Source organism: Segatella copri (genome assembly GCF_019249795.2).
Classification (GTDB): domain Bacteria; phylum Bacteroidota; class Bacteroidia; order Bacteroidales; family Bacteroidaceae; genus Prevotella; species Prevotella copri_B.
Genome location: NZ_CP156891.1, coordinates 893,015 through 950,685, shown reverse-complemented (window position 1 = coordinate 950,685; position 57,671 = coordinate 893,015). Strand labels below are relative to the sequence as shown.

The following is a 57,671-nucleotide window of genomic DNA, read 5'->3' as shown; positions in this document are numbered from 1 at the left end:
AGGTGTTATGACATTTTTCTGCCAATTCAAGCCCCTGTTTCATATATGCGTATGCTGAGTCGTAGCGGTAAGTACTATAGGCATGATATATGCTGTCAAGAAACAGTAGTCGGGTTTGGTCGTCTTCAGCTTCATAAGCTTGCCGCTTCAGATGTTTCAATTCCTTTTCCTTGATTCCCTGATAATATTGGTCGTTTTCAATCATCTTGTCAATACAATCCAATAAAGTCTTCTCGTCCGTTTTGCCTTGAGCAGCCAATGGCATAGTAAGCAAAAGAAGTAAATATATAAGTAGTTTCATCTTTAATGCTTCTTTATAATTATAACAAAATCGTCTTTTAAATGTTATTTTCGTCCTTTTGTCCGTTTTGTGGTGCAAAGATACAAATTTCCTTTCATATAATACCATTTACTTTAGATAAAAATAGTTAATATGTTGAAATCTCTGATTTTTAGGGAGTTATCTATTTCTTTAGTAGGCTATTTTTTTACCCAAATACTACTTAGGTATACAACTTTGAAAAAAATGATATAATTTTGCAACCGAAATCAGAAAACAGTAGTTTTTATGGTTTTATTACCACTTCAAGTCTTCTAAAAGTATTTAATGATAAAGAAAATTCCTTTTGTTGATTTAGTATGTTGATTTAAATAGGAAAACAGGTTTAGTTTATATTAGGGAAAAAAGGATTGGTAATAGACTAGGCTACTTGATGATTCAAGTTTGCCCTTAAAGGCAAAGCTTATCTATTATGTTTTAGGGAAAACCGCCATGCTTTTGTGAAAAAGTGTGGCGGTCTTTGTTTAATATATGTTAGTTTCTTCTCTTTTCTTTTCTTTTTTTTGGTCAACTCAATTTTTTTTTTTACCTTTGCCACATATTTATATATAGATGAATGGATTTATATATATAGGTAGTAGGAAATAGATTTCGAGAGAAAAAATCTGTTTTCTTCATGTGTAGAGGGAAATGGTAAGTAGACTTTAAAATATTATATTGAATAAAATATTAAAACAATGAATATATTAGTAACAGGCGCTAATGGTCAATTGGGACATGAAATGCAAATCTGTGCCCAAAAAAGCAATCACAAGTTTGTCTTCACCGATGTGGCTGAAGGCTATGAAAAACTGGATATCACCAATCTTGACGCTATCCGAGAAAAGGTGAGGGAGAATGATATTCAGGTAATTGTTAACTGCGCTGCTTATACCAACGTAGATAAGGCTGAAACAGATTACGATCTGGTTAATCTGCTCAACAATACTGCTGCGGGAAATTTGGCACAGGCTATGAAGGAGGTAGATGGTGCTTTGATTCATGTATCTACCGACTATGTTTTTCAGGGCGATAAGAATATACCTTGCCGTGAAGATTGGGAAACGAATCCTTTGGGGGTATATGGTAAAACGAAACTTGCAGGCGAAAAGAGTATTGAAGCTACAGGATGCAAGCATATCATCATCCGTACAGCATGGCTCTACTCTCAGTGGGGTAAGAACTTCGTGAAGACCATGCAGAGTCTCACGGCAAGCCACGACACCCTGAAGGTGGTCTTCGACCAGGTGGGTACTCCAACTTATGCTGGCGACCTGGCTGCTGTCATCTCACATATCATCGAAACTGACCAGTTGGATAAGACGGGCATCTACCACTTCTCTAATGAGGGTGTCTGCTCTTGGTTTGATTTCGCTAAGATTATCTGCGAACTGAGCGGAAATACTTGCGATATACAGCCTTGCTACAGCGAGGAGTTCCCAAGCCCAGTGAAGCGTCCTCACTTCTCTGTACTTGACAAGAGTAAGCTGAAGCAGACTTTCGGATTTAAGGTGCCATACTGGACTGACAGTTTGAAGAAGTGCATCGCTGAATTGGCGGCAGCAAAATAATTATTAATTATAAATTATTAATTGAAATGAAGAATATCATTATCACGGGCGGTGCTGGTTTCATCGGCTCACACGTAGTAAGACTTTTCGTGAACAAATACCCTGAGTATCACATCATCAACCTCGACAAGTTGACATACGCAGGCAACCTGGCTAACCTCAAGGACATCGAGAACAAGCCTAACTATACTTTCGTTAAGGGCGACATCTGTGATTTCGACCTGATGTTGAAACTGATGCAGGACTACAAGGTGGATGGCATCATCCATCTCGCTGCCGAGAGCCACGTAGATAGAAGTATCAAGGATCCATTCACTTTCGCTCATACCAACGTGATGGGAACCCTGTCTCTGCTCCAGGCGGCAAAGATTTACTGGGAGAGTCTTCCTGAAGGATACGAGGGTAAGCGCTTCTACCACATCTCTACCGATGAGGTATACGGTGCATTGCAGATGACTCATCCAGAGGGCATTCCTGCTCCTTTCACTACCAAGGCATCCAGCGGTAAGAACCACGAGGCTTACGGCGAGGAGTTCTTCCTGGAGACAACCAAGTACAATCCTCACTCTCCATATTCTGCATCCAAGGCAAGCTCAGACCATTTCGTCCGTGCTTTCCACGATACATACGGTATGCCTACCATCGTGACCAACTGCTCTAACAACTACGGTCCATACCAGTTCCCAGAGAAGTTGATTCCTCTGTTTATCAACAATATCCGTCATCGCAAGCCATTGCCAGTATATGGTAAGGGTGAGAACGTGCGCGACTGGTTGTATGTAGTAGATCATGCCCGTGCCATCGATATGATTTTCCACAAGGGAAAGATTGCCGAGACTTACAACATCGGCGGTTTCAACGAGTGGAAGAATATCGATATCATCAAGGTGGTTATCAAGACCGTTGACCGTCTGCTCGGCAGAAAGGAAGGCGAGGATTTGGATCTCATCACTTATGTAACAGACAGAAAGGGTCACGATATGCGTTATGCTATTGACTCTAGAAAGTTGCAGAAGGAACTCGGCTGGGAGCCATCTCTTCAGTTTGAGGAGGGTATCGAGGAAACCGTGAAATGGTATCTCGAGAACCAGGAATGGATGGACAATGTAACCTCTGGTGATTATCAGAAGTATTATGATAATATGTATTCAAACCGATAATAGCTTTTGGAGTAATCGGAACATGTTTCTATTGTAACCGGTGCATGTCTCTATTGTAACCGGTGCAAGAGATTCTGTTTTGTATATTGAATCAGGAGTCCTGTATTTGTTTATAACAGCAAATGCAGGACTTTTTTGTTTTATGACAATTAAAATGCAGTAAATATATTATTATTTCTTAATTTTTTATGCTTTATGTCGAAGAAAACTAAAAACTAGAAAATATTTTTCTATCTTTGCAGCCTTAATGATATATAAAAGAAACAGATATGAAGAAAATAATAATATCAGGCATCGTTATGGCGGTTGCTACCTTGCCGTGCCTTCCCGTTAAGGGACAGGGAAAGGTGGTTCCTTTTAAATATGGTAATATGGACCACTGGGTAGTCAGGAATATCAAAGAATCAGGCATTATCGGAGGAAATCAGAAAACAGTTTATGCCGTTGGACCTAATATGACTGTCAATGGTAATATTCCTTATACCAATAAGGGTGGTTCGCCTTGGGGTTCTTCTAATGTCCTGGCACATGTATCGGGCATCTATAAGACGAATAACTCTGTGTTTCGTGATAAACATGGTAGTGGATATTGTGCCAAACTGGTAACCCATATTGAGAAAGTAAAAGTGCTGGGACTCATCAATATCAAGGTATTGGCTGCCGGTTCTCTCTTTCTGGGTAATGTTCGTGAACCGATAACAAGTACCAAGGATGGTCCTAAAGCCATCAACTGGGGTATACCATTCACCGCACGTCCTAAGGCTTTGCGCTTTGATTATAAGACTTCTTTTCCTAATGCAGCCAATCGTATCAAGCAGAATGGATTTAGCGGAGCCTCTACGGTTGCAGGTCGAGATCATGCTATAGCTGTGCTCTATCTGCAGAAACGGCATGAAGATGCTAAGGGAAATATAACAGCTAAACGTGTGGGTACGATGGTAGTCAGATTCGGAAAGAGTACCAATAGATGGGTGGAAGATGCTACCTATACAATCCATTATGGCGATATCCGCCACATGGCAGGTTATCAGGCTGCTACTATGGGACTGCGATCCACTGACTATGCCCGTAACAGCAAGGGTAAGAGTGTGCCGGTAAAAGAAGTAGGATGGGCGAGTGCTAACGAAACACCTACTCATCTGATTCTTCAGTTCTCCTCATCCGATGGTGGAGCCTATATCGGAACTCCAGGCAATACCTTGTGGATTGATAATGTAGCATTAGTGTATTAAAATAATAAAATCAACAAAATGAAGCATATTCTGACAATACTTATTATGATGTTGGCATTGGGCAGCTATGCCTCTGAGCTTTCTGTAACCGATAGTATCTCATCTGCAGAGAAGGTGGATACGATGGCTTTACGTGCCGGGAAATCATGGGTGAACCGGATTCTTGACTACTTTAATGATTCCAACAAAAACAAGAAGCATAAGCGTTTCGATTTTAGTGTGATAGGTGGTCCTCATTATGCCTCTGATACCAAGTTTGGATTGGGATTGGTGGCAGCAGGACTATACCGTACTGATCCGAACGACAGTATTCTTCCTCCTTCTAATGTCTCGCTTTATGGTGATGTCAGTTCTGTAGGTTTCTATATGTTGGGTGTCCGTGGTAACCATATTGCTCCTAAAGGAAGATATCGCATCGATTATCACCTTTATTTCTATTCTTTTCCCGCTGATTTTTGGGGAATAGGCTATGAGATGGGCGATAACGATGCCAATAAGAGTGACATGAAGCGTTGGCAGGCTCAGGCTGAAGTTAGCTTCCTGTTTCGTGTAGCAGATAATTTCTATATCGGACCGATGGCGAGTTATGACTATGTAATAGGTAAACATATTGAGCGTCCGGAATTACTGCAAGGCATGGATCAGCATACTTGGAATGTAGGAGCTGGCGTTTCTCTGGTATATGATAACAGAGATAATCTTACGAATCCACATCGTGGTATCTATCTGAATATCAATCAGATGTTCAGACCTGGATTTATGGGAAATGATTATGCTTTCAGTACGACGGCATTTCGTTTTGATGCCTATCAGCGACTGGGTAAGGGAACGGTTCTTGCCGAGGACATTGGGGCTAACCTCAACTTTGGCAATCCTTCGTGGGGAATGATGGCTGAATTGGGTGGTACTCATTCCATGCGTGGCTATTATGAAGGCCGTTATCGCGATAAGCATTCTCTGGAAGCTACGGTTGAGTTGCGCCAACATGTATGGAAGCGTAATGGAATCGTAGTGTGGGTTGGAGCAGGAACCATCTTCCCGAAATTCTCGGCATTGCGCTCTAAACAGATTTTGCCGAATGCCGGTGTAGGTTATCGCTGGGAATTTAAGAAGAATGTGAATGTACGTCTGGATTATGGATTCGGTAAGTCGGGGCAGTCTGGTTTTCTCTTCAATATCAATGAAGCGTTTTAGTAATAATGCTCTTTATGTAGTTTGATAATGCTCTTTAAAGTGTTAATGAAAAAGTAGAATGAACAGTTTTACGGATATATATAATAAGGTGTCATCGGGAGCATTCCTTTACGGGTATGCTGTGGGAGCATTGTTGTTGCCTAATATAGCTCTGTGCTATACTGAATGTCTGGCACCTTGGGCTTGTGGTGCCAATGTGTTGCTGCCTTTGGCACTCTACATGTGGTTCTTTTCGTTAACCAGATGTCCGGGTAAGATGATCTGGTGGGCTTTTCTTTTTGTTTTTTTCGCTGCCTTCCAACTGGTATTGCTTTATCTCTTCGGGACGGGAGTGATAGCGGTAGATATGTTTCTGAATCTTGTAACTACCAATCCTGGCGAGGTGAAGGAACTGCTTGATAATCTGTTGCCTGCCGTGGTGGGTGTTTTTGTGGTTTATCTTCCTTTGCTGGTTCTGGCCATTGTCAATATCAGCAAGAAAGGGATGATAGTGGTTCAACTCCAGCATCGAGTGCGTCGTTGGGCTTTGGAGATAGCTGCTGTCGGTTTATTCTGTCTGCTGGCTTGCTATGTGGCTGTAGATGATTATCGCTTACGCAACCAGCTTTATCCTGTTAACGTTTGCTATAATCTCTATCTTGCTTTCGAGCGTGATGCGGCTTCAGAGAATTACAGGGAGGCAAGCCGAAATTTCAGGTTTGATGCCAGGAGCGAGCACGATGCTGAGGCTCCCGAGGTGTATGTGATGGTGGTGGGAGAGACGGCGAGAGCCCACAATTTCAGTCTCTATGGCTATCCGCGCGATACCAATCCTTTGCTTTCCAAGACTCCTGGAATCATAGCTTTTCCCGATGCTACAACCCAGAGTAATACTACGCATAAAAGTGTTCCTATGCTCCTGTCGGCTGCATCAGCAGAGGATTTCGAACGTCTCTTTCATGAGAAAGGTATCCTGGCAGCTTTCAGGGAGGCGGGATTTCATACCGTATTTATCAGCAATCAGCTACCTAATCATTCTTTTATTGATTTCCTTGGCGAACAGGCTGATGAACATTACTTCCTGAAGGAAGGTGCTTCTGCAAAAGATAATCATTATGATAGTGATTTGTTGCAGAAGTTGGATGGGATATTGCCTGCGGCAGATGCTTCTTCATCCAAGCAATACCGTTATCGGAAACTCTTCGTGGTACTTCATACTTATGGTTCTCACTTTAATTACCAGGAGCGCTATCCCCGTAATTTCGCTTTCTTTAAACCTGACTGTAAGAGCGAAGCGAAGCCAGAGAACCGGCGTGACCTGCTGAATGCATACGATAATACCATCCGGTATACCGATTATATCCTGCATGGTATCGTAGAACGTCTGCAGAAATGGGAGAAGACTCAGGCAAAGACGGATGGGGTATATAGCCAACCTACATCGGCGATGCTCTATACCAGCGACCATGGAGAGAATATCTTTGATGATGACCGTCGCCTCTTTCTGCACGCCGCCCCGAAGGCATCTGATTATGAGCTGCATGTTCCTTTCATCATCTGGACATCATCTGGTTATGGAAAACAATATCCGGGAATACTGAAAACTTTGTCTGGTCATCGTACCCAACAGGTACAGACGAGTCTTTCGGCTTTTCATACGATGTTGGGGATAGGAGGCATCCTGACCCGTTATCGCCAGGATAAATATTCTGTGGCAAGTGAGAAGTATCATCCTGTGAAGTTGTTTTATCTGGATGATCATGATAAAGCGATTCCACAGGAAACTGCCAAATATTAGCATCTGATTTTAAGCGTAAACGCGCTCTTTGTGTAAAATACATGAAAAGAGTTTTCGTAAATGTCAATTATTTGCGAAAACTCTTTGTCGTATCTATAATTTGCTGTATCTTTGCACCCAGATTTAGATAATAATAAAAATACAGTTGTTATGGAACCAACTCGAAAAATCGAAAAGGTAGGCATGCGCAACCTCCGTATGGAGGATTATGATCAGCTTGCCAAGTCATTTAGGCGTATTTACGCAGACTCAGATGTATTTTGGACAAAAGAACAGATTAAGAAACTCATTACTATCTTCCCTGAGGGTCAGGTGGTTATTATCGTTGATGATAAGATTGTGGGCTGTGCGCTCTCTATCATCGTCAATTATAATATGGTGAAGGGCGATCATACCTATGCTCAGGTTACGGGTAATGAAACCTTCAATACCCACGATCCTAATGGAAACATTCTTTACGGCATCGAGGTATTTATCCACCCTGATTATCGTGGTTTGCGCCTGGCTCGCCGTATGTATGAGTATCGTAAGGAACTCTGCGAGAAGCTCAACTTGAAGGCTATCATGTTTGGCGGTCGTATACCAAACTATCACAAGTATGCCGATAAGATGCGCCCTAAGGAGTATATCGAGCATGTAAGAAACCGTGAAATCTATGACCCGGTTCTTACCTTCCAGCTTTCCAATGATTTCCACGTGCGCCGCGTAATCCGCAACTATCTTCCTAGTGATGAGGAGAGCGAACACTGCGCCACCCTCTTGCAGTGGGATAACATCTATTATCAGCCACCTACGGATTCTTATGTAGACCGCAAGCCAACCGTAAGAATCGGATTGGTACAGTGGCAGATGCGCCCATACGCTTCGGTGGATGACCTCTTCGAACAGGTTGAGTTCTTCGTTGATTCTGTGAGCGATTACAAGAGCGATTTCATTCTCTTTCCAGAGTATTTCAATGCGCCTTTGATGGCTCGTTTCAATGATTTGGGTGAGGCGCAGAGCATCCGAAAGATGGCGCAGTATACCGAAGAAATCCGTGACCGTTTCCGCGAGTTGGCCATCAGTTACAACATCAATATCATCACGGGTAGTATGCCTTATCTTAAGGACGATTCCCTCTATAATGTGGGCTTCCTCTGCCGCAGAGATGGTAGCGTAGACATGTACGAGAAGATTCATGTTACACCAGATGAGCAGAAGTGCTGGGGATTGAGTGGTGGTAGCCATATCCAGACCTTTGATACCGATTGCGGTAAGATTGGTATCGTCATCTGCTATGATGTGGAGTTCCCTGAGTTGTCAAGATTAATGGCTGAGGATGGCATGCAGATTCTCTTCGTGCCATTCATGACCGATACCCAGAATGCTTACTCCCGAGTAAGAGTCTGTGCACAGGCGCGTGCCATCGAGAACGAGTGCTATGTAGCCATTGCGGGTAGTGTGGGCAACCTGCCACGTGTTCACAACATGGATATCCAGTATGCCCAGAGCGCCGTGTTCACCCCTTGCGACTTTGCTTTCCCTAACGATGGCAAGCGTTCAGAGGCAACACCTAATACCGAGATGATTCTCGTATCAGATGTTGACCTGAATCTCTTGAATGAACTTCATACCTACGGTGCTGTAAGAAATCTTCGCGACCGCCGCAAGGATCTCTACGAATTGAAACAGAAAAAGTAGGGGAAGTGAAGAACGAAGAGTGAAGAATTCAATTGTATTGATATATAGATATATAAAGAATGTATAAGATAGAAATCTCGGAGCGCACGCTCCACTTCAAGCAGCCGGCAGGCACGTCTCGTGGCGTATATACCACGAGACACAGTTATTATCTCACCCTTACATCGGATGAATTGCCGGGAGTAGAGGGAGTGGGAGAGTGTGCTACGCTCCCTGATCTCAGTTGCGATGCCAAACCGGAATATGAGATGACCCTGCGACAGGTTTGTCAGATGGTGGAGCAGATGGGACGCATTCCATACGATATGATTCGTGCTTATCCTAGCATCACCTTCGGTTTGGAAACAGCCTTCGCTTCGTTCTTCGATGCAGCGAAGAAGTTTTTGGAGATTGTTCCTGCTGAAGGAGCATCTTCTTCAGAAATGTTGAAGCAGAAAGGGGTTTCTGTTCCAGCCGGAATGGAGAACCTGACAGAACTTTTCGACTCTCCTTTCGGTAGGGGAGAAGAGGGAATCACCATCAACGGATTGGTGTGGATGGGAACCTACGAGGAGATGCTGGCACGGCTGGAGGAGAAGCTCCAGGCGGGTTTCCATTGCGTGAAACTGAAGATCGGTGCCATCGATTTTTTCAAGGAACTTGATCTCATCAAGCGCATCCGTGATGTGTATACCAAGGAGCAGGTTGAGTTGCGTGTAGATGCCAATGGTGGCTTTTTGCCGGAGAATGCAATGAGTCAGCTGGAGGCTTTGGCTAAATATGACATTCATTCGATAGAGCAGCCTATCAAGCAGCATCAGTGGCCTAAGATGGCCCAGCTCTGTCGCGAAACACCGCTTCCTATCGCCCTAGACGAGGAGTTGATTGGTGTGAATGTCCGGAGTATGAAGCAGGCTTTGCTCGATACGGTCCGTCCTCAGTATATCATCCTCAAGCCTTCACTTCATGGTGGAATCTATGGATGTAACGAGTGGATAGAACTGGCTAACCAGCGTGGTATCGGCAGCTGGATTACTTCTGCTCTTGAGAGTAATATCGGTCTGAATGCTATTGCTCATTATGCAGCTAAAGTATATGGTTCTAATGTTAAGATGCCGCAAGGCTTGGGCACCGGACAGCTCTTTACTGATAATATACCGATGCCTTTGGAGATTCGTGGTGACAAACTGTTTGTAGTAAAATGACTTTAGAAGAATTCCTTTCAGAATGGAATAACGGTAGCGACCGGATGCTTGTTCATACAAGTGGTTCTACAGGCAAGCCTAAACCGATGTTGGTTGAGAAAAAGCGGATGCTCAACTCGGCCCGCATCACTTGTGATTTCCTGGGATTGAAACCTGGTGATAGCGCCCTGCTCTGTATGTCGCTCGATTATATTGCAGGTAAGATGGTGGTGGTGCGGAGTATAGAGCGCCATCTCCATCTTATTTCAGTTTACCCAAGTGGGCATCCTTTGAAAGATGTAAATGAAGAGATTACCTTCGCTGCGATGGTCCCGATGCAGGTTTATAACACCCTGCAGGTTCCTGAAGAGCGGGCTCGTCTCTGCCGCATCAGTCATCTTATTATCGGTGGTGGGGCCATAGATGAGGCTCTCGAACAGAAACTGAAGGCTCTTCCCGGCGATATTGCCATCTGGAGTACCTACGGAATGACCGAAACGCTCTCGCATATTGCCCTGAGAAGAATTAATGGTGATAAGGCCAGCGAATGGTACCAGCCTTTCGATAGTGTGAAAATCAGTCAGACCGATGAAGGATGTCTGGTAATAGATGCTCCGCAGGTCTGTGCAGAGCCCCTGGTAACGAACGATATAGTGGAAATAGAATCCTATATATATAATAAGGTGGAAAAACTCCGTTTTCGCATCAAAGGCAGAAAAGACAATGTGATTTGCAGCGGAGGCATCAAGATACAGATAGAAGAGGTTGAGGCTCTGTTGAAGCCTTATCTTGAAAAACCTTTCATGATTGTCAAGAAGAAAGACGGGAAGTTTGGAGAAATTGCTGTCCTCTTGACGGAAGATGAGGATATGAAAAAAGTAGAGGCGACTGTTCGCCGCCTCTTATCTGATCATAAATATTGGATTCCAAGGGAATATCTTCATGTAAACCAACTCCCACTTACCGAAACCGGAAAGCCGAAGCGCTCTATCTTTCTTTAAAGGGATTCTCTGAAGAAAGATTCTTTAGCTGAATTATCCTTCTCTGAAGAAGTCAAGTGCTTCCTTGATCTCTTCTGTCGTAGCTGTCTGGTTGATACGGATATCGCCTATGCCGCCCAGCATCGTGAAGTTGATGATGCCATTCTGGTTCTTCTTGTCATGGTGCATCAGCTCGATGAGCTCATCATAGTCATCGCAGGTAATATCCAGTGTACCATAGAATTCCTTGATGAAGTTTACGGTCTGGCGCATCTTCTCAGTAGGGAATCCGGTTTTGGCAACACTCAGATAGAGTTCAGGGATGAGACCGAATGCCACTGCATAACCATGCAGGATAGGCTTGCGCTTCAATGCCCAACTCTCGAATGCATGACCGAAAGTATGACCCAGGTTCAGCGCCTTGCGGATGCCCTGCTCGTGAGGATCCTGCTCTACAATGCGCTCCTTTACCTTCACGCTGTCGCCTACCATGCGCTGCAACTGCTTCAAATCAGGCTTGTCGAGGTCGGAACTGACCAGTTCTTCCCACATTGCTTCTGTAGAAATCAGACCGTGTTTCAGCATCTCTGCATAGCCCGAACAGATGTTTTCTGCATCGAGCGTCTTCAGGAACTCTGTATCGAGAATAACAAACTTAGAATCGTTAAACACACCTACTTCGTTCTTCAGTCCGCCGAAGTTGATGCCTGTCTTTCCACCTACCGATGCGTCTACCATAGCCAGCAGGGTGGTAGGGATATTGATAAAGTTGATACCTCTCTTAAAAGTGCTGGCAGCAAAGCCACCAAGGTCGGTTATCATGCCGCCGCCCAGATTAATCATACAGGAGTGGCGTGAAGCTCCTCCCTCCTGCAGTCCTTTCCATACCATCATCAGACTGTCGATGTCTTTATGGCTGTCGGTAGCCGGAATAGTGATGATATGGGCTTCCTTCATGCAGTAAAAACTCTGCAATACAGGCATGCATAGTTCCAATGTCGTAGTATCTGTAAGCACAAAAAGCTTGTCGTGCTCACACTCAGAAAGTGCACTTACCAGTTCGCTTTCCAGTTTGGTTGATATGATTACTCTTTGTTCCATAACATTCTAGCGTATTAATTTTTGTGCAAAGATACACTAAAATGGAGACAAAACAAAAAAAAAGTTGCTAAATTTGCGTTTTTTATCTCAGAATGCATTAAACCTTGGTGTATTTAACGCGTCAAAACAATCGAGTAACAAAAATGATAATAGAATATCATAGCGATTATGTGTGAAAACACTCATAGTTGAAAATAATAACAAATAAAAATAAGAATGAAAAAATCGATTCTGACGATGCTGCTGCTGTTGATGGCAATAGCATCCTTTGCTCAGCAGCGACTGATATCCGGTCAGATTACCGACCGCGATACCAAGGAGGCCATTGAGCAGGTAACTATTCAATTGCTTAAGAGCGACAGCACGTATGTGGCTGGTGCCATCAGTAATGAGAACGGACTCTTTCACGTCACCGCTCCGGCTAATGGCAAGTATCTGCTCAAGATTTCGAGCGTAGGATACAAGTCTACCATGAAGCGTATCCAAATTTTTGATAACAAGGATCTGGCTATGGGTAAGATTGTGCTGGGTGCTGAGGCTATCATGCTGAAAGGCGCAGTGGTAACAGCTATGGCTCAGAAGGTAACTCTGAAGGAAGATACTTTCGTGTACAATTCTTCTGCCTATCGCACACCGGAAGGATCGGTAGTTGAGGAACTCGTAAAGCGTCTGCCGGGTGCAGAGGTGAGCGATGACGGTACCATCAAGATTAATGGTAAGGAGGTAAAGAAGATTCTGGTAGACGGCAAGGAGTTTATGACCGGTGACACCAAGACTGCCCTGAAGAACCTGCCTACCAGCATCATCGAGAAAATCAAGGCATACGATGAGAAGAGTGATCTCTCTAAGGTGACCGGTATTGATGATGGTGAGGAGCAGACCGTGCTCGACTTCGGTGTCAAGAAGGGTATGAATAAGGGTCTGATTTCCAATATCGACCTGGGCGTGGGCAACAAGAGCCGCTATAACATGCGTGGTATGGGCGGTTATTTCTCTAATAACAGCCGATTCATGCTCTTTGCCAATGCCAATAACACCAGCGACCGTGGTTTCGGAGGCGGTGGCCCCGGTAGAGGTTTCGGAGGTGCTAACGGTTTGAATGCCAGCAAGATGATAGGTGCTAACTATAATTATGAACTGAAAGATAAATTCAAGTTCAATACTTCACTTCGCTGGAATCACAGCGATGGCGATATTTGGAGCCGTCGTTCCAGCGAGAACTTCATGGGTAGCAGCTCTTCGTTCAGCAACAGCTTGACTCAGAAATTCTCCCGCAACAACAGCTGGAACGGCAACATCCGCTTGGAGTGGATGCCAGACTCTATGACCAATATCCTCTTCCGTCCTTCCATCTCCTGGAGTACCAGCGATGGATTGAATGGCAGCCAGTCGGCTTCTTACAACAAGGATCCTTATACCATTACCACCAAAGACCCTCTTTCTGAGGAAGGTATTGATGAGTTGGACAAGGCTGGGGCTATGGTGAACAGTCAGTTGACTAACGGAATCACCTATTCTGATAATAACAATATCAGGGGTATGCTGCAGGTGAACCGCAAGTTGGGCAACAAGGGACGCAACATCACCTTGCGTATGAATGCCAAATATACGGATAATGACAGCAAGAGCATCTCGCTTAACAATGCCAAGCTCTATCTCGTACAGACAGCGGAGGGTAAGGATTCTACTTATCAGACCAACCGCTATAACCTGACTCCTTCGAAGAATTACAGTTATGCGGGCCAGTTGACCTATAGTGAGCCACTCTGGAAGGCTACCTTCCTGCAGTTCAGCTATAAGTTTACTTACAGCTACTCCAAGAGCGACCGCAGCACCTACGATTTCAGCAAGTATGCGATGACAGGAGATCATGAATATCGTGGTTGGGATAGTTACCTGAATCCGTTTGCCGGTCAGCTTGGCAATTACAAGGATGAGGATTTGAGTAAGTATTCTGAGTATAAGAACTATACTCATGATATCCAGGTGATGATGCGATTCATCCGAAGCAAATATAATCTCAACTTCGGTGTAATGATTCAGCCACAGCGCTCCAACTTCATCTACGATTATATGGGCAATCATAAGGATACCGTCCGCACGGTGACGAATATCAGTCCAACCCTCGATTTCCGTTATCGCTTCTCAAAGATGAGCAACCTGCGTGTGAACTACCGTGGTACCACTTCTCAGCCAAGCATCTCTCAGTTGCTTGATATCACAGATAACAGCGACCCGCTGAACATCTCGAAGGGTAACCCTGGCTTGAAGCCATCGTTCACCCAGAACTTCCGATTGTTCTACAACAATTTCGTGCAGAACCATAACAAGGGTGTCATGACCTTTATCAACTTCTCTACCACCAACAATAGCATCAGCAACAAGGTGACCTACGATGAGAAGACTGGTGGTAGAATCACCCGACCTGAGAATATCAATGGCAACTGGAATGTGATGGGAGCCTTTATGTTCAACTGCTCTATCGATAGTGCCGGTGTATGGAACTTGAATACCGACACCTACTTGGGTTACAACAACTACGTGAGTTATCTGAGTCTCGACAAGCAGTCTGATTCCCAGAAGAATACCACCCGCAGTACTACTTGGAGAGAGCGCCTCTCTTTCAGCTATCGCAACAACTGGCTGGAGCTTTCGCTCGATGGAACATTGAATTATAACCATGCTACAAACAAGTTGCAGCCAAACAGCAACCTCAATACCTGGCAGTTCTCTTATGGACCAAGCATGACGCTTACAGCGCCTTGGGGCACCAGTCTGAACTCAAGCCTATCTATCAGCAGCCGCCGCGGTTATAGCGACAGCAGCATGAATACGGATGAGTTTGTATGGAATGCGCAGCTCTCTCAGGGTTTCCTGAAGGGCAAGCCTCTTACCATCATGCTGCAGTTCTACGATATTCTCCGCCAGCAGAGCACCTTCTCTCGTGCCATTTCTGCTACATCCCGTACGGATACGGAGTATAATGCCATCAACAGCTATGCAATGCTGCACGTGATTTACCGCCTGAATCTCTTCGGAGGCAAGGATGCCCGCAAGGGTGGACCTGAAGGTCCTGGTGCCCGTCCAAACTTCCATGGCCGTCCATTCAATGGCGGTTTTGGCGGTGGTCGTCCAGGCGGCAGAATGTTCTAGAAAGACTTCATTTAAAACGATAGTAAGCCTCACTCAATGTTTACGTGAGGCTTATTTCAAACAGATATGACGAGAAAAAAAATCCCCGCTCTTCGTAATGAAGAACGGGGATTTCTTTATTTGGGATTACTAAAAGTTCATTGATTAGAGAGAGAACTTGTAGCCTACAGTAATCTGAATTACGTTGTTGTAGTGATCAACGTTATCTGCAATCTTAGTTACACCGATGTTGTAACGAGCATCGAATACAATGCCCTGATACTCGTAAGAGAGACCTACTGGGATAGAGAGATCTACAGTCTTAGCATCGTCCATATCGTCCTTATTTACCAAGAAACCTGGCTGCAAACCTGCCTTGAGAGCAAGACCAGCTACTGGGTAGTAGTTCAAAGTGATAGGCACATTGATATAGCCTGGATTCCACTTATAGTCATTCTGGATAGTTCCGTCTACGATTGGAGTATCGATTTCAATATCCTTGCCCTTGAAGCCCTGTACAGAGTAGAGAGCGCCTACAGCAACACCAAAGTTGCTGGTAGCCTGATACTGCAATTCTGCACCGGCGGCGAAACCGGCTTTCCAGTCATTATCACCAATTGTTGAAACGTTCAAACCAACCTTAGGCTGAATAGTTGTTGTACCTGCAGCCTGCTGTGCGAAAGCACCTACTGAAGACAGCACCATAGCTGCCATAACGAATAATTTTTTCATAATCTCTAATATTTTAAATTAATAGTATAGGTTCTTCTCAAATTTTGGTACATTTATGTATCTAAGTTTGAGGAGACCTTTATCTGCAAAAGAGAAATCGATGCTCTTCCACCCATAATTCGCTTTGCGGTCTTTATCTTGTTGACCGAACCTTCAAGGATTCCATTGTTCAATTTGCTAGCAATAGAATTATTGATGGCGGAATAGTCCTTAATCAGTCCTTTGGCAAACTTTTCCATTTTCTCATTACCACATCCTATGACCATGTTAATCCATTTGTACAAGTTCATTTTGACCTCTCCGCTCAAAATGCCTTGAAATGTTGTTATATAATAGGCTAAATCGGTAACATGCAAGTCCTGCAGAAACAATCTGACAGTCTCCGTCTTGGTTTTCCAGTTGAAGTGAACTATTGAATTCCAAAGGTCATACTCTTCGTTCCTGATAGTTGCCTTTGCAAGAAATGCCTTGTAGGCATCATCGTATGCCTTCCAGTCTTCCTTCCATTTTCCTCTCAGTAGAAAAAGAAGTCTTTTCAGTATTTCTTTCTTCTCTGTAGAATGTAACCCCTTGGTAACCACAGAGTAATCCAATGACTTTTTACAGAGAATCCTATTTGTAATAGATTCTATGGCTTTGTAAGCCCTTAGTTGCGTTGGGTTGAGCAAGTCCTCATATTTGGTGTTCCTTAGCTTTCCCATCTTAAATCCATCAAACCCTGTTTTGTCATGGATTTCACTCAAAGTCAGTCCTTGCCTTGCATAAAGATCCATGAAAGTGTTCCATTCAGTCATTTTCTTGATTCTTCTTGCATCCTTGCACATCGATTCCAAGACTGCATATATGCTGTTATAAAGCCAACCTCTACTTATTTGTGGCTTAATGGGACCAACTAGACCTTGAGTCAGCAACTCCATTCTCTTATGCAAAAACTCCTGCAGAATCTTTGGAAAGACTGCGCTCGTCAAGTCTTCAATGACATGGAATTTGTCTGTGATAGCATGTGCTGATGGGGCTCCTTGCTTGATAGCCTTAATGAAGCATCGTCCCCTATCACGAGTGATAGTATTGACTTTCTTGTATTGTTTCAAGACATTTGCCACAATCGAAGAATCTCTAGAGTCTATCAGTTCCAAAATCTCGCCTGTGTCATGGTCTACGATAACACTGCCATAGGTATGTCTCTTTCTCTTGGCAAAGTCATCTATGCCTATATTCCTGGCAGTCCTGTCTGGAAGTCTTTGGATCTTTTTCAAATGATTTATGCAAGTATTTGGACAGCAAGTGATTCCCATCTTTCTCATGACCTTGGAGGTCGACACAGATGACATATGTATATGAAGCAGGTTCATCAACTCTATGCATCTTACACTGAATCTTGCATATTTGTTTAGCCACTTCGTCTGTTGCTCTACAAATATATGTTTATCAGACTGGCAGTAAAAACGGCGCATGTAAAGGGTGAGAACAAACCGTTTACACCCTAAAGGACACATCGTGACCGTTCTCTTTTGCCAGCCACGGGTATGAGTGGTTTTCTTGCCACAACGGTCGCAGAAGGCATGGGTAGCCGTACTCACGAGAACCATTTTGAGTTCCGTGGAAGAGAAGTCACAACTTGCGATAAAAAAGCCATCTATGGCAGGAAAAATGTCCATAAGAAGTTTTTCTCCGACCGTAGAAGCATTTATATCGGATTTTATTTGGTTGTTTCTTATCTTTTTTATAATTTTGCATCTGTTAGCGATTGTATCCATTGTAAGTCATATTTTATGATCACTTTAAACTTACATATTTTTGGAGACAATCGCTAATTTTTTATATTAAACTTTCTCAAAAATATTGCTCCTTCATATAAAATATGGGGCTTTGTACTAAAATTTGAGAAGAACCATAGTATATAATGCTCATATAGAGTATGATTGGTTATCAGTGTGTGTGCTGATTCCATCATTTTTACTAGGTGCAAAGGTATACTTTTTCTCTATTCGCTCCAAATATTTTAAGCTTTATTTTAAAATAAGCAGCCAAATATCACATATAAGTTTCTATTTCGTATGTTTTTAGCTATAATTATCCCAATATTCTTGCATCGTATCTTAAAATGTTGTATCTTTGCAAAGTAAGAAAGAAAGGAAAATAATTATGACTACATAATAAAACTCCCCCTATACTCTTCGAAGTGTAGGGGGAGTTTTATTTTATTCTTCATCTTCGTCCCAGTCTTCTTCGTCAAATCCGAACATGGCTGGATCTACGAAGGCGTCCAGGGCACGGCGTTCCTTCTTGGTTGGGCGACCTGTGCCTCGGGCTCTATCTACGAATCCGCTGATGCGACTCATCTCCAGAAGCTCATATTGCTTAGGGTCGGTTACGTTTTTATAGACACCATACAGCATCTTGGCGCCTACGCGCTGCTCTATGCAGTCGAGAACCTCGAAAGAGTAGGTGATAGGGGCTTTCTTTACGCTCACCACATCGCCACGCTTGATGATGAAGGAAGGCTTTCTGTTTACGCCTCCCACCATGACGCGGCCATTCTTACAGGCATCGGCAGCAATGCTGCGGGTCTTGTAAATGCGGGCAGCCCAGAGCCACTTGTCTATTCTTGCTGATTCCTTCATGATTATTTCTTTCCTAGCTTATTGTATTGGTTCATGGTGATGTCGATACCAGCCAATACGAAGCTCTTGATGATGTCTACACCCAGGTCGATGGCCGGCTGCAGCTGCTTCATGTCTTCCTCAGTATATTTGCCCAGCACCCAGTCTATCTGGCCGCCACGTGGATAATCGTTGCCGATGCCCATGCGCAGGCGGGCATAGTTCTGACCGATAAGCTGCTGGATATGTCCCAATCCGTTATGGCCGCCGTTGCTGCCGTTCGCCTTCAGTCGGAAAGCACCCAGAGGCAGGGCTAGCTCATCGCTGATAACCAGCAGTCGGCTCTGGTCAATCTTTTCCTGATTCAGCCAATATCTTACCGCATTACCGCTGAGGTTCATGAATGTGGTAGGTTTGAGCAGGAAAATCTTTCTTCCCTTGAGCGTAGTTTCGGCTACGAAGCCATATCGCTTATCCTCAAAATGAATATTGGACGCTTTAGCAAAAGCGTCCAATACCATAAATCCTGTGTTGTGCCTGGTGCCGGCGTATTCATCGCCAGGGTTACCAAGCCCACAAATCAAATATTTATCCAATGTTTGATAATGCTTTACTCAGGTTCGTAAAATCTCTAGATGACTCAGTGATTAAGCCTCTGCATCATCAGCAGCCTGAGCTGCGAGCTGAGCGTTACGTGTCATCTTGATAGAGCAAACTACAACAGCCTTGCTTGTAGCCAACTCGAGACCCTCGAATGAGAGGTCACCTACCTTGATGCTCTTACCGATCTTCAACTCAGTAACGTCGATATCGAGGTGCTCAGGAATAACCTGGTAAGGAGCTGTAACGTTGATCTTACGGATAGAGAGGTTCATACGACCACCATCACGTACACCCTGTGCAAGACCTGTCAACTTAACTGGAATACCGATAGTGATAGGCTTCTGGTCGTTAACCTCGTAGAAGTCAACGTGCAGAGGAGCGTCTGTTGTTGGGTGGAACTGGATCTCCTTCATGATAGCAGTGTGGCTCTCACCGTCGATGATGAGGTTGATAACGTATACATGAGGAGTGTAGATGATTTTACGCAACTCAGCGAATGGAACTGCGAATGACAAAGCCTCAGGAGCACCGTTCTCGCCCCTTTTCTCACCATAAAGGTTACATGGAATCAAACCTTCCTTACGCAATGTCTTAGAAGCTTTCTTGCCAAGGTCTGTGCGCTTCTGACCTGTTACATTAATCTCTTTCATTTTGTGTTACTCTAAATTAAGTTATTAATAAAAATGTGCCTTAACTCGCCATCACACGGATTAGCTTTGCTTAAAGCGGGTGCAAAATTACGAAAATTATTTGGAATGAGCAAACTTTTTGCCGAAAAACATGTTCTACATGCAGAAAAAATATTGAAAATACAATTTTTTGCTTAAATAAACTGAAATTTTTGCCCGTTTTCTTGTCTATTACCTATTTAATGTGTATTTTTGCAAGCGTATTAGGTAATTTAATAAATGAATCTTTTAAAAACATTAGAGAATGATTAATAGGGATTTGATAAGACGTAAGATTGTGCAGTTAACCTACGCATACTATCAAAACAGCGATCATAACATGGATAACGCTGAGAAGGAGCTGATGTTTAGTCTCTCCAAGTCATACGATTTGTACAACTACATGTTGCAGCTCATCGTTGCCATCACCCAGGAGGCACGCAAGCGCTACGATGTAGATGTAGCTCGTGCCAAGAGAGAGGGTGAGCAGGAACCTTCACCACGTTTCGCATTCAATAAGTTCGCTCTGCAGCTCGAAGAGAACAAGATGCTGCTCGAATGGATAGATGTAAAGCATTCCAACTGGGATGAGGATATCGAAATGGTGCGCAAACTGTATACTGCGATTACGTCTAGCGATCTCTATGCTGATTATATCAGCGGTGCTATTGATGAGGAACTCGCCGATCTCGACGAGTACAGCCGCGACCGCGAGGTATGGCGCCGCATCTACAAGCTGTTCATTCAGAATAATGAAGATCTTGATGCATTCCTTGAGGAGAAGAGCCTCTACTGGAATGATGACAAGGATATCATAGATACTTTCGTATTGAAGACTATCAAGCGTTTCAACCCGAATGCTAAGGCCAAGCAGGAATTGCTGCCAGAATACAAGGATGCTGAAGACAGAGAGTTTGCACGCAAGCTCTTCCGTGCTACCATCCTCAACTGCGATACCTACCAGCGCTATATGAGCGAGGCTTTGCGCAACTGGGATTTCTCACGTCTTGCCTATATGGATGTAATTATCATGCAGATTGCCATCGCTGAGGTTATGAACTTCCCTGGCATCCCGGCTACCGTCACTATCAACGAGTATGTAGAACTTGCCAAGGCATACAGCACTCCTCGAAGCGGCGGTTATGTTAACGGTATGATCGACAACATCTGCCGCGAGCTCATCAGCCGCAACCTCATCCAGAAGGAGATGCCTGAGCGCAAGCAGCACGCACAGCACGGCGAACATGCCGGCAAACAGCGCCCAGACAACCAGCACCCAGCCGGCCGTCGTCCGCGCATTCATCGCGCTCCGGGCGAGGGTGAGTAAATAACGGAGGCCTTTCTTGCTGGTCACACCTTTTTTATATGTAGAACATAAATAATAATAGATAATACTTTTAACGACATGACAAATTTAGTATTGCAAGCAGCTGCCGGTGGTAGCAGCATGAGTTTTCTCATCATGATGGTAGCTATCTTCGCTATCATGTGGTTCTTTATGATCCGTCCTCAGCAGAAGAAGCAGAAGGAAATCCGCAAGTTCCAGAATGCTTTGGCAGAGGGTACCAAGGTGGTTACAGGCGGCGGTGTTTACGGCACAGTTAAGCGTGTTAACCTCGAGGCTAATACCGTTGATGTTGAGATAGCTCGTGGCGTGGTAATCACTGTAGCTAAGGGCTACGTGTTTGCTGATGCAGCTAGTCAGACACCTAATGCGTAGTATCAAGAGCATATTAAAAGCTGTCAGAAACTTCCTGTTCAGTGGTCTGAATAAGGAGTTTCTGATTTTTTTGTTCTTTCTCGCTCTCAGCGGCATCTTCTGGCTGATGATGACGCTCAATGAGACTACAGAGAGAGAATTCAATATTCCTGTGCAGTTAACGGGCGTGCCCCGCAATGCGGTGATAACCGGCGAACTCACTGATACCGTGCATATTACGGTGCGCGATAAGGGATTCACACTCGTTACCTATGCTTACGGAGGCAAGATTCATCCGCTCACATTCCGGTTTGCCAATTATGCCGACGAAGAAACGGGAACGGGACAGATTCCGATGGCTGATGTGCAGAAACAGGTGGCATCCCAGCTCTATGGCTCTACCAAACTGCTCTCCATTAAGCCGGCAAAATTCGATTTCTTCTTCACCTACGGCTCTTCCAAGCGAGTGCCTGTGGTGTTCAGAGGTAAGATTACAACCAGCAAGAGCTATTATCTGGCGCATACCGAATTTCTGCCGTCTATGGTTACGGTTTATGCCAACAAGAAGCAGCTCGATGAGTTGCAATCGGTAGAAATCGAGCCGTTCAACATGCGCAACCTGCAGGATACCATTCATCGCAGCGTACCTATCAAGAAGATACGTGGCATGAAGATTGTGCCTCAGATGGTGCGTCTGGCGGTATATCCTGATGTGCTTACCGAAGAGTCGGTCGATGTGCCTGTTACGGCCATCAACATGCCTGATAACATGGTGCTCCGTACCTTTCCATCTAAAGTGGCGGTAAGATTCACCATCGGAGCCAGCCTCTTCAGAACCATCAAACCGAGCCAGTTTAAGGTGGTAGTAGATTATAACGATCTGGTTAACAACCCTTCTGACAAGTGCCAACTCCAGTTGCGCAGCGTGCCGCGCTCGGTGAGCAAGGCGCATCTCGAACTGGAAATGGTAGATTATCTGCTGGAACAGCAATGATGATTAGTAATTTATAATTTACAGTTAATAATTCATCGTGATGAAGATAGCGATAACGGGCGGTATAGGTAGCGGAAAGAGCTATGTGTGCCGGATATTAGAGAAACAGGGCATCAGGGTTTACGACTGTGATGATGAGGCTAAGCGGCTCATGCGCACCGATGCCCGCTTGCAGGCTGGCTTGAAGAAGCTGGTGGGCAATCAGGTTTACAGTGCAGAGGGCGTTTTGCAGAAGCCCGTGCTGGCTCAGTTTCTGCTGGCTGGCGAGGCTAACAAGCAGGCTGTCAACGATGTGGTTCATCCGGCTGTGGCGCGCGATTTCGAGCAGAGCAGCTATGAGTGGATGGAGAGTGCCATCCTTTTCGATAGCGGTTTCTACCGCCGTATCCACCTCGATTTCGTGGTCTGCGTAACGGCTCCCGTTCCGGTCCGCATCCAGCGCATCATGCAGCGCGACCATATCCCGGCTGAGAAGGCGCAGCAGTGGATAGATGCCGTCATGCCGCAGGAAGAGCTTGCAGCCCGCTCCGATTTCGAAATCGTGAACGATGGCGAGCAGGATATCGAAGCACAGGTAAGAAAATTATTGGATATCATTAATAATAAAGAATAATAGAAAAGACAATGGAAACAATCCTTTCAATTGCAGGCAAACCAGGCCTTTATAAATTGGTATCAAGAGGTAACAGAAACCTCATCGTAGAAACACTCGATGAGACTCACAAGCGTATTCCAGCTTTCGCTACCGACCGCGTAACAAGCCTTGGTGACATCGCTATGTATACAGACGCTGATGAGGTGCCACTCTGGGAAGTGCTCGACAGCGTAAGCAAGAAGGAAGAGGGCAAGCCTAGCACTTTCAACTACAAGAAGGCGCCTGTTGCTGAGCTCCACGCTTATTTTGCTGAGGTTCTTCCAAACTACGATCGCGACCGTGTTCACGACAGCGATATCAAGAAGCTCCTCCAGTGGTACAACATTCTTGCTAAGTACGGCATCACCGATTTCAAGGCTACTCTCGCTCCTACAGAGGGTGAGAACGTAGATGATCGTGCTGAGCAGGTTGCTGAGTAAATTCCGTCAGATTTTTTAGGCACGGATTTCACGGATTACACGGATTTTTTTCGAGATAATAACTCATTTCGAGCATGTCTCTATAAACCCGTGTAATCCGTGTAATCCGTGCCTGTTTTTTTCCTTCAGTCTATAAATCCGTGCCTGATTCTTATTTCTCAATCTTCTTCAGTTCCTTCTCAAATCTTCTGCGATACATTTCTCCCGCTATGGTCAGACCAAACGGGAAGGCAATCCAGATGCCCAGAATGCCCAAGCCGCAAGGGAAACCCAGGGTGTAGCCCAGCGGCAAGGAGATGACGAAATAGGCAATGAAGGCATAGAGCACCATCGGCTTCACACAGGCGATGCCACGCAGCGCATTGGCAAAGGTATACTGCAGTCCGTCGCCAAACTGATATATCATCAACAGGATAATCAGCGTAGCCACATACGCCTGCACCTCCACATTATCATTAAACCAGCCACCTATCTGATGGCGAAGCAGGAACACCGGCAAACCCATACACAGCGAGAACAGCAGGTTCAGCCGGAACCCGTCGTAGGCATTGCGGCGAACTGCCCCGTAGTCCTTCTGCCCCATAAAATGGCTCACGCGGATAGCCAGCGCAGCCGCCATGCCCGAAAGCACGAGATAGAAGAGCTGCGAGAGGGTAATCATCACCTGATGAGCCGCCAGCGGAATGGTTCCCAGCCAGCCCACCATCACACAACTCAGCGTGAAGGCAGCCGATTCCATGCCCAGCTGCAGCGCCACAGGCCAGCCCAACCGGTTCATCTCCCTGAAGTCAGCCTTGGTCAGAGAACTGTGCAGAATATCGCGTCTGTATTCCCCAAGATTCTTGCCCGTCATCAGCATGCACACCATCGCCAGCGCCATCAGAATGCGGCTCACCAGCGTCGAAATACCGGCTCCCAGCAAACCCAGTTCCGGGAAACCCGCCACACCGTAAATCAGTACCCAGTTGCCCAGGATATTGATTATGTTGCCGCCAATCATCGCCCACATCGCCACCTTGGTCTGTCCGAGTCCGTCGAGAAATTGCTTCATCGTGAAGAAGATGCCCATGAAGAGCACCGAGGCGAGGTTTACCAGAAAGTAAGGGCGGATGAGCGAGAGCAGCTCTTCAGGCTGTCCGATGCGCCCCAGATTCAGGTAGAGCACAACGAGGGCGAGGGTGAAGATGATGCCCGTCAGCATGTTGGCACAGAAGGCATTGCGCACTTTCTGTCCGATGCAGTCGGTCCGTTCCTCGCCGTAGAGCCGTCCGATGATAGGAGTGAGTCCGTAGGTGAATCCCATATAGGATACGAAAACGAGACCGAAGATATTGTTCACCAGTCCGGCAGCCGCCAGTTCGGGTGTACTGTGATGGCCTATCATCAGCGTATCAGCAAATCCCAGGATGATGGTACCCAGCTGTCCTATGATGATAGGAATGCCGATAGCCAGCAGTTCCCGGTAGTGATGTTTCTTGTTTGTTGTTATTGATGTCGTATGATTATTCATATTTGCTTTTAATTACTAATCTATTTCCTTTATTCTGCTTAAGAGCATGCAAAGTTACGGCTTTATTCACTAACTACCAAATTTTTCTCCCCTTTTTTTTGAGGACCAGCGATGGAATCGCTGGGAACGGGGCGCAAAGGGGCGCAAAGGGGCGCAAAGGGGCAGAAAGGGGCAGGAATAGGCAGGAAGAGGCTTTTCTCCCTCCTGTCCCCGTTCCCAGCGATTCCATCGCTGGTCCCCCTAAAAAAGGAAAAAAGAGCCTAGCTTACCCCCGCTAGGCTCTTTTTACTTTTTTACCTTTTTACCCTTTTACCTTTAAATGTATGAACTTCCTTCCTCTTTCTGTCCATACGAGGTAGGTGTGGGTGTAGGCGGTGCCCAGTTTCTCCTGTGCCCCATCGCAGTGAGGGTCGGGGAGGGTAGAGTAGCGGGTGCGGCTCTTCGCCAGGCCCATGTGGGCATAATCAGCATAGAGCAGATACTGGCCGCTCTGGTAGTACTGGATATGAAGGGCACAGAGCTGGCGGTTCAACTCCTGTGCCGTGATACTCAGCTCCTTCGCTATCTGCGTGGTGGTATAGCAGGAAACAGAGTTGAGCACATTGTCGGTGTAGAGCGCCTTCGGCAGAAGATGATCCACCTGATTCTCCAACTGGATGATGTTCTCACCGTTCTTGGCGATGCAAACCACCTGTTCGTCTACCACACCGTTCAGCCGACGAATCTCCGTATCCTGTTCTCCGATGAGTTTCTTCTGCTGATCAATCTGCACTTGCTGGTTTTTCAGCAGATTCTCCTTCTCCTTGAGTGTAGCTCTGAGAATCTCTTCAGCATGCCGAATCGTCTCCTCATCACTCTCGCCCTGCTTTACCGGAATATAACCGCCCGTCTTGCGAATCTGTGGCAGCACCTCGGAAGTAACCCAGTTTTTGAACTTCACCGCCGTTGGAAGCTTGGACCCGAGCACCAAAGCATAGAATCCGCTCTCGTTAACGAAAGTCATCTGACACCAGCGATTTGCTGCAGCTCCATCCTTCTTTTTGCCAGTCACTACCCATACGTCGTGTTTCACGACGCAAGGGTCATCAACATGTCGCTGGATGGCATCACGCTGGTTTTTATACCCCAGCACATCACAGACATCTTTCGCACAGAACAAGGGTTCTCCATCTTCATCGGTTAAGGTGCGAATCTTACCGAATTCAGGGTTTTCGAACACGACAGCATTACCCGCTGTCTTTTCATTCTTCATTTCTTCCTTTTTTGTATTTTCTTCTGTTTTCATGTTAACAATAGTTCGTTAATAATTCAATAATGTGCTAAGCAGCTATACGCTGTAAGCACGAGAGATCTTTGAAAATCTTGCTAATTAAAGTTCGGTTCGGGGTGTACCCGCTTGCTTTAAAAATTCGTTTCACCAGATAAATGTTGGTCATCAGTGACTTGAATGAAGACATAGAATATTTCATTCCCATCTCCTTCATAGTTACCTTGGCAACATTTAGTGATGTGAACGAAGCATTGAAAGCAAAATCGAGTTTCCACTTATCGCGAGCCTGGCAGTCCATAAGACCAGTATAGCCTTTGGCGTCACGAAAGCAAAATTCGATCTGGAACCTGGTTCTATAATAAAGAAGTACTTCTTCACCCGAAAGTGAGGTGTCTGTAGAGAAGAATAGTTTCTTCTTGCCATTCGGCATCTGCCAGATGACAAGTCTAACTTTACACCTGAGTGCCTTGGAATAGGCTATCAAAGTATAAGCTGTTCCTTCTATATCTTTCATCTCCATCTTCTCCATTCGAGTGAGGTCAAGATTCTTCATATCAATCTTGCCATCCTTGGTCTTTGGGCGACCACGTTTTCCAGTACGTGGACCAGCATAGACATAAAAGAGACAAGCATTGTCACGAAAGCGGCTTATCAAAGAGAACCCTTCTTTCTTTATCCCATTAACAAATGTACTTGTAGAGAAGTAAGCATCTGCAACTATGAGGGTTGAGAGTTTAAGAAGTTCCTTGCGGTAACGCTTAATGACGCTGATATAGAAATCTACCATAGTCTTGTTTCTAAGACTCAGTTCTTTATTACTTAGCGACTGGTGTGCTTTTAACATCATGCAGTCTTTGGCATCAATATCAATGAGGCCAATACCCATGATTTCGAGACCATGTTTAACAGACTGTGCACATCCCGACCAAAAACGACCGATATGTGGAGTCTTCTTGCCAGCTTTGCTGATGTAGCTGGGATCAATGGCAATAGCCCATCTTCCCTGTTTACCAAAGAAGCGCTTGGCAAGTGAGACATTAAGTTTGAGCCAGTCAATGCTTTTCGACTTTTTTAAGCCGAATGCGTTGCGATAGGTTTGCTCAACATGCGAGCCATACCTCCCCATTTGGGTGAAATTTATCTTTCTTGGTATTACCATGAACAAAATTATCACCTCGATGAGTATTTTCTCGAAACTTTTTGTTAACTTTGCAGCCGAATCTTCAACTGCATCTTTAAAGATATCCATATATTGGTCAAGTCCTGTATTCATATAATTTTGCGTTTGTCGTGATTTGCAAAGTTACTGAAAATCAGCGACTTGACCAACTTTTTATAGTTAAGTTTTCATAAGAATTTCTTAATATAAGTTATTGATTTACAGACGATTAAATATTAATTTAACGCAGTATTGTGTTAAAAATGGTATTAAAATTAAACACTAATCACTACTCACTACCCAATGGTAATCCAAATGCTCTCATCCCTGTCTCTCGCAGCGGTAATGGCATTGATGAGGCGGTGGAGCCAGATGCGGGAGTTCACAACCATGCCCTTCACACGGTTTTCACCCACCAGGATGCAGCCCTGCGTATCATCGGGATAATTGCCGGCATGGATGCGGATGCCCTTAAAATTGGGGACACCCAACAGCAGCGGCAACCACATCTTAAAACTCGGCGACTTGCTGATCACCAGCGGATAAGTGCCCTCAGGTATCGCCGTCTTGCCCTTCATCTTCTGCGCCTTCTTGCCCGATACACGCCCCAACCGCACATTCTCCTCGGCAGGACTTAGCTCCACACCCAGAAGGTTGCGCCAGCACGGCTCCAGCGTATCACAGAAATACGAGTCCGCATTCAGCTTCTCCTGGGGCACCTCGCACACCGTCTTCAGCCCCCTGCACTTGTTCACACTCTCAATCGTGCGCTTCTTCACATCCTCATCCTTCAGGATGTAAAGGCGACCTATCGTGTAGGTCTTCTTCTTCGCTATACGTTTTAAAACTATCTGCATAAGTAAAAATAAATTTAAGATTTAATAACCATACAGTCGTGGCGGTACTTAAGCTTCTCAAAACTGTCACAACTGTCACAACTGTCACGCTTGCCCGTATACTGATACGCCCGCCTGATGTAATTCCGGTGCAGCCACTGCCTGATCATCATATCGGTACCCTTCGCATCCAAACCATGCTCCAGCCGGATGGCAAGCAACTGCGCAGCCGTAAAGCTATCGGGCAGTATCTGTAAAAGATTCTGAGGCCCACGCTTCGAACTCCTCTGCGCCGTATAGTTCTCCTTCGCAATCATGTCGCCGAAGAACCGCATCTTGCAGTACAGGTCATACTGCTCGCTCCAGCGGATAAACTCGTCAATCTCCGGCTCCCACTTGCAACCATTGGCTACATACAGCACACACGCCTTCAGGTAAGCGATGACGTTGGCACGGAACGAGAGATTCTCAAACGTCCTGTCCTGCGACAGCCGGGCAAACTCAGCATTCTCATCCTTCAGTTTGAGGGCAAGCTGAAACGCCTCCTTACACTCAATCAGGCCCGTTACTTTGTTCAGATTTTCGATGTAAGGTCGTAGCGCCTCACGGTACGATTCATCATAAGTTCCGTAAACAGGCATATCTTCGCCGATTTCCCTTTCGGGGATGGTACAGAAGTTGATACGGCTGATAGGACCATCGGTAAGAACCTTAGAGAAGTAACGCTGACCCTTCTGGATGGTGGTAGATGCATTCCAGTTGAACCGGATGGTAACACGCTCCGTTACACTCATCGTTCCCACGCGAGTTTGTCCGTATTTATTACCTGGGTCTGCTGCCAGACACATGATGCGGAACTGCTGACTTCCGCTGCCCTTGAGCGCATCAAACTGGTCTAGCTCATTGAGCGAAGTATAGAGGAAATGTTCCTGCGCTTCGGCCGTTCTCATCACGAAAGCCGGGTTTGTCATATCCGCATCAATCTCCTGGATAATCAGGTTTTCAGGTCTCTTGCGCTTATCCTTGTTGGCACCCTTGCGCAGCATCTCATCCTTCCACGCCTTTTCGCGCTTCAGGTTTTCAGCATCCCTCAGCCTGATATCCTCCATAATGAAATCGATAGGCCTGTTCACGCTGCTCTTACCCGCTCCGGTACCCGCAAGCAGCAGCGTCATCAGTCTCGCCTCGTGCTCCACGTTGTCAATATACCGGAACCTCGTCTTCCAGAGATGCGTAGCCAGCGGTGGGAAGATAGCGTGCGCCACAGCCGGCTTATAAACTTCCGGCGTCCTCGATATCAGCAGCTCCACCAGCTTCGGCAGTTTCTTCGGCATCTCCGGCGGGTCAGGATAATCCTCCTCGGTACTTTGAACTTTGAGATTCGAACTTTGAACAATATAATTAGTCACAGCATTCGAATTATTCACTCTTCGTTCTTCACTCTTCACTTCATTCGCCTTCTGCTCTGCCAGCGCATTCACCCTCATCACTTCCCTCGACATCGGCTTCGTATTGTCAGCATATTTCGCATAGAAGTCATGAATCAGCTGATGGCAGTCGTTCTCCTGATAGTAGCTCGGCATTTTCACCCTCACCACCTTCATCAGTTCCTCTTCCTCCATCACCCTCGAAGCACCGGCGCTCATGATAGCGAGCAGCGAAGAGTGTCTCGACCCCACGGTATCAATCTCCATACCCCCGAGTCCGGCAGCCTGCGTAAAGAGGTCAAACGCAATCAGATTCTTCTCCCTGGCTCCCAGTCCGCCAGCATCCTGATTGCCTCCAGAATGCCCGATATGAGGAGCATCAGCACCATGGCTATTACCAGGTTGGGCAGGCTGAACAGCAGAGCCAGCAGAAACAGCAGTATTGCCGTCGTTGCCCGATAGTCTATTATTTTCATTATTCTTACCATTGTCATTAACTTTTAACTGTAAACTATTAACTTTCCCTCTTCCGTCCATGGTCAGTCCGCGGTCCAGATACGCCTGCCTTCGCATCAGAATCTCCTTCTCGCTCAGCACGGCGCACCACATTTTCGACCTGTAGATTTCCGAGTCCTTATCGGTGAGATAAATCATTCTCTCGGGTGTGATGCAGCTCTCGTCATACGGCACCCCCAGCGCCTCGCAATACGCCTTCTGCGTCTCCTCGATGGTCATTCCCACCGGCAGTCTGATACCGATGTGCAGCTTCTTCCGGGCACTGTAGCAGAGGTGCAGCAGCGAGCCGTTCCAGATGCTGTCAGAGCAGTTCAGCTCCCTTGCCTTCTCGATAGCCTTGTCTACATACTCCCTGTCATCCACGTCGATGATAGTCTGGAACATGAAGCTCTCGGGCTGTGCATTCTCCTGTCTGCGCACATTGTTCTTGAAAATGCCGTAGTGGGGACAGAAGAAAGGCAGTTCGCTCTTCAGCCTGTCCTGCGCCTTCTTCACCGCCTCTGCATCGTTGACATTCATCTTCGGGATAGGCAGTTCGCCCCTGATCTGCTGAATCATCTTCCTGATTTCCGGCGATGCAATCACCTTGTCATACACCGCCATACTGTTGGAAAACACCTTCCCCTTATTGCCCTTGCGATAAGGGTTCAGTGCTATTACATGTTGTGTTTCTGTCATGTTATTTCGTTAATAAAAGATTGGTTTGTGGGGTAATCCCCTCTTCCGTTTTCACCACTCTCAGCCGTCTGTAAGGAGGAGGACTGAACACATACGCTTTCACTTCCATCATTTTAAATAATTTAGAAGATTGGGGGCTCCCACCATGGTTGATGTGCAGATACACAAAAGCCCCCGAAACTCAGACCGCATTGGTTCTGAATTCCGGGGGCAAAGGTAAGGCAAATTTCTCGCTTCTACCTAGTACGTACTATGTACGCGTACTAGTACTACCTGCCAGATTAACCTCTGATAGCAGGCATCACTTTTTCGAGGAAGGGAATCGTTTTCTTCTGATCCATTCCTCGGTTGTAGGCGGCTCTCATCGAGTTCGGATTAGGACCCCAATAATTGCCGAATACGCTCCATATATTATCGATTTTCAACTCTGTACCTATCTGGTTGGCAAGGATGGCAGCTTCGGATGAAGACAGTCCTGATGGCATGAAATTTTCGGTTACCAAGCCTATCTCTATCAGGTTGTTCTTTATCCTCTGAGCCTTTTCCGTTTTCAGCTCAGCCGGCATCTCAGCATTTCTGCATGAGTTTTGCTCACAGGCATTGCTGCCATAATAGTTCTCCACATGCTCGAAGTACGAGCTACCAGCGTTCATGATGATCATTCTTTGTCCAGACATTTCTCATCCTCCTTTCCCTGATAGTTGTTCATGTGTTCGATATATTGTCCACCATTCATCTGTATGGTATTGTTGATAACGATGGTAAAGTGCTTTATTACGAAGCGAATAAATTTTCTATAGAAAAAAAGTTTCATCTTCTTTTGTTGTTTTTATGTTGATTATTAAATTGTTTCCTCCTCATTTTAGCAGAGGGCGTGTGTTTGCGCTAACGTTTTTAGCGTAAGCCGCTGGAGGCTGCCGAGCGCCTACTATCGTAAGGTGTGGGGGCGGGTAAGGTTGTGTTTACATTCTTTTTGTTGTTGATTTTTTATGTTAATACTAGGCTTCTGATGTTAGCATCTTGACCGGTTATTTCTTATTTAATGATTAAAATTCATCGTTTTGTCCGATTAGTTCCAAGAAGCTGATTGCTATAATACCGAAAGTCTTCTTGTATTTTTCCATGGCTTCCGTGCATTTCACTCTCTTTTTATTCAACACATCAATCTTTTTCCTTTTCAGACTTAACTTCATTTTATCATCTTCCTGGAGATTTTTCAGTTCCTTGTCACATGTTTCCTTAAGTCCATTGAGGAAACTTGCTATGATTCCCATCGTCCTAGCCATCGTTTTAACAGTTATGGTTTGATCCTTTTCACATATCCGTTTAAATGTAGTGTGATCGAAACTGAAAATCTTTTCAACGCTAGTGGGACCCATCAATTTGTCACGACACAACTCGCTTAAGAAGTCTCCTAAGCTTTCTAGGCACCTTTTCTTAACACGGTCTAGGTCCTTTTGGGTTATGTTCATCTTTTTTGGCATAGCGTTAAAATTTGCTGCAAAGGTTATAAAAAAAAGTCATATAACCAAATAGGAAGTGAGTGTTATAAGACTCACGGATTTTAACGAAATTTGTGCGTTCGTGGTATGTTTGACCGATGGAAAAAGGCTAAATGATGCAAGAAAAGAGATTTTGTTCAAATTCTGTCTGTAGCAGCACGTATGCGGTTTGAAACCTCGCATAGTGCTCCACGGAGCATATTCTTCTCTTCTTCGGTGAAACTTCCCACTCCACCATTTCCATCGATGCCGTCGAGTTTGTGATAAAGCCATGATGCTGACAACATTTGGGCACAAAAAGCCCCCGATGCGTCACGCACCAGGGGCTTAAAGAGTTCATTTAATTACTTTATGAAAACACAACCATCAAAAGACGGCTGCTTGTAAATCCGCTTTAATATTGTCCATACAGGCGTTGAGTCGTTGGTATGTTTTCTCTCCAGCGGTCTTGACTCCACTTACATACTGGCGCATGAGCGATGGGTTGATGCCTGCACGTCTGGCAATCTCGGTAGCGTTGAGAAAGGAGAACTCCTTGAAGAAAGCTTGCACGTCGTACTTATATGTAAACGTCAAGTCTTGCAAGGCCTTGTTGTTAGGGTCATCATCCCTACATTCCTGAAGAGCCTTCATGAAGTCGGCCTTGGCTTCCTCAGCGGTCGCACCATCGCCATCTATGACACCATAATTACCCAATGGCTCATCATTGTAACAAGAGTACCCGCCATTACCATATTCTAAAATCAGCACTACATTCTTTGCCATATATCTTATTTGTTTAAAATTCCCATAAAAAGAGTTCTCCACATGTCCATCACGCAACACGCTCAATTGCAAGGTTAAGGGCAGTTGCCCGGACTATTGTCCGAGCAACGTCTTTTTAATGCGTCTAAGCAACCCTGTCTTAACCTCATGGCTACCATGTCTTGGAATTCTGATTTTCATCCCATTCTTGGGATTGAACCATTCATCGTGCTCGGCACCATGTCGAGTGATAAAGCATCCCGCTTTAGTCAACTCATTGTACAATTGATTGTGTTTCATTGTTGTAATTAAACATGTAAAAGAACTCTTTGTCTGAATGACACTGCAAAGGTAGCTAAAAAGCTACAAAATACCAAATATTTAGGTAGCTTTTCCGCTATGTTAACTAAACTTTAACATTTGGGGGCAAAAAACATCTATCGCGTAAGAGAAGAAAGCGATAATTGAGTACTTTTGGTTATGGCTTGACAACGTAAAACCCGATGTCAGCGTCACGGTTCATGTCATTTTATGACCACGTGACTATCACTCCTTAAACAAGTATCGCCAACCACGTGAAAAGCGATACCTGTAACCACGCTAATGAAGCGGTATCATTTGTAATTACTCCTTTATATTCATATTTTTACCCCTTCCTTTTCTACGTTCCTGACGAAGGGTGTATTCCTATACTTTTCCCATTCCTGGGCGGTATACATCACGGGGTTGATTTCCTCGCCCAGTTCCCATCCGAGTTCGGTCAGTGGGTAGGTGATGTTGTCATAATCGTCAGCCATGAGTTTCTTCTTATCCAATATGATAAGGATATCCCAGTCACTATCCTCCCTGGCGGTACCTCTGGCTTGCGAGCCGAAAAGTATCGCCTTCCCGCTAGCCGGCAAGTTTTTCGCCAGGCATTCACGGATAGCCGCCAATATATATTTTTGTTCTTTCTGCATGTTAATGAAATCAATGGTGATGCAAAGATATAGCAAAATATTTATAGAGCCAAATATTAACGTAACTTTCTGTATTGTAAGGGAGAAATACCTATGATTCTTATGATTAAATGCCTTTTGTTTTTTTGTGAGGAAAATAAAAATGCGGAAGAAGTATTGGGTTCCAATTTTTTTTATTACTTTTGCAGAAAAGTATATAGGATTATGAATTATATGTCAAATACTCATATCGTGTGTATTGATGAAGGAAAGTTTTTCTTCAATCGATTTGTTGCTGAGCGAAAACGATGTTTTCGTCCAACTGCTATTTTGATGATTAGATATTTGTTAAAATAGTTACGTAGTCTTTCTAATTGTGTTTAGTATAATATCATTTTAACGTATAATGAAAATGGGAAATAAATTCATTAAACGAGTTTGGAATATAAGTATGCATTTCTTAGAAAATAAAGGTTTGAATACATTTATATCAGATAATAAATTGCTGATATATTTAGTTGGTTTTTATTTTTGTTTTGAAGAATTATTTGACTCTTTGTGTAATGTATATTTGTTGCCAATATTGAAATACTTTACTGTAAGTGTGATGTCATCAATAGTGTTTATTCTGTTACTTACAGGGATTCTTTATAATGGTTGTAGAAAGTATAAGAGAAGAGTACTTGTCAGTAATAAAACTATTGGCTTCAGTATTTTTATCTTATATCTTTGGGGAAAATATCGTCTATGTACTAATTCTGCTTATTCATTATTTATTTCTTCTCTTAGTTATGTCGATTTTATTCCACTTCTGGTGGGAGAATATATCTTTTTGAGGTTATTTCGTCGTGCCCCAAAGGAAAGTAACGACTCTTCTGATGGATTTTTTATTGATGAGCCAATAACAAGTAGTGAGGAAGATTTGTTGAATCGAAAAATAGATGCCTATGATGCTGCTGAAAAACTGTTGGCTACAAAAACAGAAAATAATGCCTTTACTTTTGGCATTGTTGCACCTTGGGGAAACGGAAAGACTTCTTTTTTGTATATGATGAAAGAGCATATAGATGCAGAATTTGCTGATGATGTAGTTACCATATCATTCCATCCTTGGAAATATGGAAAGTCGTCTAATTTAACATATTTGTTCTTTGAAGAGTTGAGTAAGGCTCTAGCACCATATAGCACAATTTTTTCTCGTGATATTATTCGATATGCTCGTACTGTGTCTAGTATTGAGAATTCTACGATGAAATTTCTTGGAAGTATATTGGGATGTTTGGTTCCTCAAACAGTTGAAGAACAGTATGAGGATTTGAAGAAGAAAATCAGTAATATGCAGAGGAAAATTGTTGTCTTTATTGATGATGTTGACCGTTTGGGGGCAAATGAAATAGAGGAGTTGTTTAGATTAGTACGAAATACATCAAACTTGCCTTCTATGTATTTTGTCATGGCTTATGATAAAAAGTATGTAGTAGATACTCTTAAAAATATGTTTCCATCCCATAGCCTAAGCTATACTGAAAAGATACTACAAGAAGAGTTTTTCCTTCCTGTAATCAAAAACAATGTCTTGAAAGTTGTTCTGCGGGAAAAATTATCTGTTTTTTTGAATTCAGAAGAAATGGAACAGGTAGATAAACTTCTTAACAGAGAATTGTTTAATTCAATTGATGTGTTTAGTTATATAGGAACTCTAAGGGATATAAAGCGTCTTGCAAACGCTTTACGTTTGCATCTTAGAAAACTTCATGGGGAAATTGATATCTGTGATTATATTATAGTAGAAATTTTAAGACAACAGTATCCTTTTGTTTTAGAACTTATTGTAGATAGGAAAAAAGATATTTTGTTGCTTAATAATAGTGGTAAATATGTTTATTTTAATGGGGAAAATGGTCCTGAAAAAAAGGAAGGTATCCTTGCTAAAATGTATCCCTTTAAGGGTTTTAATATCTTAGAATACATAGAGGCAAATAGTGAAGCATTATCTGTGCCTAAAGCTAAGATTGATAGTTTGAAGAAGTTGTTAGATGCTCTTTGGGGTGAATATAGAACATACAGTAGTAAGGGTATTAATGTTCCAGAATACACTCAAAGGTATTTGTATTCTTCTATATTGGATTCAGAAGTTTCTGATGTGAAGTTTAACAAGATATGGCTATCTCCTTTTGATGAAGTGAAATCAACGTTAAAGAAATGGATGGTAAACAAATCTTATTCTTTGGTGAATAAAGTAGAAAAGAGAAAAGTTGAAAATAAAGCAGATACTTATAAACAACTTCATATGTTGTTTTATATGGGCTCTATAGGGCATAAGTATGTGCCAGATTTTCGGGTGATTGTAGAACGAATAAAAATGTTGAAGGAGATGAATGATGAATCACGTGACTACCTTGCAGAAGATAAAGAAGAATTCTTGAACTGCTTATATGAAAATGATATCAATAGTTTTATGTTAGGTTTTTTGTGTAAACTATTTTATAATGGTTCTTTTGAAGAAGATTTTATTTTGTCTGAAGATGAGGTTATTAAGATTCAGCAAGATCTGTTTTTGCAATATATAGAAGCAGATCATCCGATGAGCGATGTGCTGGATTGTTGGCTTGATACCTCGCATGATGTTTGGATTGCAGATAGTAATGGAGATAGACATCCTGAAAAGATGGAGCATACGGAAGTATCACGCAAAGCGATGAAAGATTATGCGATAAATCACATAACAGAATTCGTAGAGTATACGATTTCTTGTAGTCTACCAAATACTAGTCGAAAATATCGTATAAATGGTATTGTACTGCAAATATGGGAAAGTTGGGATGAATATGATAAAGATGTAAACAGGCTGGATGTAAAAACTGCTAAGCTTCAAGAATATAAGGATTTTCTTAAAAAGATTAAGGAATTTGGTTTTAAAAAATCAGTCTCTTTTAATTTTAAAGAGTTGCATATTGAACAATAATCTTCTATAGATAATTAGTGAGGATAGCGTTGTTAATGGTATCATGTTTCGCTATCGTCACTAACTCTATCTGATGATGCATATTCAATCTTGCTCTTTTTTTAGAGAAGGTGTTGGTTAGAATGAACCCTATATATATGTAACTTAGTATAGCAGCGTGCGCGAGAATATATAAGATATTGAACTATAATATATTATACCCTGTTTTTAACATATAATAAAGGGTAATTATATAGGGGGCTTTCACACTTTTGCATAGGCCTTCATCATTCCTCCTGTCCTGTCTTCGACTTGACAGAGGGCTTTTCTGTTAGGCGTTCCGCCGAATTTGTAATTCGGCGAAAAAAATGTTCGACCTATAAAACTAGGGGATTTGAAATCCCCTTACTGGTATGATAGCATTTAATCGCTTAGAATTTGCTCTCACAAAAAGCGTTACATTACAGTTGTGACGGTTTTATTTTGACCCCTTATCACAATATGTGTTAGCATTCCCTAAAGCTTTGGATAGCCAAGCTGTATAGCACAAACAAGCAGTTCTAGTGATGCAGTGTTTTGCTGCGTTACTAGAACTGCTTGTTTATCAGTAATCTATGGCCTTTTCTTGTTTATAATAATCTAATGCCTTCCTTTTCCACGTTCTTACAAAAAGCAGTATTCCTATACTTCTGCCATTCCTTGGAAGAATACATTGCAGGATTTACCCCTTTTCCTGAGTCCTATTCTAATATGATAAATGGATAGGTTATAAGGTGTTTTAATATGATATATTCACTTTTTGTATATTCGAAAAAAGAATATATATTTGTGCCCAAAAATTAAGAGAAAATGGACAAGAGCATACATTCACATTTATATCATCAAGTCATAGGACGCTTGCGCGGTAAGCGTGAGAAATTGGGGGTTACGCAGATTCAACTCGCTGAATTATTGAAAGTTAACCAAACTTTTGTGAGCCGGATTGAAACCTGCGACCGCCGCTTGGATCTTATAGAGCTTCGACAGATTTGCCAGGTTCTGGGTATCTCGTTTGTAGACTTTGTTGCCGAAGTCGAAAGGGATATACTGAGCAAGGAAGAAAAGTGAATGATTAAAATAACCTAAAAATTGAACAATGAATAAAAAAATATACAACGTACTTGATTTGTTTTGTGGATGTGGTGGTATCAGTGAAGGATTTAGGCTCGCTGGCTTTAAAATTGTAGGTGGTATAGATTTCAATGAATATGCTACAATTACATTTAAACATAATTTTAAAAAATCTAAAGTCCATAATGTTGATATTGCTAAATTTCCAGACGAACAAATAGATGAAGAATATAGTGATGTTGATGTAATAGTAGGTGGTCCTCCTTGTCAAGGATTCTCTTCTGCAAATCGTTGGCAGAAAGAGACTGAGGATCCTAGAAATAAATTATTCTTTGAATATATTCGGTTTGTGCAACGGATACATCCTAAAGTCATTATGATAGAGAATGTGCGTGGTCTGCTTTCTCGTGACAATGGTTATGCTATTAAAAGAATTCAGGAAATTCTTGGGGCAGTAGAGTATAATATAAGCTATCAAGTACTTGATGCATCGGATTACGGTGTTCCTCAAAACAGAAAACGTGCAATAATTGTTGGAGTCCGAAAAGATTTCAAAGACGTTACTTTTGATTTTAATACAGTAGTAAAGCAAGAAAAAACAACTGTTGAGGATGCTATAGGTGAGTTGTATCAATTTGAAAAAAGCCCTGATGGGGCAAAAGAATTGAAAGAACCTGCAAATTCTAAGTTACGAGAATATCTTAGAAATGAGGATAATATAGTCTTGGATCACGATATAGTATATCCTGCAGAAAAAGTACAAAAGAGAATTAGTTTTGTACCTCAGGGAGGGAACTGGAAAGATGTGCCGCCTGAGTTGTGGCCAAATAACAGGCAGAACAGACATTCTTCTGCATATAAGAGGCTTGATCCATCGACTCAATCATGCACAATTGATACAGGAAATGCTCATAGCAATTATTTCCATCCTTTGTATAATAGAATTCCAACTATTAGGGAATCTGCACGATTGCAGTCTTTTCCTGATAGCTTTGAGTTTCAAGGACCTCGTGGTAGCAAATATAGACAAATTGGTAATGCTGTACCGCCATTGCTCGCAAAAGCGGTTGCAGATACTATAATTAAAATATTAGACAATGAAGATAATTGATTTATTTTGCGGAATTGGTGGACTCAGTTTAGGCTTTGAACAGGCAGGCTTTGAAGTCTGTGCTGCAGTGGACATGTGGGCTGATGCCGTTAAAACATACAATCATAATAGAAAAGATAAAGTTGCTAAAGTTATTTCAGTAGAGGATTTTAATGATAAAGAACTTTCTACTATAATAGCTAACGAAAAGATTACTGGCATTATTGGTGGTCCACCATGTCAAGGTTTTAGTACAGTAGGAAAGCGGGAAGTCGATGATCCTCGTAACAAAATGTATTTGGAGTTTTATAAGGCAGTTAAATTAGTTGATCCAGATTTTTTTGTTATGGAAAATGTTAAAGGAATGCTTACCTTGAATAAAGGTGCTTTTGTAAAAGATCTTTTAAAGAGATTTGGAGAGGATGGGTTGGGCTATACTATAAGTTACCAGTTATTAAATGCTGCTGATTATGGTATTCCTCAGAATAGATATAGGGTTTTCTATGTAGGCATAAAGAATAAAAAATTTATTTTCCCTGAGCCGTTTGATTATAAATTAACGGCAAAAGATGGAATCAGTGATTTAGAAGGGGCTACGCAAGAAAAATATGGTAGTGAGCCGCAAAATGAATATCAAAAAGCAATGCGTGGTAATACAAAAAAACCTCTAAACCAGGATTATACGGCTCATACAGAGAAAACAATTTCTATTATAAGCCAAGTTCCAGATGGTGGTAATATAAGAGATTTACCAGAAGAAATCTGGCATGTACGCAAGTACAATAAAGCTTTTGAAAGAATGGGTACTTTCAAACCTTCAAATACAATAGATACAGGACATAGAAATTATTTTCACTATTCTGAACCGAGAATACCAACTGTAAGAGAGTCTGCGAGAATACAATCTTTTCCAGATTCGTTTGAAATACTTGGAACTCGTGGAAGTCAATACAAACAGGTTGGGAATGCGGTACCTCCGATGTTGGCAAAAATTATAGCTGAGACAATAAAAACTGAATTGGTATGAATATAACATTGACGGTAGATACATATAAAGGGGTAGATGGCAGTAGTCTGTCATCTATTCGTTGTAACCAAATCGTTCAAGTATACGAAATGCTTGAACTTCTTGGTAACAAATTGCTTACCTATATTGATATTCAGGAAGAGGCGCAAAAGCAACAATTGTTTGGAGAAACTAATGCCAAAAGTGCAATTAGAACTTTTTTCCCTCTTTTGAAAAAAATAGGATTTGTAAATTACGATGATACATTTAGAGCAAATGAGTGCTTTACTGAGTTAGGAATACTGTTTGTTTTAGCTTGTAGAGCTATCAACAATGTTTCTGATAAAACGCCACATAAGGATATTGTCCTTGAAAGACTTGTAAATATCAAGCAATGTGCACAAAAGCAGGGGCTTGTAGAAATGTATTTAAATAAGGAATATGAAAATCATAATATGTGGGTGGCGTTGAAGTTATTAAAAGCTTTTACTATTATAAACTGGAATTACTTTCTTTATGCTTTGCATTGTCTCGAAATTGGTTTTTCTCTTGATGATGCTATTGAGGAAATTAAAAAGGTCAAGGATCAGATAGATACAATAACGTTTGTTAATGAAGAAGGTGAAAAATTGCCTAATACTTGTTACTCTTATATTAGAAGCTTTTTAGAGGAAGCTGGTATTATAAAAAAAGTTGGATCTAAAGAGTCTGCATTGGTCAATCCTTCTGATAAAATTTTCACTATAATAACTTTATGATATGGGAATTTATGATAATGATATAAAAAGAGATATAGCTGCAATATATGCGCTTCTTAATGGTGTTAAGCCTACGTGTACACTTGAGACCCCTCTCCAGCAAGTCTTCTATGGTGCTCCTGGAACAGGTAAATCGTTTGGAATTAAACTCGCAACAAAGAATCAGAGCAAGATTCGAACAACATTCCATCCTGATAGTGATTACTCTACATTTGTTGGATGCTATAAGCCAACTATGAGTAATGAGATTGGTAATGATGGTCAAGAGAATGGAGGCGGAAAAAAGCAAATAGAATATGCTTTTGTGGCTCAGTCTTTCTTGAAGGCCTATGTTAAAGCATGGGAATTCTATTGCAGTGCTGAAGGCGAAAAAGCTAAGGCCCAGTTTCTTATTATAGAAGAGATAAACCGTGGTAATTGTGCTCAGATCTTTGGTGACCTTTTTCAGTTGCTGGATAGAAATGAGGATGGCTACTCTACATACCCAATTGTTGCAGATACAGATATACAAAAATATCTTAGCAAAGAGTTTGGAAAGGTTAATTTTCCAGACGAATTGAATGTAATATACGATGATTATGATGGTAATATCGTAGAGGATATTAAGAACGGAACTGTACTCGTATTGCCTAACAATTTTTATATCTGGGCAACCATGAATACCAGCGACCAGAGTCTCTTCCCAATCGACTCTGCCTTTAAGCGCCGCTGGGACTGGAAGTATATCAAGATTAAGAAAGGCAAGAAGGAGAACGGCGAGGAACTGGGCTGGAATATCCAGATAAAGGATGCGAACGGAGAACCTGTAAAGATAATAGACGAGAATACAACGCTCTCCTGGTGGAACTTTATCCAGAAGGTGAATGAAATCATCGCTTCCATGACATCCAGCGCCGATAAGCAGTTGGGCTATTTCTTCTGCAAGCCGTCTGAGAAGGCAAATGAGACTGACGAGAAGCCTACCATCATCACGGCTGATACACTGGTGGGTAAGGTGATATTCTATCTCTGGAACGATGTTTTCAAGGACTATGGTTTTGAGGATGCTTCGCTCTTTACTTATCAGGAGGAAAATAATGGCAAGAAAACAGAAAAAGACCTTGCCTTCGCTGATTTCTATGATGAGGAAGGGGAACAGGTCAATACAGTGAGACTGGTTGACTTTCTGAACAGAATTATGAAGTGGCAAAATAATAATACGGAGAACGAATAATGTATATTCTATTTGAGGAACATCAGTACGAAAGCTCAGCTGTAGAGAAGATTCTGAAGGACATTTATGTGCTGCAGGATGTGGACAAGAAGGTGAGCGTGCAGTATGTGGGTTATTTCTATAATCCACAGCTGAGAGATTGTGTATTTATCCTGCCAAAGGTGCTCTTGAAGGATGATCCTCAAAAGAAAAAGGAGGTGCTGGCTGGCGTAACGCTGGAGGATGGGGAAACGGTATGCCCAGAACAGGTGTTGACGCCTCAGGAGCAGAAAAAACTGAGCCGGGAGTACCGTAAATTCATCTACGAATTCTCGGTCTGGGTATATAGGGCACTGAGCGTGTTCTATAAGGCTAATCCTACCAGCAAGGCTATCCTCTACAAACACATCACCCGAACAGGAAAGGGTAAGCGGCAGCATACGAATACTTATCTCGACATCGTTCTTTCGCTGATCAGGTTTAATCAGGAGAACCGTGACTTCGTGCTCTTTACCGTCAAGAATCTGCACCGTGGCAACAATAAGATTAACTGGACGAAAACCATCAGTCATTCTTCTGCCTTCATGCAGGGAAACGGAGCGCCTGTGTATCTGAAACTTGTCAATAAAAAGCGCATCGTGAACTATGAGGAGGAGCTGTTTATCATCTACTATAGCATTCTGAACTATCTGAATGCTGAATATGGTTTCCAAACGCCTATCAATATCCAGTATGAACTGATTACGGGTAAGCAGTTTAAGGAATATCTGAAGGGCATGGGCAAGATGAGACTCATGCAGATTAAGTATAAGTATTTTTCGGATAAGGCGCTGCAGCTCTGGGATATGTGCTATGCCTTCTTCGAGAATTCTTATCGCATCGCCATCAATGCGCATGCTCAGGAATATATTCTTGCCAAGAATTTCAATATCGTGTTCGAGGCTATGATTGACGACCTGATTGGTACGCCTCATACCGATATTCCTAAGGGACTTGCTGACCAGAAGGACGGCAAGCGGGTGGACCATCTCTATACCGACCTGGCTCTTACATCGAATGATGCGCAGGCCAGCAGAGAGGTATATTATATCGGCGACAGCAAGTATTATAAGAACGGACATCCGCTTACTTCGGAATCTATCTACAAGCAATATACTTATGCCCGGAATGTGATTCAGTGGAACATCAATCTGTTCCTCTCTGATGATACCGCCTTTGATGATGAAGACAGAAAAAACAGGGCGAAGGACAGGGAGAGCTTCAGGGATATCCATTTGCAGGATATCGGAGCTACAGAGGGGTATGACGTGATTCCTAACTTCTTTATCAGTGGTTTCGTGTATGATGATCACCGGTATAATGCAGGGGAGAAGAATATCCGCAAGCATTATAATGGTAATGGGGAGCACTGTACGACGGTTTCGTATCAGTTTCCTGACAGGCTCTTCGACCGCGATACGCTCTTCCTTTCGCAGTATGATGTCAATTTCCTTTATGTTCTTTTCCTATATGCCCGAAATAAGGCAAGCGAAAAAGCGCAGTGGAAGAGGAAGGTGAGAGATATTTTCCGCAACGAGATAAGGGAGGTGATACAGAAAAACTACTGCATCTATGCCATGAGAGCCAAACTGGGCGTTGATGGCGAGCTGTATATGCAGAAACACTTCTATGAGATGAACGGTAGGGTGTTTAAGCCTTATGGTGAGGATAGGGAGGTGTACTTTGCTTATGCCCGCCCTATAGATAAATGGACAGAGACGGAGGGGCAGTATAATGAGCTGAAGCAAGATTTCATCATCGACAAGTGTAACATGGGTAAGGACCCTGAGAAGGTGTTGAAACCGGCTGTGGAACAGGAAATGGAGCAGCCTCTGAATTCACCGCAATGGCTTACTGTGCATTATCTGGAGCGTGATTTGAGTCGTGGCATCCTGGTGGGTTATTATAAATCAGAGGAGCATCTGAAGTGGATTCTGGGCAATAACGACAGGGGTAGTCTGATTTATAATGTGCGTCTGAAATTAAAGGAAGATGAGGCACGTGATGGTGCCCATTCTGCCTATTTCTACGAAAAGCAGAATATCCATTTCGTGATTCTCTATACCGATGGTGCAGAGGAGACGGGTAAATATCACGTGTTCCACGTAAAGGATACGGCAAGTAAGGTGACAGAAGAAAGAATGCGCAATACCTGGTATCCGATGGAAACCGTAGAGGGAGACGATGATGGTGCGAAGCGAAATTACTTCTTCTTCCGTTTTGATGAGGAGGTGAATATCGGCAATATTGATATCGGCAGATTGTTGCAGGATATGAGGGCTGAGCATCTTAAGAAATTCCAAAGCTATGTTCCTGGCGAGCCTATGTTTACAACGGCAGAAAAACTGATGGAGTATAGGGGAAAGTAGTTTTGTTTAGGGATTTTTAAAAAGGATAGAGTAAAATGTCGGACCGTTTGACCATAGAACAGCGCCATAACAATATGGCGGCAATAAGGGGCAGGGATACCAAACCGGAGATTCTTGTCAGGAAATTTCTGTGGTCGCACGGGTTCAGGTATCGGCTCAATCATCCCCGGTTGCCGGGCAAGCCGGACATCGTGCTGAGGAAATATCGTACCTGTATTCTTGTGAACGGATGCTTCTGGCACGGACATGAGGGGTGCCAATATTATGTGGTGCCGAAATCGAACACCGGGTTCTGGATGGAGAAGATAAGGAGGAACCGGGAGAGGGACCATGAGGTGCTGCACCGGCTGGCTGAAATGGGATGGCATACCATCGTGATATGGGAATGTGAACTGAAGCCGGCGGTAAGGGAGAAGACGCTGGAGTCGCTCGCCTTTACGCTGAACCATATCTATCTGGAAGATCATCATATCAGAAGATATGAATTGGCGGAAGAAGTGCCGGAAATGGTGGCGGAGCCGGAGGCGGAAAGACGAGAGGAATAGGCAGGGATTTCACGGAAATTTTTAAGGCTTTTGCCCTTACAGGGCGCAGGGCGGATTGCGCTTATACCCAGGGTGTTACCCTGGGCTAGGTGCTTCTGCCCCTTCAGGGCGTGCCTGCTTGATGGTTCCTTATGATGGGGTAGCATCTCTCCTTAACTCCTGGTCGAGCTTTCTTTCTGCTATCAGTACCCTCTCTGCTTCTCGTAAATGAAATCATCGGCGATGTAGCCATTGCTCATGAGATATAGGCCGGTGCGCTTATCGTGGAGTTGGGCACAGGTCTTGCTGCGATAGAAAAGATCAAGAGCCAGAGCTGGAGATATTTCCAGACGCTGTGACAGTTCGTATGCTACGCCACCTATCTGATAGCTTAGAATCATTTCTTGAATCTCAGGCGTCTTTGTGTTGATCTGTTTATATTTTTTCTGTTCCATTATATACTAAGTATTTATTGATGAGAGTTTGATTGAGTAAGCAAATCTGATTGTTGGGCTTATGAAATATTAACTGCTGTAGGGCTGATTCTGCATCGTAAAAACCTGTCATGTATAGGTTTACGGTATCGATTACTCGGTCGTTAGCAATACCTCCTTCTACATAATCGTAATCTCTGGCAGGGTTTTCGCCCCGTCTGTTGCCCACGATGAAGTCTAGCCAGTCTTTATCGTATGCGGTAAATATCTTGCAGCGAGCTTCTGCGAGAATAGCATCCCTATCCAGAGTGTAGATATTGAGTAGGGGTTGTGCTGCTCTTTTTTCGGCTATGGTTTTAGCCCATTTGATTGCCTGATTCTTTAAATCGGTTACATAGAAGCCTTGGCCAAAGTCTAACCTTGGTCTTCCAACATGATTAAGTGGAGCTTCTATAATTTCTGTAGCTCCATGATAAACAGTTATTTTCATCTGTCTTTCTTCTCCCAATTAGTTAGACACTCAATGACATCTTCTATAAGATACTCTCGACTTTCGGTGTGGAGCGTATCGTAGTGGGGCAGAATGAACTTGTTGATTAAATCAACCTTTCTCATTCTTTCGTATATTTCAATATATGGTACCCCGAGCTTTCTTGCAGCTCCCTCAACGCATGAAGCAGCGAATGCGAGCTTGATTTCTTCTAGGGGTAATTGTATTCTGTTGTTTTCTTGTTTCATATTTTCGTCCTTTCCTCTTAATTCCTGCAAAGATAATGCAAAAATAAGCAATATTTCTCTTTTATGCAAGTTTTTAAGGGATTTCTTTTGTGTTTTCGTGAGAAAAGATTCATTTTGTATCGAATAAAATTCGAGACCATTTACCGCATAGAGCGGTACGTTTGTAACCCAATTTATTCTTCCATTTCAGAAGTTCATTGATAGCTAATCTTTCCATAATCCGTATCTTAAAATCACATTTTATGAGGGAATAATCATCTATTACCTCACATTTTATGAGGGAATAACGCTGCAAATATACACATTTTATGAGGGAATCCTATCATGTTTTTGCACATTTTATGGGGAGTACCCATTTTTTAACTGATTTTAAAGGATGAAAAATGAAGTAACTACTCAGCAGCACCCCCTATGGGCATGAGCGTATCTCCCTAATAACCTCCAGGGGGGTAGGGTGATTCCTTTTTTCTTTACAAAACAGGATGGAGGGAGAAGGAGAGGAGAAGGATTGAGGGAGCGTTACAGTTGTGACAGTTGTGACAGTTGTGACAGTTTTCAGGGGAGGGGTATATGAACTCGGACTGCTTTCAAATTGTTATTATTATATTTAACTTATTATATATATTTATATATATTATAAGTTACCTCTAAAGAGAGGAAGGTGGGGGTAGGCGCTGAAAACTGTCACAACTGTCACAACTGTCACACTTTGGAGGTTGAGGAAGGTGGAAGCATTGATGGATGATTTCTTGCTTCCTGCTGTTTTCGGGATGAGAAAGCATAGAGAAACTTTTTACATTACATAGTTTTCTCGCACGATAAATTATGAGTTGGCAAGATTAACCGGATGCGTCCGAAGTGCTAAATTCGTTTAACATAACTCTGCAGGGTGAAATTTGGTAGTATCAGAAAATTGCCGTACCTTTGCATCGTGATTCAAGAAAGGCTGCACCCCCAACCAGCAAGTAGACAATTAACATTAATTCAAGTAACATTTATATTAACCCTTTAATATTTTAATATCATGGAACAGAAAGGAACATTGAAGTATCGTAAGTTGCAGCGTACACCACAGAGCGGCGAGAACGCTGGTAAGAAAAAGTGGTATGCCACTGCGGTAACCGACCGCGAGGTGGATTTCGAGGGATTCGTATCCCACATCTCTGACCACGGTTCGCCTTACTCCCGAGGTACTATCCACGGTGTGCTGATGGATGCACTCGACCATCTGCAGGAGTTGATTCTCGACGGTAAGAGTGTGCGTCTCTCTGACCTCGGTCTGTTCTCCATCGGTATGACTTCGAAGGCGGAGGATACCAAGGAGAAGGTAACGGCTGCCAGCGTAGAGGGTGTACACCTGATTGTGAGAAACACAAAAAGCTGGAGCAACTCTGAGCTGCGCAAGAAGTGCAAGATTCAGGAGTACGGCGGCTATACCGGCACCGACGAGGGTGGCACCTCTGGTGGTACCTCAGGCGGCACTGAACAAGGCGGCGGCGCCAGCCAGGGCGGCTCTCAGGAAGGCGGCGACGGGCTTGAATAAAGCCCTCGCCTGAGGGCAACCCCCAACCAAGTCAACATTCAACACTCAACATTCAACATTAAAAATTAAAGATTATGAAAGCAAGTACCTGGAAAACAATTTTGCAGATTGCAATCTCCTTCCTTACAGCCATCGCTACCACCCTCGGTGTGACAAGCTGCAGCAGCCTTTAAAGGTAAAAAAGTAAAAAGCCCCGGTGCATCATGCATCGGGGCTTTTGCTTTATCTGCTTTTTCTTCGTTTATCGGATATCTCTTCCTTCCTGGCTGTATCCTTCGAGCATCTTCGGGCTGCTGATAGGCTTGCGCGAACAGTAGTCGAAATCTACCTTCTTGTAGCCCTGGCTGGAATGCCAGCGGATGGTAAGCTTCACCGTCTTGCCTTCGGTATCAGGCACGACTCCGTTCAGATTGAACGCTACGAGGGCATCGCGCCAGTAGTTCTGAGGGTCGCCATTAGCATTGTGGCGCAGCTCTACCTCGTAAGGATTATCTGGATTCACACCCGTAACGAGGTTGATGTAATGCACCTTCTGACCGCCCCAGAGAGCACGGAAACGGAGGGTGAGATAGCCATCTTCTGCCACCGTTACCCAGTCGCGCACGATGTCGACCATGTCGTCGCCATACTTCTCGCGGTTCTCGGTATCAGAACCGAGCGAAGGAACTGGCTTCTTGGTCAGGATGCTGTCTATCCAGTTGACGTGAATCACCTGGTTATACTTCTCGCTGTTCTCCGAGGTCTGGGAGTAGTTGACCAGGGCGCGAACCTCCTTACCGTCAAAGATGGTTGGTTTCAGGTTCTTGGCGAGCAGCGTGGTGTTGTCGTCGAGCTGCAGATAGCAGGCATCGCCACTCTTCTTCACGGTTACCAGTGCGTTAGGAAAAACGCGGTCCCAATCGGTATCGTTATCGTTATCGCACGACTGGAATGTGAGGCCCGACAGGAGCATCATCGCTGCCAGCCCGATCTTCTTGAAATCAATTTTTCTCATATATACTGTTCCTTTCTTTTTAAAATTTTTCTTCTTTCTGATAAGAAAATAAGAAAGGAACAGAAATCTTGCTTCTGATTTAGAAAAAGATTGTTAAAGCTCAAGTTAAAAATAATACGTGCAGCCGATGGTGGCAGCGCGATTGCCGAAGTGCTGACTCGCCATATCGTGGAAGCGGCCCTCGAGCGTCCAGTGCTTGCCCAGATTCTTGTATACCCCTACCTCGGCATAGAGATTAGCCGGGGTGTAGGGATCGCTGCGGCGACGGGTACACCAGATGAGGTTGCCCGTAAAGCGCCAGCCATCGGACATTGTGAGCTGCGGTGCCAACTTGAACACGGCAAAATGATTATACTCCGCATTGCGCTGCTGAGCCTCCTCTGAAGGGGTTTCGCTGCGCTGCCAGAAGTAGTTGACTCCGGCTGTGAGGCGAAGGATGCCCTTGTGCCAGAAGGCGGTGGAGCCGATGCCGAGCGTATTGTCGTGGATGGCACTGAACAGGTGCTGGTGGATGTTCTTCACCGAGGTGCTGAGCACGAAGGCTGGGCGGCTGTAGGTATGCTTGAGCTCTACCACATTCGCCATGCTGTTGCCGATATCGGCGGTATAAACCGGCTGCCAGGAGCCCTCCATATCGCCCGCGGTTACGAAATCGCCAAACTCGGGATTGAAGATGCGGCGGCAGTAGGTAGCCTGCAGGGTATGACCCGGCGTGAAGCGGTAATAGGCGCTCGCCGAGTAGATATGGTTGCGCGTGGTATGCTTCCAGTGCTCTTCCGGCGCAATCTGCTTAGGACGGAAGTTGATGATGCGGAAACGGTCGCCTGCCATGAATCCCCACTTGCCGATGTTGTAATCCAGCTGGGCGTAGAAATCCTGATAGTTGGAATGGTTGGTGTAACCGGCGACGCAGTTCTTCTCGATGGAGAGTCCGCCCTCGAAACCTGCCGTAATCCAGAGATCAGGGGTGATGACCGGAGTGGCGTATTCTATCACCATGAAGGGGTAGGTGGAGTGGTTCTGGTAGGGCGCAGTATGGGTTTCTTCCAGCGTGCGTCCGTTGTCGCTGATATGCTCGGCACCGAGGGTAAAGAGGATGCTGGAGCCGTTGTCGGCGAGCGTGCGGGTATAGTCGGCCTGCAGATGATAGGCACGCACGTAATCGGCCGGGGTGTGGGTGAAATGGTTGCGGGTATAGGTCTGCATCGCATCTATTTCGAGCACATCCTTCGCGGTAGGCGTCCAGAGCAGATTGAGCTTGGCGCCCTCGTGGGAGTAGTGGTTCACGGTGGTGCCTGAGATGCCCTGGTAGGCGTCCTTATCGCTGCTGGAGGTGCGCTGGAAGTTGCCTTCTACATGACTGAGCACGCGGAGTTTATCCTGCTGGCTGATGACGCTGACGATGCCTTTTGCGCCGCCGTAGGTATCACCGAAGAGTCCCCATCTGCCGGTGGTTCCGTTCTCCTTCTTGCGCAGTGTGATGTCGATGACTTTCTTCAGACTGCTGCATCCCTTCATCACTTCGGCGTTCTGGCACACCTTGATGGTTTCTATCTCCCGAGCCTTGAAATGGTGGAGGAAGGTGGCGTAATCGAGTCCGTATTCCTGGTTGTCGATACGGATGACGAACTTGCCGTAGAGGTTGGCGAATGGATCTCCGCCGATGATGTTGTTGCCGTCGAGTGAGATGACTTCCGGGCACATCATGAGCACATCGAGGAGTGATTCTTCGCCTGTGAGTTCCATTTCTGGAATATGCATGATGTATCTGTCGCCGATATGTTCTATCGGAGCGGCCTGTGTCTGGTAAGTAGTGCTGGCCATCGCGAGTGCGATGATGAGCAGGCTTTTCTTCGTACTGTTGTTTATCTTCATTTTTTTTCTAATTTATATTATTGGTAAAAAGGATTTCTTCGTGCCAAATTTATTTGCAAAGATAAGCAAAAAACGGGTAATAACGAAAAAATGGAGATTTTTTTATCGTTCAATGCGTAAAAAAGATGTCATTGCAGTAAGATACGCAAGTACGCCAGGCATTTCACCCTTCCTGCATTACGAAAAGAGGAGGGTGATGAGCGGGATGGTAATGATGCTGTCAACCGTGGTGATGAACGTCATCTCGGTGATGAGCGAAGGATTGCGGCCGTATTTCAGACAGAACATCGTGCCGAAACTCGCTACGGGCATCGCAATGACAACCGTATTGATGTCGTTGACCTGATCGCTTACACCACATACCTTGAACAGGAAATAAATGCTCAGAGGTACTACCACAAGACGCAAGAACGAGGAGAGGTATACCTTAGGACTGCCGATAATCTCCTTCACCGGCAACTTAGCCATCGAGGAACCGATAATCATCAGGGCTGCCGGAACCGTTATGTTGCCCACCATCGTTACCGGACGCGCAATGATATCGGGCGTATGAACCCCGAAGGCTACCAGGAGGGCGGCAACAAAGGCACCAAGAAGAGCCGGAGAAAACAGCACCTTAGGATTGAACTGCTTGACGCTGTATTCGCCCTTGATGAGCATGACACCTGCCGTAAAAATAAAAAAGGTGTTCGGCATGTTGAGCAGCGCGGCATAAAAAATGGCCTTCGGACCGAATATGCTTGAAACAATAGGGTAGCCAATGAAACCTACGTTGGCAAACATCAGCGCAAAACCTATCATGCCCTGGTCATCATGATTGCGAGTGATGAGACGCGGCACCCAGAAACCGAATACCAGCAAAAGGATGTAGGTAAGGAAACCTACGCCCAGGAGGGGAAGGATGAGCGTGCGGTCGGGCAGCTCATCGCCCATTACTGACGAGAGCACCAGCAGGGGACAGGTGATATCTACCACCATGCTGGATAGCTTCTTGTCAAACTTGTCGCCCATATATCCCAACTTGCAGGCGACGTAACCTAAAATCACGATGATGAAAAGTATCACCATCACTTCCAAATTCTCCATTTATCCTGAAAATCTATACCTTATATATATATGTATGCCGGAATCCCGATATTCTCTCGGAATTTCCGGCAAAAATGGGTTAATCGATAAATCGCCTGGTAATATCTCCGTAGTTCTCGATGCGGCGGTCGCGGAGGAATGGCCACCAGCGGCGCACATTCTCGCTGTGCTTCAGGTCGATATCTACCACCAGGCTCTCTTCTTCCTGATCGCTGGCACGGTAGTAGAGCTCGCCCTGAGAACCGGCTACGAAACTGCTGCCCCAGAACTGGATGCCCTCGGTCTGACCGCTAGGATCAGGCTCGAAACCTACGCGGTTTACGGCAATGACCGGCAATCCGTTGGCTACGGCATGGCCCCGCATCACGGTAGTCCACGCCTCGCGCTGGCGCTGCTGCTCTTCCTCGGTATCATAGGTAGCGTAGCCGATGGCGGTAGGATAGATGAGTATTTCGGCTCCCTGCAGCGCCATCAGACGGGCTGCTTCGGGATACCACTGGTCCCAGCAAACCAGCACGCCGAGCTTGCCTACAGAGGTCTGGATAGGGTGGAAACCGAGGTCGCCCGGAGTGAAATAGAACTTCTCGTAGTAGGCAGGATCGTCGGGAATGTGCATCTTGCGGTATTTTCCGGCTATGCTTCCATCCTTCTCCATCACTACCGCCGTATTGTGGTAGAGGCCCGGAGCGCGGCGCTCGAAGAGGGAGGTGACGATGACAACGCCGAGATCCTTGGCAAGCTTGCCGTAGAAATCGGTCGAAGGGCCCGGAATAGGCTCTGCCAGGTCGAAGAGGTCAACATCCTCTACCTGACAGAAATAGAGGGAGTTATGAAGTTCCTGAAGCACGATGAGCTCTGCGCCGCGATGGGCGAGGTCGATGATGCCTTCTGCCAGGCGCTGCTTGTTGTTGGCGATATCTGCCGTATTATGAAGTTGTAATAAACCGACGTTCATTTTTTACTTTTAATGTTAAATGTTTAATGTTAAATGTGGAATGTTGAGTCTCTGAGGGCTCCCTCGGGCAACTGCATGGTGATGCAGTGGATGCTGCCATGCTGGCGGATGATGATCTGCGAATCTACGCCGATGATTTCGCGGTCGGGGAAGGCGAGCTGAATCTGCTTGCGTGCCTCCTCGTCCTTTTCCGGCTGATTGTAGGTGGGATAAATCACCGCCTTGTTCAGTATCAGGAAGTTGGCATAGGTGGCAGGCAGGCGGTCGCCCTCGCTCTCAGGGTTGGTGGTGAGGCAGTCGCCCTCATCATAGATAGGGTCGGGCATCGGCAGTTTGAGCAAGCGGTAAGGGTATCCCTCCCAGGTGAAGAGGTCCTTGAGCTGCTTCTCCAACGCCTGGAAGTCTTCATACTGCTCATCTTCCGGATTATCGCAGCCTACATATAATAAGGTGTCGTGTGGAGCTACTCTCACGATGGTGTCGATATGGCCGTCGGTATCATCGCCTATCAGATTGCCGTGATCCAGCCAGACGACTCTCTTGAGCTGGAAGAAAGTCTGCAGCAGATGGTCGATGCTGTCGTGGTCGAGCGGCTGGTTGCGGTGAGGCGCCAGCAGGCACTGTGAAGTGGTGAAGAGTGTACCCTTTCCGTCACTCTCGATGCTGCCTCCTTCGAGCACGAAGCCCTGGTGGTTCTCTATATCGGCATTGAAGGCTGCCTGATAGTATAGTTGCAGGGTGATGGCATTATCCTTCTCCCATCTGAACTTTTCGCCCCAGCCGTTGAACTTGAAGTCGAGTATGCGGTAAGGCACCATCCAGGTGTTCTGCTTTCTGCGCAGCACCATCGTGAGGGGTCCGTGGTCGCGCACCCAGGTATCATTGCTTTCTACCTCGTAGAGCAGCACGCGGCTCATCTGTTCGGCAGAGAGCTTTTTCTTGAGCTGGTATCGGGTGGCGGGCACATCGGGTGTAGCCACAAGCAGCTGCTCGTAGCGCGTGATGATATCTGCCAGTTCGAGATAAGTATCTGTAATTTCAGGCAGATACGGCTTCCAGTCGGTGCCGGCATGTGGCCAGGTGAGCATGATGGCGCTCTGTGGCTCCCATTCGGCAGGGAGTGCGAAATCGCAGGGTAATGTAGATTGATGCATAAGCTATACTATTTTTATGATACGATGTTCTAAACCAATTTATTATACTCTGTTCTTCATCGGGAACCTTTCCTTGGGGACGGGCTCCGTTCTGCTTTTATGAAGTATGCTTGCAAAATTAATAAAAAATCTACAACTATCGGCTGTTTTTGTGAAATATTTTGCGCAAAAGCGAAACTTTGTATTAAAAAAGTTTAAACGGAGGGCTGTATGGAGATAAAATCGGGGAAAAATGAGTAACTTTGCAGTCTAAAAATAAAATATTGAATAGGAGCGTGAAAATAAAACAGGTAGTTGATGCCCTTGAACATTACGCGCCTCTGCCCTTGCAGGAAGGATATGATAATGCCGGTCTGCAAGTTGGATTGACAGAGGCGGTAGAAATGTCAGGGGCATTGTTGTGTCTTGACGTTACTGAAGCCGTGGTAGACGAGGCCATCCGGAAGGGATGTAACCTCATCGTGAGCCATCATCCGCTGATATTCCGCAAACTGGCGAGAATCTCGGACGAGAACTACGTGCAGTGTACCGTGCGCAAGGCGATTAAGAATGATATTACCATCGTGGCGATGCATACCAACATGGATGCGGCTGCGGGCGGCGTGAACTTCAAGATTGCCGAGAAACTGGGGCTGCGAAACGTGCAGTTCTTTGCTGGCGAGAAGGAAGTGGACGGCGTGAAGGGCGGCGAGGGCGTCATCGGAGAGGTGGCTGAGGACCTGGCAGCCGACGACTTGGTGCTGATGCTCAAGGAGCGGTTTGGCGTGGAGTGCGTGCAGTGCAACCAGTTGCTTCGACGTCCTATCAGGAAGGTGGCACTCTGCGGTGGAGCAGGTGCTTTCTTGCTCGACGCAGCCATCAAGGCAGGTGCCGATGCCTTCATCACGGGCGAGATGAGCTATCACGAGTATTTCGGCCACGAACAGGAGATTCAGATCTGCGTCATCGGCCACTATCAGAGTGAGCAGTTTACGGGCGAAATCTTCCGCAGCATCATCCAGGAGAATTTCCCTGATGCCAAATGCTGCATCTCGGAGATAAATACGAATCCGATATTGTATTTATAACTTCAGTTTATAAGATGGCTGGAAGGGCGCAAGCCCAATTTAACATTTAACATTAAACATTTAATATTTAAATAAGGAATTATGGCAAAGAAAGATCCTACAGATTTGACAGTGGAAGAGAAGTTGAAGGCTCTCTATCAGCTTCAGACCACCTTGTCTGCAATTGATGAAAAGCGTGCGTTGAGAGGTGAGTTGCCTCTCGAAGTTCAGGATTTGGAAGACGATATTGCTGGTCTTACCACCCGTATCGAGAAAATCCAGACCGATATTGAGCAGTTTGACCGCGCCATCGATCAGAAGCAGCACGAGATTGAGGAGGCTCAGGCTAGCGTGGAGCGTTATAAGAAGCAGCTCGAAATGGTTAGCAACAACCGCGAGTATGATACTTTGAGCAAGGAAATCGAGTTCCAGGAGCTGGAAATCGAACTTTGCAGCAAGAAAATCCGCGAGGCGCAGCAGACGATCAACGAGCGCCTGTACGACCTTCACAAGGCTGAGGACCAGAAGGCAGACCGCGAGAAGGGCTTGGTAATGAAGCGTTCTGAGCTCGAGTCAATCATGGCTGAAACCCGTGAGGAAGAGGAGAATTTGAAGGAGAAGGCATTCGAGCTCGAGAAGAAGATTGAACCACGTTTGCTCCAGAGCTTCAAGCGCATCCGTAATGGTGCCCGCAACGGTTTGGGTATCGTTTACGTGCAGCGTGATGCATGTGGCGGTTGCTTCAACAAGATTCCACCTCAGCGCCAGCTCGACATCAAGATGCACAAGAAGATTATCCCTTGTGAGTATTGCGGCCGTATCCTCATCGACCCGGAATTGGCTGGTGTTAAGATTGAGGCTCCTAAGACAGAGGAGAAGCCAAAGCGCAAGCGCGCTATCCGCAGAAGAAAGACTGAGGATGAGGATTAATCTTACTCCTCTCTCCGCTCTTTTCGGATGATAATCTTCTGATAAAGATACGATAAGATACAATGAAGGCTCGCCAAAATTGCTTGGCGAGCCTTTATTTTTTTCGTTTTCAGGCAGCTAGGACAATCTGTCTTAACTCCTTTAATCCTAATCTGGAACTTTTAATCCTAATCTGGAACCTAGAGTCCTCTAGCCTTGTAAATGCGGTCTTTGGCGTCGTTGATTTCCTGGAATTTCTTCTCGGCTGCACGGCGCACATCTTCGCCCAGTGCTGCTACCTTGTCAGGATGATGCTTGAGCGCCATCTTGCGGTAAGCGGCCTTCACCTCATCGTTTGAGGCGTCAGGACTGATGCCCAGAACACGGTAGGCATTATCCAGACTGCCTGTTGAAGAAGCCCCGCTCTCCAGGTTCAGCATCTGGTCTACATCCTCGGCAGAAAGCCCCATGTGGATGGCCATCTCCTTGAGCGCCTGAATCTCCTGAGGATTCACAATTCCATCGGCCTGGGCAATCATGACGAGGAAATTGAGCAACTGCAGGCGCTGCTCATACATCATGTTGGCACGTATCTGATGACAGCTGTCCTGTATCACCGAACGGTACTGCTGCATGCCCATCTGCTTCTGCTGTTCGAAGAGTTTGAGGAGAATTTCCTCGCCCTGCTGACTGGCTGCCTCGCCGAAATTCTGACGCAGGAAGCGGCGCACCATCTCCATCTCGGAATGCATGATTTTGCCATCTGCATTGATGATGTAGGAACTGAGCACCAGCAGCGAGAACATGAAGGAGTTTCGCTCTCCCTCATAGCTCTGCTGGCGGCTGTAGCCCTGGTTGCCGAAACCCTGGCGGCCGTTGTGCTGCTGGCCGCTGTAGGCATCGTAGGCGTTGTTGTAATGGTGGTCGCCGTCGCGGTTTACCGCATCCAGTCCGTGCTCAAAGAGGGAACCGAGGGCATAGCCTGCCAGGGCTCCCAGCGGACCGGCTGTGATGAAACCGAGCACACCACCTATCCATTTACCTGCTGCCATCTTTTAGTTGTTGAAATAGTAGAGGAAAGAAGCGATGCCTGAGAGGGCTGGCTTGCGCTGACCTTCTATTTCGATGTCAAACTTGATGCTGGTCTTGCAGATGCCACGGATGTTCTGGATGTCGTGGAGAGTGGCTACCAGGCGCACGCGTGAACCGGTGATGACTGGCTGACCGAACTTCATCTTGTCCATGCCGTAGTTTACGAGCATCTTGAGGTTGTTTACCTCGATAATCTGCTGCCAGAGGTATGGGAGTACTGAGAGGGTGAGGTAACCGTGAGCGATGGTGCTGTGGTAAGGGCTCTCTACCTTGGCACGCTCTACGTCTACGTGGATCCACTGTGGGTCGAGTGTAGCGTCTGCGAACTTGTTGATACGGTCCTGGTCAATCTGCAACCAGTCTGATTCTCCTAACTTCTCACCGAGGTGAGATGCAAATTCCTCGTAGGAATTGATTACTAATTTTGCCATTTCTTATTTTTCTCTTTATTATAAATATTATTGTTTTCCTATTTTCCGTCTTCAGCTTCCAGCTTCCAACTATTAACTTTTAACTATAAACTTTTAACTCAATTCAGTCTCTTCTGAAAA

General features: G+C 44.7%; 56 protein-coding genes (2 of these 56 running past the window's edge). 26 read left to right on the top strand and 30 right to left on the bottom strand.

Annotation, left to right across the window (positions count from 1 at the left end):
* Positions 1-301 carry the beginning of a DUF6377 domain-containing protein gene (locus tag KUA48_RS04435; protein WP_218433477.1) on the bottom strand. Its footprint begins 1,346 nt before the window's first position, so the window shows 301 of its 1,647 coding nt (coding positions 1-301); the start codon lies at positions 299-301; the stop codon falls past the left edge of the window.
* A 716-nt stretch (positions 302-1,017) separates the two neighbouring features.
* Between KUA48_RS04435 and rfbD the strand changes: the two genes are divergently transcribed.
* The 8 genes from rfbD to KUA48_RS04395 all read left to right on the top strand — a co-directional run bounded on the left by rfbD (position 1,018) and on the right by KUA48_RS04395 (position 11,097).
* Positions 1,018-1,890: a dTDP-4-dehydrorhamnose reductase gene (gene rfbD, locus KUA48_RS04430; RefSeq protein WP_118253989.1), complete on the top strand. Its 873-nt coding sequence runs from the start codon at positions 1,018-1,020 to the stop codon at positions 1,888-1,890.
* Positions 1,891-1,916: 26 nt separating this feature from the next.
* Positions 1,917-3,050 (top strand): dTDP-glucose 4,6-dehydratase, encoded by a 1,134-nt coding sequence (locus KUA48_RS04425; protein WP_218433478.1) that lies wholly within the window; start codon positions 1,917-1,919, stop codon positions 3,048-3,050.
* Positions 3,051-3,319: 269 nt separating this feature from the next.
* A complete protein-coding gene (locus tag KUA48_RS04420) occupies positions 3,320-4,282 on the top strand; it encodes a PCMD domain-containing protein (protein ID WP_182429564.1) in 963 nt (320 codons plus the stop codon).
* 45 nt (positions 4,283-4,327) lie between these two features.
* Positions 4,328-5,476 (top strand): BamA/TamA family outer membrane protein, encoded by a 1,149-nt coding sequence (locus tag KUA48_RS04415; protein WP_371833704.1) that lies wholly within the window; start codon positions 4,328-4,330, stop codon positions 5,474-5,476.
* A gap of 58 nt (positions 5,477-5,534) precedes the next feature.
* The gene (locus KUA48_RS04410) at positions 5,535-7,253 is read left to right on the top strand and encodes a phosphoethanolamine transferase (protein WP_218433479.1); all 1,719 of its coding nucleotides are present in this window, start codon (positions 5,535-5,537) and stop codon (positions 7,251-7,253) included.
* 150 nt (positions 7,254-7,403) lie between these two features.
* Positions 7,404-8,933 (top strand): carbon-nitrogen hydrolase family protein, encoded by a 1,530-nt coding sequence (locus tag KUA48_RS04405; RefSeq protein WP_006847288.1) that lies wholly within the window; start codon positions 7,404-7,406, stop codon positions 8,931-8,933.
* A gap of 59 nt (positions 8,934-8,992) precedes the next feature.
* Positions 8,993-10,117, top strand: coding sequence for an o-succinylbenzoate synthase (locus tag KUA48_RS04400; RefSeq protein ID WP_153087907.1), 1,125 nt, complete (start codon positions 8,993-8,995; stop codon positions 10,115-10,117).
* A complete protein-coding gene (locus KUA48_RS04395) occupies positions 10,114-11,097 on the top strand; it encodes an AMP-binding protein (RefSeq protein ID WP_218433480.1) in 984 nt (327 codons plus the stop codon). The genes KUA48_RS04400 and KUA48_RS04395 overlap by 4 nt, the downstream gene beginning before the upstream one ends.
* Positions 11,098-11,130: 33 nt before the next feature.
* Here the strand turns inward: KUA48_RS04395 and aroB are convergent, their stop codons facing one another.
* On the bottom strand, positions 11,131-12,177 hold the full coding sequence (aroB, locus tag KUA48_RS04390; protein ID WP_218433481.1) for a 3-dehydroquinate synthase: 1,047 nt from the start codon (positions 12,175-12,177) through the stop codon (positions 11,131-11,133).
* 216 nt (positions 12,178-12,393) lie between these two features.
* Here aroB and KUA48_RS04385 point away from each other — a divergent pair, with 216 nt between their 5' ends.
* On the top strand, positions 12,394-15,330 hold the full coding sequence (locus tag KUA48_RS04385; protein WP_218433482.1) for a TonB-dependent receptor: 2,937 nt from the start codon (positions 12,394-12,396) through the stop codon (positions 15,328-15,330).
* 144 nt (positions 15,331-15,474) lie between these two features.
* On the opposite strand, the gene KUA48_RS04380 is transcribed toward KUA48_RS04385, so the two are convergent.
* From KUA48_RS04380 to KUA48_RS04360, 5 genes are all read right to left on the bottom strand, one after another.
* Positions 15,475-16,041, bottom strand: a complete 567-nt coding sequence (locus tag KUA48_RS04380; protein WP_118254004.1) for a porin family protein — start codon at positions 16,039-16,041, stop codon at positions 15,475-15,477.
* Between the two features lie 53 nt (positions 16,042-16,094).
* Positions 16,095-17,630: an ISL3 family transposase gene (locus KUA48_RS04375; RefSeq protein WP_264949399.1), complete on the bottom strand. Its 1,536-nt coding sequence runs from the start codon at positions 17,628-17,630 to the stop codon at positions 16,095-16,097.
* A 612-nt stretch (positions 17,631-18,242) separates the two neighbouring features.
* Complete coding sequence (locus tag KUA48_RS04370) at positions 18,243-18,665, bottom strand: RNA-binding S4 domain-containing protein (protein ID WP_118254006.1); 423 nt, start codon at positions 18,663-18,665, stop codon at positions 18,243-18,245.
* 2 nt (positions 18,666-18,667) lie between these two features.
* Positions 18,668-19,240, bottom strand: a complete 573-nt coding sequence (gene pth, locus KUA48_RS04365) for an aminoacyl-tRNA hydrolase (protein ID WP_118254008.1) — start codon at positions 19,238-19,240, stop codon at positions 18,668-18,670.
* A gap of 51 nt (positions 19,241-19,291) precedes the next feature.
* Positions 19,292-19,897: a 50S ribosomal protein L25/general stress protein Ctc gene (locus KUA48_RS04360; protein WP_118254009.1), complete on the bottom strand. Its 606-nt coding sequence runs from the start codon at positions 19,895-19,897 to the stop codon at positions 19,292-19,294.
* Positions 19,898-20,180: 283 nt separating this feature from the next.
* Here KUA48_RS04360 and nusB point away from each other — a divergent pair, with 283 nt between their 5' ends.
* The 5 genes from nusB to KUA48_RS04335 all read left to right on the top strand — a co-directional run bounded on the left by nusB (position 20,181) and on the right by KUA48_RS04335 (position 23,682).
* The gene (gene nusB / locus KUA48_RS04355; RefSeq protein ID WP_218433762.1) at positions 20,181-21,242 is read left to right on the top strand and encodes a transcription antitermination factor NusB; all 1,062 of its coding nucleotides are present in this window, start codon (positions 20,181-20,183) and stop codon (positions 21,240-21,242) included.
* A 78-nt stretch (positions 21,243-21,320) separates the two neighbouring features.
* On the top strand, positions 21,321-21,635 hold the full coding sequence (gene yajC / locus KUA48_RS04350; protein WP_117587171.1) for a preprotein translocase subunit YajC: 315 nt from the start codon (positions 21,321-21,323) through the stop codon (positions 21,633-21,635).
* A complete protein-coding gene (locus KUA48_RS04345) occupies positions 21,628-22,608 on the top strand; it encodes a CdaR family protein (RefSeq protein ID WP_218433761.1) in 981 nt (326 codons plus the stop codon). The genes yajC and KUA48_RS04345 overlap by 8 nt, the downstream gene beginning before the upstream one ends.
* A gap of 40 nt (positions 22,609-22,648) precedes the next feature.
* Entirely contained in the window at positions 22,649-23,221 is a 573-nt protein-coding gene (coaE, locus tag KUA48_RS04340; RefSeq protein WP_218433760.1) for a dephospho-CoA kinase, read from the top strand.
* 11 nt (positions 23,222-23,232) lie between these two features.
* Positions 23,233-23,682, top strand: coding sequence for a DUF5606 domain-containing protein (locus KUA48_RS04335; protein WP_022121573.1), 450 nt, complete (start codon positions 23,233-23,235; stop codon positions 23,680-23,682).
* Positions 23,683-23,833: 151 nt separating this feature from the next.
* On the opposite strand, the gene KUA48_RS04330 is transcribed toward KUA48_RS04335, so the two are convergent.
* From KUA48_RS04330 to KUA48_RS04275, 12 genes are all read right to left on the bottom strand, one after another.
* On the bottom strand, positions 23,834-25,192 hold the full coding sequence (locus KUA48_RS04330) for an MATE family efflux transporter (protein WP_218433758.1): 1,359 nt from the start codon (positions 25,190-25,192) through the stop codon (positions 23,834-23,836).
* Between the two features lie 301 nt (positions 25,193-25,493).
* Positions 25,494-26,444, bottom strand: coding sequence for a phage antirepressor KilAC domain-containing protein (locus KUA48_RS04325; RefSeq protein WP_256624521.1), 951 nt, complete (start codon positions 26,442-26,444; stop codon positions 25,494-25,496).
* A gap of 67 nt (positions 26,445-26,511) precedes the next feature.
* The gene (locus tag KUA48_RS04320) at positions 26,512-27,735 is read right to left on the bottom strand and encodes a transposase (RefSeq protein ID WP_264958551.1); all 1,224 of its coding nucleotides are present in this window, start codon (positions 27,733-27,735) and stop codon (positions 26,512-26,514) included.
* Between the two features lie 182 nt (positions 27,736-27,917).
* The gene (locus KUA48_RS04315; RefSeq protein ID WP_218433082.1) at positions 27,918-28,478 is read right to left on the bottom strand and encodes a DUF5675 family protein; all 561 of its coding nucleotides are present in this window, start codon (positions 28,476-28,478) and stop codon (positions 27,918-27,920) included.
* Between the two features lie 14 nt (positions 28,479-28,492).
* Positions 28,493-31,078: a hypothetical protein gene (locus tag KUA48_RS04310; protein ID WP_218433081.1), complete on the bottom strand. Its 2,586-nt coding sequence runs from the start codon at positions 31,076-31,078 to the stop codon at positions 28,493-28,495.
* A 281-nt stretch (positions 31,079-31,359) separates the two neighbouring features.
* Positions 31,360-31,755, bottom strand: a complete 396-nt coding sequence (locus tag KUA48_RS04305; RefSeq protein WP_153087894.1) for a hypothetical protein — start codon at positions 31,753-31,755, stop codon at positions 31,360-31,362.
* Positions 31,737-31,892, bottom strand: a complete 156-nt coding sequence (locus KUA48_RS04300) for a hypothetical protein (RefSeq protein ID WP_022120246.1) — start codon at positions 31,890-31,892, stop codon at positions 31,737-31,739. Before KUA48_RS04300 ends, KUA48_RS04305 begins: the two co-directional genes overlap by 19 nt.
* Before the next feature lie 232 nt (positions 31,893-32,124).
* Complete coding sequence (locus KUA48_RS04295; protein WP_118152065.1) at positions 32,125-32,562, bottom strand: hypothetical protein; 438 nt, start codon at positions 32,560-32,562, stop codon at positions 32,125-32,127.
* 155 nt (positions 32,563-32,717) lie between these two features.
* Positions 32,718-32,903 carry a DUF5053 domain-containing protein gene (locus tag KUA48_RS04290; protein WP_371833703.1) on the bottom strand — a complete coding sequence of 62 codons (186 nt, stop codon included), beginning with the start codon at positions 32,901-32,903 and terminating at the stop codon, positions 32,718-32,720.
* 43 nt (positions 32,904-32,946) lie between these two features.
* Positions 32,947-33,345 (bottom strand): pilus assembly protein HicB, encoded by a 399-nt coding sequence (locus KUA48_RS04285; RefSeq protein WP_118152131.1) that lies wholly within the window; start codon positions 33,343-33,345, stop codon positions 32,947-32,949.
* A 93-nt stretch (positions 33,346-33,438) separates the two neighbouring features.
* Positions 33,439-33,624: a type II toxin-antitoxin system HicA family toxin gene (locus tag KUA48_RS04280; protein WP_118081782.1), complete on the bottom strand. Its 186-nt coding sequence runs from the start codon at positions 33,622-33,624 to the stop codon at positions 33,439-33,441.
* Between the two features lie 338 nt (positions 33,625-33,962).
* Positions 33,963-34,283, bottom strand: coding sequence for a nucleotidyltransferase domain-containing protein (locus tag KUA48_RS04275; protein WP_218433079.1), 321 nt, complete (start codon positions 34,281-34,283; stop codon positions 33,963-33,965).
* Positions 34,284-34,674: 391 nt separating this feature from the next.
* Between KUA48_RS04275 and KUA48_RS04270 the strand changes: the two genes are divergently transcribed.
* The 8 genes from KUA48_RS04270 (at position 34,675) to KUA48_RS04235 (ending at position 45,315) form a co-directional block, all read left to right on the top strand.
* A complete protein-coding gene (locus KUA48_RS04270) occupies positions 34,675-37,227 on the top strand; it encodes a P-loop NTPase fold protein (RefSeq protein WP_218433078.1) in 2,553 nt (850 codons plus the stop codon).
* An 828-nt stretch (positions 37,228-38,055) separates the two neighbouring features.
* Positions 38,056-38,313 carry a helix-turn-helix domain-containing protein gene (locus tag KUA48_RS04265; RefSeq protein WP_218433076.1) on the top strand — a complete coding sequence of 86 codons (258 nt, stop codon included), beginning with the start codon at positions 38,056-38,058 and terminating at the stop codon, positions 38,311-38,313.
* 28 nt (positions 38,314-38,341) lie between these two features.
* The gene (locus tag KUA48_RS04260; RefSeq protein ID WP_218433074.1) at positions 38,342-39,427 is read left to right on the top strand and encodes a DNA cytosine methyltransferase; all 1,086 of its coding nucleotides are present in this window, start codon (positions 38,342-38,344) and stop codon (positions 39,425-39,427) included.
* Positions 39,414-40,433 (top strand): DNA cytosine methyltransferase, encoded by a 1,020-nt coding sequence (locus tag KUA48_RS04255; RefSeq protein ID WP_218433072.1) that lies wholly within the window; start codon positions 39,414-39,416, stop codon positions 40,431-40,433. Before KUA48_RS04260 ends, KUA48_RS04255 begins: the two co-directional genes overlap by 14 nt.
* Positions 40,430-41,170, top strand: coding sequence for a hypothetical protein (locus tag KUA48_RS04250; protein ID WP_218433069.1), 741 nt, complete (start codon positions 40,430-40,432; stop codon positions 41,168-41,170). The genes KUA48_RS04255 and KUA48_RS04250 overlap by 4 nt, the downstream gene beginning before the upstream one ends.
* 1 nt (position 41,171) lies before the next feature.
* A complete protein-coding gene (locus KUA48_RS04245) occupies positions 41,172-42,383 on the top strand; it encodes an AAA family ATPase (RefSeq protein ID WP_218433067.1) in 1,212 nt (403 codons plus the stop codon).
* Positions 42,383-44,770, top strand: coding sequence for a restriction endonuclease (locus tag KUA48_RS04240; RefSeq protein WP_218433065.1), 2,388 nt, complete (start codon positions 42,383-42,385; stop codon positions 44,768-44,770). Before KUA48_RS04245 ends, KUA48_RS04240 begins: the two co-directional genes overlap by 1 nt.
* 35 nt (positions 44,771-44,805) lie before the next feature.
* Positions 44,806-45,315, top strand: a complete 510-nt coding sequence (locus KUA48_RS04235) for a very short patch repair endonuclease (RefSeq protein ID WP_218433064.1) — start codon at positions 44,806-44,808, stop codon at positions 45,313-45,315.
* 182 nt (positions 45,316-45,497) lie between these two features.
* On the opposite strand, the gene KUA48_RS04230 is transcribed toward KUA48_RS04235, so the two are convergent.
* From KUA48_RS04230 to KUA48_RS04220, 3 genes are read right to left on the bottom strand one after another with little or no spacing between them, the layout of a single operon-like run.
* Positions 45,498-45,749 (bottom strand): hypothetical protein, encoded by a 252-nt coding sequence (locus KUA48_RS04230; RefSeq protein WP_117588197.1) that lies wholly within the window; start codon positions 45,747-45,749, stop codon positions 45,498-45,500.
* Positions 45,730-46,218, bottom strand: a complete 489-nt coding sequence (locus tag KUA48_RS04225) for a DUF3990 domain-containing protein (RefSeq protein ID WP_118079320.1) — start codon at positions 46,216-46,218, stop codon at positions 45,730-45,732. The genes KUA48_RS04230 and KUA48_RS04225 overlap by 20 nt, the downstream gene beginning before the upstream one ends.
* Positions 46,215-46,466, bottom strand: coding sequence for a DUF3791 domain-containing protein (locus tag KUA48_RS04220; protein ID WP_117588199.1), 252 nt, complete (start codon positions 46,464-46,466; stop codon positions 46,215-46,217). The genes KUA48_RS04225 and KUA48_RS04220 overlap by 4 nt, the downstream gene beginning before the upstream one ends.
* Before the next feature lie 1,024 nt (positions 46,467-47,490).
* Here KUA48_RS04220 and KUA48_RS04215 point away from each other — a divergent pair.
* The gene (locus KUA48_RS04215) at positions 47,491-48,009 is read left to right on the top strand and encodes an HU family DNA-binding protein (RefSeq protein ID WP_218433062.1); all 519 of its coding nucleotides are present in this window, start codon (positions 47,491-47,493) and stop codon (positions 48,007-48,009) included.
* Between the two features lie 74 nt (positions 48,010-48,083).
* Positions 48,084-48,182 (top strand): smalltalk protein, encoded by a 99-nt coding sequence (locus KUA48_RS04210; protein WP_153081227.1) that lies wholly within the window; start codon positions 48,084-48,086, stop codon positions 48,180-48,182.
* Positions 48,183-48,250: 68 nt separating this feature from the next.
* On the opposite strand, the gene KUA48_RS04205 is transcribed toward KUA48_RS04210, so the two are convergent.
* The 5 genes from KUA48_RS04205 to KUA48_RS04185 form a co-directional block, all read right to left on the bottom strand.
* Positions 48,251-49,003 (bottom strand): NigD-like protein, encoded by a 753-nt coding sequence (locus KUA48_RS04205; protein WP_153089092.1) that lies wholly within the window; start codon positions 49,001-49,003, stop codon positions 48,251-48,253.
* Positions 49,004-49,108: 105 nt separating this feature from the next.
* Complete coding sequence (locus KUA48_RS04200; protein ID WP_218433060.1) at positions 49,109-50,878, bottom strand: outer membrane beta-barrel family protein; 1,770 nt, start codon at positions 50,876-50,878, stop codon at positions 49,109-49,111.
* A gap of 177 nt (positions 50,879-51,055) precedes the next feature.
* Entirely contained in the window at positions 51,056-51,964 is a 909-nt protein-coding gene (locus KUA48_RS04195) for an AEC family transporter (protein WP_218433058.1), read from the bottom strand.
* Between the two features lie 79 nt (positions 51,965-52,043).
* Positions 52,044-52,919, bottom strand: coding sequence for a carbon-nitrogen hydrolase (locus tag KUA48_RS04190; protein ID WP_215651579.1), 876 nt, complete (start codon positions 52,917-52,919; stop codon positions 52,044-52,046).
* Between the two features lie 29 nt (positions 52,920-52,948).
* Complete coding sequence (locus tag KUA48_RS04185) at positions 52,949-54,073, bottom strand: agmatine deiminase family protein (protein WP_218433056.1); 1,125 nt, start codon at positions 54,071-54,073, stop codon at positions 52,949-52,951.
* 275 nt (positions 54,074-54,348) lie between these two features.
* Here KUA48_RS04185 and KUA48_RS04180 point away from each other — a divergent pair, with 275 nt between their 5' ends.
* Positions 54,349-55,140 (top strand): Nif3-like dinuclear metal center hexameric protein, encoded by a 792-nt coding sequence (locus KUA48_RS04180; protein ID WP_218433055.1) that lies wholly within the window; start codon positions 54,349-54,351, stop codon positions 55,138-55,140.
* A gap of 81 nt (positions 55,141-55,221) precedes the next feature.
* Entirely contained in the window at positions 55,222-56,049 is an 828-nt protein-coding gene (locus KUA48_RS04175) for a zinc ribbon domain-containing protein (RefSeq protein ID WP_118152094.1), read from the top strand.
* A 179-nt stretch (positions 56,050-56,228) separates the two neighbouring features.
* Here KUA48_RS04175 and KUA48_RS04170 read toward each other — a convergent pair whose 3' ends face one another.
* The 3 genes from KUA48_RS04170 to KUA48_RS04160 form a co-directional block, all read right to left on the bottom strand.
* Positions 56,229-57,080, bottom strand: coding sequence for a TerB family tellurite resistance protein (locus KUA48_RS04170; protein ID WP_118152096.1), 852 nt, complete (start codon positions 57,078-57,080; stop codon positions 56,229-56,231).
* Positions 57,081-57,083: 3 nt separating this feature from the next.
* Positions 57,084-57,551 (bottom strand): MaoC family dehydratase, encoded by a 468-nt coding sequence (locus tag KUA48_RS04165; protein ID WP_006847353.1) that lies wholly within the window; start codon positions 57,549-57,551, stop codon positions 57,084-57,086.
* A gap of 103 nt (positions 57,552-57,654) precedes the next feature.
* Positions 57,655-57,671: the final stretch of a nucleotide sugar dehydrogenase gene (locus KUA48_RS04160; protein ID WP_256613588.1), read on the bottom strand. It continues 1,237 nt past the right edge of the window; 17 of the gene's 1,254 nt are visible here — the last part of the coding sequence; its start codon lies off the right edge, out of view — the gene reads right to left on this strand; the stop codon is at positions 57,655-57,657.

Coding starts and splice junctions, on each gene's coding strand:
- rfbD (WP_118253989.1), top strand. CDS start 1,018: ATGAATATATTAGTAACAGGCGCTAATGGTCAATTGGGACATGAAATG.
- KUA48_RS04425 (WP_218433478.1), top strand. CDS start 1,917: ATGAAGAATATCATTATCACGGGCGGTGCTGGTTTCATCGGCTCACAC.
- KUA48_RS04420 (WP_182429564.1), top strand. CDS start 3,320: ATGAAGAAAATAATAATATCAGGCATCGTTATGGCGGTTGCTACCTTG.
- KUA48_RS04415 (WP_371833704.1), top strand. CDS start 4,328: ATGATGTTGGCATTGGGCAGCTATGCCTCTGAGCTTTCTGTAACCGAT.
- KUA48_RS04410 (WP_218433479.1), top strand. CDS start 5,535: ATGAACAGTTTTACGGATATATATAATAAGGTGTCATCGGGAGCATTC.
- KUA48_RS04405 (WP_006847288.1), top strand. CDS start 7,404: ATGGAACCAACTCGAAAAATCGAAAAGGTAGGCATGCGCAACCTCCGT.
- KUA48_RS04400 (WP_153087907.1), top strand. CDS start 8,993: ATGTATAAGATAGAAATCTCGGAGCGCACGCTCCACTTCAAGCAGCCG.
- KUA48_RS04395 (WP_218433480.1), top strand. CDS start 10,114: ATGACTTTAGAAGAATTCCTTTCAGAATGGAATAACGGTAGCGACCGG.
- aroB (WP_218433481.1), bottom strand. CDS start 12,177: ATGGAACAAAGAGTAATCATATCAACCAAACTGGAAAGCGAACTGGTA.
- KUA48_RS04385 (WP_218433482.1), top strand. CDS start 12,394: ATGAAAAAATCGATTCTGACGATGCTGCTGCTGTTGATGGCAATAGCA.
- KUA48_RS04380 (WP_118254004.1), bottom strand. CDS start 16,041: ATGAAAAAATTATTCGTTATGGCAGCTATGGTGCTGTCTTCAGTAGGT.
- KUA48_RS04375 (WP_264949399.1), bottom strand. CDS start 17,630: ATGGTTCTCGTGAGTACGGCTACCCATGCCTTCTGCGACCGTTGTGGC.
- KUA48_RS04370 (WP_118254006.1), bottom strand. CDS start 18,665: ATGAAGGAATCAGCAAGAATAGACAAGTGGCTCTGGGCTGCCCGCATT.
- KUA48_RS04360 (WP_118254009.1), bottom strand. CDS start 19,897: ATGAAAGAGATTAATGTAACAGGTCAGAAGCGCACAGACCTTGGCAAG.
- nusB (WP_218433762.1), top strand. CDS start 20,181: ATGATTAATAGGGATTTGATAAGACGTAAGATTGTGCAGTTAACCTAC.
- yajC (WP_117587171.1), top strand. CDS start 21,321: ATGACAAATTTAGTATTGCAAGCAGCTGCCGGTGGTAGCAGCATGAGT.
- KUA48_RS04345 (WP_218433761.1), top strand. CDS start 21,628: ATGCGTAGTATCAAGAGCATATTAAAAGCTGTCAGAAACTTCCTGTTC.
- coaE (WP_218433760.1), top strand. CDS start 22,649: ATGAAGATAGCGATAACGGGCGGTATAGGTAGCGGAAAGAGCTATGTG.
- KUA48_RS04335 (WP_022121573.1), top strand. CDS start 23,233: ATGGAAACAATCCTTTCAATTGCAGGCAAACCAGGCCTTTATAAATTG.
- KUA48_RS04330 (WP_218433758.1), bottom strand. CDS start 25,192: ATGAATAATCATACGACATCAATAACAACAAACAAGAAACATCACTAC.
- KUA48_RS04325 (WP_256624521.1), bottom strand. CDS start 26,444: ATGAAGAATGAAAAGACAGCGGGTAATGCTGTCGTGTTCGAAAACCCT.
- KUA48_RS04320 (WP_264958551.1), bottom strand. CDS start 27,735: ATGAATACAGGACTTGACCAATATATGGATATCTTTAAAGATGCAGTT.
- KUA48_RS04315 (WP_218433082.1), bottom strand. CDS start 28,478: ATGCAGATAGTTTTAAAACGTATAGCGAAGAAGAAGACCTACACGATA.
- KUA48_RS04310 (WP_218433081.1), bottom strand. CDS start 31,078: ATGACAGAAACACAACATGTAATAGCACTGAACCCTTATCGCAAGGGC.
- KUA48_RS04305 (WP_153087894.1), bottom strand. CDS start 31,755: ATGTCTGGACAAAGAATGATCATCATGAACGCTGGTAGCTCGTACTTC.
- KUA48_RS04300 (WP_022120246.1), bottom strand. CDS start 31,892: ATGAAACTTTTTTTCTATAGAAAATTTATTCGCTTCGTAATAAAGCAC.
- KUA48_RS04295 (WP_118152065.1), bottom strand. CDS start 32,562: ATGCCAAAAAAGATGAACATAACCCAAAAGGACCTAGACCGTGTTAAG.
- KUA48_RS04285 (WP_118152131.1), bottom strand. CDS start 33,345: ATGGCAAAGAATGTAGTGCTGATTTTAGAATATGGTAATGGCGGGTAC.
- KUA48_RS04280 (WP_118081782.1), bottom strand. CDS start 33,624: ATGAAACACAATCAATTGTACAATGAGTTGACTAAAGCGGGATGCTTT.
- KUA48_RS04275 (WP_218433079.1), bottom strand. CDS start 34,283: ATGCAGAAAGAACAAAAATATATATTGGCGGCTATCCGTGAATGCCTG.
- KUA48_RS04270 (WP_218433078.1), top strand. CDS start 34,675: ATGGGAAATAAATTCATTAAACGAGTTTGGAATATAAGTATGCATTTC.
- KUA48_RS04265 (WP_218433076.1), top strand. CDS start 38,056: ATGGACAAGAGCATACATTCACATTTATATCATCAAGTCATAGGACGC.
- KUA48_RS04260 (WP_218433074.1), top strand. CDS start 38,342: ATGAATAAAAAAATATACAACGTACTTGATTTGTTTTGTGGATGTGGT.
- KUA48_RS04255 (WP_218433072.1), top strand. CDS start 39,414: ATGAAGATAATTGATTTATTTTGCGGAATTGGTGGACTCAGTTTAGGC.
- KUA48_RS04250 (WP_218433069.1), top strand. CDS start 40,430: ATGAATATAACATTGACGGTAGATACATATAAAGGGGTAGATGGCAGT.
- KUA48_RS04245 (WP_218433067.1), top strand. CDS start 41,172: ATGGGAATTTATGATAATGATATAAAAAGAGATATAGCTGCAATATAT.
- KUA48_RS04240 (WP_218433065.1), top strand. CDS start 42,383: ATGTATATTCTATTTGAGGAACATCAGTACGAAAGCTCAGCTGTAGAG.
- KUA48_RS04235 (WP_218433064.1), top strand. CDS start 44,806: ATGTCGGACCGTTTGACCATAGAACAGCGCCATAACAATATGGCGGCA.
- KUA48_RS04230 (WP_117588197.1), bottom strand. CDS start 45,749: ATGGAACAGAAAAAATATAAACAGATCAACACAAAGACGCCTGAGATT.
- KUA48_RS04225 (WP_118079320.1), bottom strand. CDS start 46,218: ATGAAAATAACTGTTTATCATGGAGCTACAGAAATTATAGAAGCTCCA.
- KUA48_RS04220 (WP_117588199.1), bottom strand. CDS start 46,466: ATGAAACAAGAAAACAACAGAATACAATTACCCCTAGAAGAAATCAAG.
- KUA48_RS04215 (WP_218433062.1), top strand. CDS start 47,491: ATGGAACAGAAAGGAACATTGAAGTATCGTAAGTTGCAGCGTACACCA.
- KUA48_RS04210 (WP_153081227.1), top strand. CDS start 48,084: ATGAAAGCAAGTACCTGGAAAACAATTTTGCAGATTGCAATCTCCTTC.
- KUA48_RS04205 (WP_153089092.1), bottom strand. CDS start 49,003: ATGAGAAAAATTGATTTCAAGAAGATCGGGCTGGCAGCGATGATGCTC.
- KUA48_RS04200 (WP_218433060.1), bottom strand. CDS start 50,878: ATGAAGATAAACAACAGTACGAAGAAAAGCCTGCTCATCATCGCACTC.
- KUA48_RS04195 (WP_218433058.1), bottom strand. CDS start 51,964: ATGGAGAATTTGGAAGTGATGGTGATACTTTTCATCATCGTGATTTTA.
- KUA48_RS04190 (WP_215651579.1), bottom strand. CDS start 52,919: ATGAACGTCGGTTTATTACAACTTCATAATACGGCAGATATCGCCAAC.
- KUA48_RS04185 (WP_218433056.1), bottom strand. CDS start 54,073: ATGCATCAATCTACATTACCCTGCGATTTCGCACTCCCTGCCGAATGG.
- KUA48_RS04175 (WP_118152094.1), top strand. CDS start 55,222: ATGGCAAAGAAAGATCCTACAGATTTGACAGTGGAAGAGAAGTTGAAG.
- KUA48_RS04170 (WP_118152096.1), bottom strand. CDS start 57,080: ATGGCAGCAGGTAAATGGATAGGTGGTGTGCTCGGTTTCATCACAGCC.
- KUA48_RS04165 (WP_006847353.1), bottom strand. CDS start 57,551: ATGGCAAAATTAGTAATCAATTCCTACGAGGAATTTGCATCTCACCTC.